The organism is Formosa sp. L2A11 (assembly GCF_009796865.1).
Lineage (GTDB): Bacteria > Bacteroidota > Bacteroidia > Flavobacteriales > Flavobacteriaceae > Formosa.
In genome coordinates, this window is sequence record NZ_CP047028.1 from 1,095,758 (window position 1) to 1,153,428 (window position 57,671).

Sequence of the window (57,671 nt, forward strand, 5' to 3'; positions counted from 1 at the left end):
AATTTACATCTATCTCTTTCTCTTTCTGTCCATAAACTTGTGAACACATCATTAAACCAAGAATACATAACAAAAATTGATAAGTAGTCGATGATAGGAATAAGGGCTGTCTCATTTTTTATTTTTGCTTTTAAAATTTGATTGTCAGATTTTTTTTTCAAAAATAAATTCATTTTTCTTACTTAAAGAATATTCTTACATCTTTTTTCAGCGGACAATATTGTCCTTTATTCAGAACAACCCTTTTATACCATGATTTTCATCAACTTATTAATATTTATTACTTTAAAAGTGCAATAATTTCAGAATTACCTTGCATTTCTGCATGATTTAATGCTGTATTCCCTCTGTTATCTGTAATTTTTTCATTTGCATTATTTTTTAATAAAAAAGCAGCAATTTCCGTGTGCCCAAACGTACTTGCATAAATTAAAGCCGTGGCATCATTATAATTTTGTTGGTTTACCCCTGCTCCGTTATCAATAAGTAATTTTACAATATCTAAATAGCCTTTAAAACAAACCCCCATTAAAGCCGTATTTCCTGACAAATCTTTAGCATTAACATCGCATTTTTTTTCTAAAAGAAACTTTACAATTTCAGTTTGTTCATTATAAGCTGCCAATATTAAAGGCGTAAATCCTTTACTATCTGCCGCATTTATGATATCACTATTAGAGGTATAAAGCGTTTTTAAATGTTCTAAATTTCCAGATCTAGAATCCTCGAAAATAGACTGACTGTAAATGCTAGTAGTAAAAATTAATGCTAGTATAAAAATAATTTGTTTCATAAATTTTAAGAATTTAAAAAAAAAGAGGAAGCATAAACTCCCTCTTTTAACCGATTTAATAATGAATTAATGCATGAAGTCTTTCTGAGAAAAGCCTAACGCTTTTGCTACACGCATACCATAATCTCTATCTGCTTGATAGAAATAACCAATCATGGTTTTTTGAATATTTTTATCGGTAACCTGACCTAAATCTCCACTTAAATTTTTAATTAAATGATCTTGTTCTACTTTAGTAAGCGATCTGTAAAAATCTCCTGCTTGTTCAAAATCATTTGTTTTGGTAATTTTTTTCTGAGTAATGGTAACGTTAGTAAGCGTCGTTTCAGATTGTTTGTATTGCGCATCTTCTTTTAAAGCCGCTTTAGTACTAGGCTGGTAATTTACATCTGGATTTTCAAATCTTTTATTTCCAGCGCTGCTCCAACTATCAGAATTATAATTATTTGGTTCTTCTAATGGTTTATTAACTTCTAACTGTAAGAAATTCGGACCTAAACGGTGTCTTTGTGTATCGAAATAAGAGAATAAACGCCCTTGTAATAATTTATCTTCAGACGGCTCTACACCCGGAATTAAAGCTCCTGGAGAAAATGCAATACTTTCTACTTGCTCGAAATAGTTTATTGGATTTTGATTCAATGTCATGGTACCAATCTTAATTTTTTCAATCTTATCTGCTGGCCAATCTTTTGTTGCATCTAAAGGCCAAAAATCGAAAGAATGTAAATCTTCAGGCTTAATCATTTGCACATATAAATCCCATTGTGGGTAATTTTTATCGTCAATATCTTTACGTAAACTAACGGTTGCATGTTGCCAATCTTTACCTTGTTGTATAGACGCTTCTTCTGCTGTTAAGTTTTTCTCGCCTTGTTTAGACACCCAAGAATATTTTACATAAGTAACTTCTCCTGCTTTATTAACCCATTTAAAACCATGCACGCTACTCCCATTCATAAATTGGTATCCTTTTGGCGTACCTAAATCTGTCCACAACCTTGTAATCATATGTGTCGCTTCTGGAACATGTGAAAAGAAATCGAAAAAACGATTTGGATCTTGTTTGTTTGTTATAGGAGATGGCTTTAAAGAATGCACCATGTCTGGGAATTTAATAGCATCTCTAATAAAAAATATTGGTAAATTATTTCCTACAATATCGTAATTACCTTCTTCTGTATAAAACTTAACAGCAAACCCTCTTGGATCTCTTGCCGTTTCCGGAGAACCTTTACTATGAATTACAAGCGAAAAACGAACTGCTAAATCTGTTTTCTTTCCTGGCTCAGAAAAAAGGACAGCTCTAGTATATTCAGACATATCTTTTGTTGCTTCAAAATAACCAGAAGCTCCTGCGCCTCTTGGATGTACTACACGTTCCGGAATACGTTCTCTATCGAAAGCTGCTAATTTTTCTACTAAAAAAATATCTTCTAATAATACAGGGCCATATTCGCCCACCGTTTTCGAGTTTTGGTTGTCTCCAACGGGTACTCCACCATTTGTCGTTATCGTTTCGTTAGTTTGAGAAAACCCAATCCAAACGAAAGAAAACATAATAAGCGTTGCTAATTTTTTTTTCATTTTTGTATCAATTTTATTTATAAGGATGGTGTAAAATTCAATCACAACGACTTATAAATCAAATTAATACTTTATATACTTGTATTGTTAAAATTAATATTGAACAAAAAATGACCTTACAACAACTACAGTATGTTATTGCCTTAGATACTTACAGACACTTTGTTACAGCTGCAGAAAAGTGCTTTGTAACACAACCCACCATAACCATTCAGGTGAAGAAATTGGAAGAAGAAATTGGGTTTTTAATTTTCGATAAAAGTAAATTTCCAATAAAACCTACAGATTTAGGCGAAGTATTCATTTTAAAATCTAAAGTCATACTGCGAGAAGTAAGCGAACTTAAGAATATGGTGAGTTTGGAATTAGACAATTTAGAAGGCGAATATCGTATTGCCGTAATACCAACCATTTCGTCTTACTTAATTCCTTTAATTTCGGGTTCTATATCTAGTAAATACCCCAATACAATATTAAAAATAGAAGAAATGGAAAGCGATCAAATTATTATGGCGCTTCAGAAAAAAGAAATAGATATTGGTATTTTAGTTACACCGCTAAACGAACCTTTTATTAGAGAAATAAAACTGTATAATGAGCCCTTTATTTTTTACGGACAGCAGCACTATTTTGATGAAGAAAAGAAAACAATATCTATTGATGAAATAGAACATTTAGACAACATTTGGCTGCTAGAAAAAGGACATTGTTTTAGAAACCAAGTCTTGAATATTTGCGGACACAATGAAAACACAAAGAACATACAATTCCAGAGCGGATCTATAGAAGCATTGAAAAAAATGGTAGATAACTATGGCGGATTTACCTTAGTTCCAGAAATGGCTATTGATGACAAAGATACCGGTCACGTTATCCATTTTACAGAGCCAAAACCCATTAGAGAGGTTAGCTTAGTAACGCATCATAGTTTTTCTAGAGACGTGCTGTTAGATGCTTTACGTTTAGAGATTTTAGAACACACTCCAAAAGCATTCGATAAAAACGAACGCTTTATTAAAGTGAATTGGAGGTGATTTTAACTATTTTATTGATGAAACACCACCATCTACATGCAGGATTTGCCCTGTAATCCAAGACGAATTAGGTGTTAATAAGAATAAAGCTGTTTTAGCAATATCTAACGGATCTCCTACTTTTTTAAGCGGATTCATTTTAGACTGATTTTCTTTTTTCTCTGGCGTACTTAATAAGCGACCAGCCAACTTTGTATCTGTAAGCGAAGGCGCAATGGCATTTACCCTAATGGTTGGAGCAAGCTCGGCAGCTAAAGATCGTGTTAATCCTTCAATAGCACCTTTAGAGATAGAAACCTGCGAATGAAAACTAAATCCTTGCTGAACAGCTACTGTAGAAAACAAAACTATAGACGCGTCTCCGCTAGCCTTTAATCTCGGTAAAAGTTGTTGTATAACTTTAATTGCTCCAGTAACCTGAAGCTTAAAATCGTTAATATAATCCTCTTCTTTAAACCTATGAAATGGTTTTAAATTAATGCTACCTGGACAATACGCTAAACCGTGAATTTCACTAGGTAAATCGTCTAAATCTAAAGTATCTTCTGTAGCATCAAAACTAATATATTTTACTTGTTCACGATCTTCAGAAGTATTTGTAAGATACGTTGCTGTAATCTGAGACCCTTCTGCCTCAAGTACATTTACTAACTGTTCGCCCACACCTGACGATCCTCCTATAACTATATAATTTCTCATTTGTTTACTTTTTACTTGACCTAAGTTTATAAAACATAAGACAGCTTCTGCAACTAAAGTTATACATTAAGTTTGAAACAAAAAAGTAGATTACCTAAACTACTCTATTTATATAAAACACAACATGCAGATACATACCGTTATAGTATCTATCTGCATGATAGCATTCATTTTACTGTATTAAAGAATATCTCTAATTTAATTCGGTAACAGTATCATCGTTTCCGTCTCCTATTTTCTTTCCTTTTAAATATTCTGGTAATTCCATACCCGCCATATTAAACATTTCTTGAAGTGGTGGCACAGAACCATACATTCCAGAAATAAAGTTTGAAGTCGCTGTTTTACCATCTTTAGACGATCCGTTTTCCCAAACAGTAACTTTATCAATTTTAATATTTTTAATTGCTTCAGCTTGTAGCTTAACTAATTCTGGAAGTTTATCTGCAATTAATAAAAGCACTGCATCTTGAGAGCTGTTTCCTGCCGCTTTTACAATTCTATCAAACCCTTCTGCTTGTTTTGTCATAATTTCATAAAGACCTTGCGCTTCGGCTTGTGCTTTAAACAAAATAGCATCTGCATCTCCTCTTGCACGACGTCTTGTTCGTTCTGCTTCGGCTTCTGCATCTATCTCTACTTTCTTTTTATCTATTTCTGCAGGTACAATAATATCTGCTAACTGTGTGCTTCTTTCTCTTTCGGCACGTGTAACTTCTGCTGCTTGTTCTGCAATGTAAGATTCTTCTAATGCTTTTGCAGATTGTACTTTTTCTGAAGCAATTGCAACACGTTCTGCTTCGGCTTCTCTTTGACGACGTAACGAATCTGAATTTGCTACATTAATTTTCGCAAGGTTTTCTCCTTCTACAGCTTTTGCATTTGCAGCCGCTACTTGTGTACGCTGATCTTGTACCGCGTTAGCTTCTCCAATAGAACCATCTCTAACTTTTTCGGCTACAGATTTACGAGCTGCGTTAATGGCATGTGCTGCAGCTTCTTTTCCTAAAGCTTCAATATAACCAGATTCGTCTACAATATCTGTAATGTTTACGTTGATTAATTTTAAACCTACTTTCTTTAATTCCGATTCTACACTGTTAGAAATATTAGTCAGGAACTTATCTCTGTCGTTATTTATTTCTTCAATATCCATAGATGCAACAACCAAACGAAGTTGTCCGAAAATAATTTCTTTTGCAAGTTCTTGGATTTGCTCTAAACCTTGACCTAATAAACGCTCTGCAGCATTTTGCATAACGCCAGGTTCTGTAGAAATACCAATAGTAAAACGAGAAGGTACATTTACACGAATGTTCTGCTTACTTAACGCATTAACCAGATTTACTTCTATAGAAATTGGAGTTAAATCTAGATATTCGTAATCTTGAATTACTGGCCAGATAAAAGATGCTCCACCGTGAATACAACGGGCAGAATTTCCGGTACCAACCTTTCCATAAACGACCAAAATACGGTCTGAAGGGCATCGTTTATATCTTCTTACAAAAGTAAGGAGAATCATAAAAACAAATAAAATAGCAAATCCAATAGCCAGTAATGGCGCTAAGGACTCAATTTGAAGCTGTAAAAAAGTCATGATTAGTTGGTGTGTTTATTAACAATTAAAATTCCAGTGCCTGTTACTTCGGTCACTATTATTATATCTCCTTGATGAAGTTCTGAAGCATCGTCGGTTAATGCATCTAATTCGCGCATACCGCCTTGAATATTTATATGTACTTTACCAATTCTAGAACGATTGGCACCTATAGTAAGATATACTTCTCCTATTTGGTTTAAAGCATTTTTAATTTTTAAAGAGCCGCTGCTATTTAATTTTCCTAAATAATAAAATAACGATGCCATAATAAGCATCATAATTAAACCACAAATACTAGAAATTAAAATAGTTACCCCATTAGACAGTCCATTGCCTATACAAGAAATCCCAGTCCACCCGAAAATGGTAAAAAATCCAATTAAATTTTTGAACGATAAAAACTGAAAACCAATACCTGTGTCGGCTTCTATGTCTGCATCTACATCTCCCGTTTCATCAAATTCACCACCAATAAAGGTTAAAAGAGTGAGTATAATAAAAATTACAGAAGCCGTTAAAGCGATAATCCAGTACACCTTTTCGAAGGGTTCTAGTGCAGAAAACCAATTATTCATTAGTAGGTACGTTTTAATTAAGTTGTTAATATATAACCTTTTTGAAAAGGGTGCAATATATTATTAACCCTATTACCTATAATTAATTATGTTTTCTAGGAATTCCATGCTCCATATTATCTAAAGCATAAATAGTCCAAGCTAGAATTACGGCATTTTTCTTTAGGTCGTTTTCATTAACATATTCTAAAAAATCAAGATATGAATGATGCGTAACCGTACCGTAAGCTAATTCGTCTTGAATAAACTGAAATGAAGGTATATTGTAATAATCAAACGTTTCATGATCTGTAGATAGTGTATTTTCTATAGTTATAGCACCAGAACTTATACATGAAATAGGCTCGAATATTTTCTTAAAAACAGGTCGTGCCAATTCATTATTCTGTAAATAAACACCTCTTACTGCACCAGCACCATTATCTAAATTAAAATAAGCAGTAATTTTCTTAGATTCTGAATTTGGTTTTTTATCTAAATCTCCAAAGTGTTTTTTAGCATAAGCGGTAGAGCCTAAAAAAGCTTGCTCTTCGCCACCCCAAAGTCCAATTTTAATGGTTCTTTTTGGTTTATAATCTATAGCTTTAAGTATACGCAAAGCTTCTACCAACGTAACGCAGTTTACGCCATTATCTGTAGCGCCTGCTCCAGAATGCCAAGAATCGAAATGAGCTCCTAACAAAATAGATTCTGATTTTAGTTTCGCATCTGTTCCAGAAATTTCTCCAATAATATTTACATTATTTTCAGGCTCGCTATAAAATTCGGTTTGTAAATTAAGACGTATTGTTGGTGGCGTATTTAATTTTGTCATTCTGTATAACCTACCAAAATGTTCAGGCATGATGGTAAAATAAGGTAATGGTTTTAGATCTGTATCTCGGTAATAATAGGTTCCTTGCGGATGCAAAACACCTAAATACATAGGCTGCGTAGTTAGTACCGCTAAAGCACCTTCTGCTTCTACGAATTTAAGAAAATCTTCATCTGCTTTATCTTCGGTTTTCCATTCCTCAAATAATTCTGGTAGCGGTGTTGTTTTAACCTCTGCAGTTAGTTTAGATTCCATTTGTTTTAACTGCTGCTCTGAATATCTAAATTCAAGAGTATCTAAAAGCGATTTCTTTTGTGGCTCCACACCTAAAAGAACTACTTTACCTTTTAGTTTACCTGAAAAGTCCTGTCTTACCTGACTCATATCTGCAAAACTTTCAATACTTATAACTTCGCCAGAAACAACCCCATTTGTACTTTTAGACATTGCTAAAGGATATGCAGAAATACTCATATAATTTGGAGTAACCATTTCAACTTTAAACGTTTTAACGTCCCAACCTCGACAATTATCGCAATAATTTTCAAAATGCACGTTTTGAAGACCGCTATTTTTCATCTCGTCAGACATCCATTTTGCTGCTTTAAAATACGCTCTGCTCCCGGTAAGTCTTTGACCATAAATATCAGTTAACTGACTTAGCATATCCATAGCTTCAGATTTTTTAAAGCCTTCATTCCTAATTTCGGATAATACCGTTTCATTAGTTGTTAATTGCGCATAACTGTGTAGCGAAAGTGCTATAAAAAAGGATATAGCAATAATTGTTTTTAGATTCATAATTATGATGAGGTGTGTTTTATTGTAGAATTTAGACGGTTATTTAAATAATATTATGCGCTTTTTAAACTTCTAATCATGAGTTTTTATTGATAGAACTCGTATCTATACGTGTCTTTAAAAATTCTAAATATTTAGGATCATCTTCAGAAAAAATTTCATCGCCTTCTATAGCGAAAGCTCTGGTTAATTCGTCTGCTGCGCGGTCTAGATTACCAACTTCAAATTGACATTGACCAAGTCGCATGTGTATAAATGGATTATCTATTCCTCCAGGACAATGCATTGCTGTAGAAAGATTATCTACTCCTGCTTGAAAATCATTTCCAATAAAATTAGCATCGCCAATCGCGGTTAAAATCCAAGTTACAGCATCCCAATCTGTTTTAGGTTCGGGTACCAAATCAAATGCTTTCCAATAATTTTCTATCGCCAAACTAAAATTTTCTTGATCGACTAAACTATCTCCTTTTTCACATAAATCCTGAATATCTAAATATGTTTTATCGTCTAACTCTGCCATTTTATTATTTTTTAATTACCTAAAACGTTGCGTGTTTGTGAACAGGAAATTTCCGAAGAAAATAAGAAGTAACAAAACATGAAACTAATATTTATTAAACTAAAAACTGCTCTTTTTATTATACTATAATATTTAACGCACGTGTTTTAGAAATTTATTACACTAAACCCCTTTCCTTTATATTTTTAAAGAATTATAATGACATTTTCTTTTCAAAAACAGCACTTAACTAAAACTACTTATATAGCTATTTTTTATATTATAGCACAAATAAAATATACTATAAAAACATCATTATCAGTCAAATATAATATTTATACAATTAGTTTTACCTATATATTTTAAAATTTAATTACTACCATAAAAATACACACGCTTATTATTAAATACTGCTTTAAGGATATTGAGCCATAGAAAATGAAATAGCAAAAAAGGATTATATAATTCGTATTAAAGAGAAAAAACAAAAAAGCCTCTCGATTTCTCGAAAGGCTTAACAATATTGAAGTGGTCCCACATGGACTCGAACCATGGACCACCTGATTATGAGTCAGGTGCTCTAACCAACTGAGCTATAGGACCTCAAAATTGGAGTGCAATATTACTATTATTTTTAAAATTCTACAAACCTTTTTGCAATTACTTTTTACTTAATTTTATTCTTACAACACTTTAATTCTCTACATAGCACGTAGAACACTGTTTATTAAATATTTTATACTTTTATATTTCAATGTAAATTTTACTTCTAAAAGTAAGATAATCTTTAAATATCGACTATTTTTGCACCATGGAAAGTAATAGACAAAAAAAAATAGGCTCAGTTTTACAACGCGATTTAGTAGACGTACTTCAAAATGCCGCAACTCAAGGTGGAATGAAAGGGATACTAATTTCGGTATCTAAAGTAAACGTAACTGTAGATCTTTCTATTGCGAAAGTATATCTTAGTATTTTTCCTAACGATAAGGCCAAAGAATTACTAGTTGGTATTCGTTCTAACACACCTTTAATTAGACACGAGCTAGCACAACGTACAAAACACCAATTACGTAGAATGCCTAATTTAGAATTTTTTGTAGATGACTCTTTAGAGTATATCGACCAAATAGAACAATCTTTAAAAGGAAAAGACAATCCTATTAACAATCCAGACCTTTTAGGAGATCACAAAAAGTCGTAAATTGAATTTCCCGCTGTACATTGCCCAACGTTATTTACGCTCGAAAAGCAGCAACAATGCCATTAATTTTATAACTATAATTGCTGCCGTAGGTGTTATTCTTGGGGCCGCTTCACTGTTTATTGTGCTTTCTGGTTTTTCTGGATTAAAGGATTTTACACTGAAGTTTTCTACCATTATAGACCCAGATTTAAAGGCTGTTCCTGCTACAGGAAAATCGTTTATGCTTTCAGACAAACAGTTTAAAGCATTACATGATTTAGATGCTATTGCTTCGTATTCTAAAATTATTGAAGAACGCGTTATTCTGGCTTACGATGGCAAAAACTTTCCTGCCTTTATAAAAGGTGTAGACGAAAATTATAATCAAGTAAATGCCATAGATTCCGTTATTATTCAAGGGAGTTGGTTAAATCAAAACACCAACCAAATGGTTGCAGGTTGGGGTGTTTCTAATCATTTATCGCTAGGTGTTTTAGACTACGGAAAATCAGTTACCATTTACGTTCCAAAACCGGGAACAGGACAAATTACCTCAACAAAAAGTGCTTTCAATGCCATACATTGTGTAAATATTGGCTTGTTTGATGTAAACGAAACATTGAATGAAACCTATGTATACACACCATTCGAAATGTCTCGCGAACTTTTAAGTTATAAACCTAATCAGGTTTCGGCTATAGAATTTAAAATGAATCCGAATATAGACGAAGATATTATAAAATCGCAGCTTAAAGCTATTTTAGGAGATACTGTAATTATTAAAAATCGTGTACAATTAAATGATGCACTTTATAAAATGTTGAATACCGAGAATTTAGCGGTGTATTTAATATTTACTTTAGTTTTAATTATTGCTCTTTTTAATGTGATTGGCTCTATAGTTATGATGATTTTAGACAAGAAAAAAACACTGAGTACACTTTATAAACTAGGAGCTTCTGTAAGAGATATTAGACGTATATTTTTCTATCAAGGCAGTTTAATGGCTGTTTTTGGTGGTATTGCCGGCTTAATAATTGGCCTTGTAATTGTAGGGCTGCAACAAGCCTTTTCTTTGGTTATGATTACGCCTAGCTTACCTTATCCGGTTGCAATTAATTTTTCTAATGTAATAATTGTACTGCTTACCATTTCGATATTAGGAATTATAGCATCAAAAATTGCTTCTGTTAGAATTTCTAAGTCTTTAATTGAAACCATTTAATATCGGATAATTTAAAAGAATTCTCCTAAATGATAATTTGACGTCACCCTGAATTTATTTCAGGGTCTCAATTGTTAATACATAATTGTCAACTATTCAAAATAATGTGATACTGAAATCAAAGATTCAACGAAATCAAACAAGTTCAGCATGACGGTTGAATAAACAAAACGATAAAGCTTCAAAAAAAATTGTCCGATTCAGAATTCTAAATCTTTAATTGAAACCATTTAATATCGGATAATTTAAAAGAATTCTCCTAAATGATAATTTGACGTCACCCTGAATTTATTTCAGGGTCTCAATTATTGAATCTGTAATTAAATACTAAATTTCCAACCGCATTAGCGTTCAAACTTATAATCAGAAAAATCGTTTAAAACCATATCTAAAGCATCAAAAACATCTTTAGAAGCATCGCTAGTTACTATACGCTGGCGGTATTCTTTAAAATGCGGAATACCTTTAAAGTAGTTTGTATAATGACGACGGGTTTCAAAAACACCAAGAATTTCGCCTTTCCAATCAATGGCCATTTGTAAATGACGTTTGGCCGCTTCTACACGCGCTTCAATAGTAATTGGATCGAGATGTTCTCCGGTTTCAAAAAAGTGTTTTACTTGCTTAAAAAACCACGGGTTTCCAATACTTGCACGACCAATCATACAACCATCTAAACCATATTCGTCACGCATTTTCATGGCTTTCTCTGGCGTATCTACATCGCCATTTCCAAATACAGGAATATGCATTCTTGGGTTGTTTTTTACATCGGCAATCGGTCCCCAATCGGCATCTCCTTTATACATTTGTGCACGTGTACGTCCATGAATAGAAATTGCTTTACAACCTACATCTTGTAAACGTTCGGCAACTTCCATAATACGTATAGAATCGTGATCCCACCCCAAACGGGTTTTTACAGTTATTGGTAAGTGGGTACGTTTTACCATGGCTTCAGTTAAACTCACCATTAAATCAATATCTTTTAAAATCCCTGCTCCAGCACCTTTAGAGACTACTTTTTTAACAGGACATCCAAAATTAATATCAATAATATCGGGTTTAGACCGAGTTACTATATCTACAGTTTGTAACATACTATCCAGATTAGCTCCAAAAATTTGAATACCAACCGGACGCTCTTTTTCGTAAATATCTAATTTCATGGTACTTTTTGCAGCATCACGAATTAAGCCTTCGCTAGAAATAAATTCTGTATACACCACATCTGCGCCCTGCTCTTTACAAAGTGCACGAAAAGGTGGATCGCTAACATCTTCCATAGGTGCTAAAAGTAACGGAAAATCGGGAAGTTCTATAGTATCTATTTTAACCAAAGTCTATTTTTTAAGTGGGCAAAAATACTTAAAATGATATAATAAATACTATTTCATTAATATTTTGTGATTGAAGTGTTTAATACATAAAACAGTAATGAAGATCTGTTTTAAAGAATAATAGGATGCCTAACTTCATTCTTAATGTATTGTAAAAATGATTTTTAACAGATAAGTAGTGGTTAATAAGAACCTAAAAAATGAGATCTTGAGTATTACTTTCAAGATATAAACAATTGTCTTTATTTAATTTTTTTAACTTAATTAACAAAAACATCTACAGCATTTAATTCTTTTTCAGATAATTCTTTTAAAACAACAGATTCTAAATAAATCACTTTATCTATAAATATCTCTTTACTGTAAGAAGAGTATCCTACAAAACTAATTTCTAAATCATAAGTTCCTGTTTCAATTCTATCTATAACAAAGTGTCCACTATCGTTAGTTATTGTTCCTTTAAGTTCAGAATCGTCGGACTTATTTGTTATAATAACATTGGCATAAGAAATGGGAGAATTGTTTTGATCTGTGACCTGTGCAGAAATTTTATTTTCTTGAGAAATACACACATAAGAACAAAGAACAAAGAAGATAGTTAGTTTTAAAGACATAAGTTAAAAAAATGGTTATTCAAAAATAACATAAAAAATCGTATTAACTTAAGAGATAATCATATTACAAATCAATTACATAGAAGTTTACTAATTATCTGCACTTTCTGGACTCAAACGATTTCTTTCATTTAATTCTTTTTCTTCTTTTTCGTTAGTAGAAAGTCTTGTGTTTCCGAAGCTATAACGCAGGCCAACACGGAAATATTGATTATCGTATTTATTATTATAGGTGTTATCTTGATTCAAGTATTTGTTTTTAACAGTGAAGTTTGTCGTCTTAAAAATATCGTTCAATTTTAGTGACGCTACCCATTTTCCGTTATTAAAACTCTTTTTTAAACCTAAATCTATTTGTGCTCGAGATGAAATATCTGAAGATCCATTAATCATTGGAGACATATATAAAATTGAAATTTCTCCGCTTAAACTATGATCTTCTGTAAAGGAAAAGAAATTCATCACATTGGTATACATAGACCAAGTTTGGTTAGTTTCTAATGAATTTCCACTTTCTAAAGCTTCAAAATAGGTTTTATCATGAAATATAGAGTTAACCACATACACAGACCAAATATCTGTAAATGACTGATACATTATAAAGTCGAAACCATAATCTAACGATTTATCTAAATTGGTAGGTAGGTAAAAGACCTGATTGGTGGCATTATCCTGAAAAACTAATTCTGAAGTGGGATTATCTTCATAACGGTAATACACCTCAAAAGTATATGTACCTTTAAAAGTGTAAGACAAGGTTGTTAGATGCGAAATTGTTGGATTTAAATTAGGGTTCCCTTGTAAAAAAGTATAATCGTTAAAATAGTATTTAAAAGGATTTAATGAAGAGTATGTTGGACGCTCTATACGCTTACCATAAGATAGTCCTAAACTGTGGTTTTCATTAAAATCGTGAGACACATTTAAGGTTGGAAATAATTTAAAATAATCGAATTCATTTAGTTCATAATTAGACGATACATCGCCTTCTGCATCTGTATATTCACCACGTAAACCGGCAGAAAAACTCCATGTTTCCCAAGATTTAGAAATGTTTACATACCCTGCATAATTCATTTCTTCGTAATTAAAAACACCACTATTTAAATCATCTAAAATAAATCTATTCTCTAAAAAATAATACTGATCTACAGAACTTTTAGAGTCTATTAACGACACTTTTGTACCAAAAGTTAAATCTATATCCTCTAATAATGTTGTATTATAATCTGCCTGCCCTGAATAGATATACGTATTTTGTATAGACATAGAATTAAACATATTCTCTCGGGTAAGCAGTTGGTCTATATCATAATATTTAGAACTCATATCTTGCTGCCTCTCATAATCGTAATTGGTGTGATGCAGATTAATGGAAAGTGTATTTCCGGACTCGGCCGTATTAACATAATCCAAATTTAAAGCCACATTATCTTTGGTGTCGTTTATAATATTTTCTGAAACAAACGAAGAATCTATAGCTTCAGTAGCCATCTCAGCTTTCCGATTCCAATATGGTGTAATGTTTAAATTTCCAGAAAACGAAATAACGTTAGCATCATTTATACTATAATCTACATTCGCATTAGCAAAATGAGATTTCATTTTTGTATTTCTATCAATTTTATCATTCCACTGTCCAACAACAACATTGTCTTCTATAAAATTAATTTCGCTAGTATTGACTCTATTCTTCTTTCTTTCTCCATAAGAATAGTTTGCAAAAACACTTAATTTATCGGTCTTATAAAAATGATTCATTCCTCCTCTTACTCGCGGATACATTCCTTGTGTATAATCTGTATAAACACTTCCGTTGTAACCTATTATTAGATTTTTACTCATAGTAATATTAATTACTGCAGAACCTTCTGCATCGTATTTTGCAGGCGGATTTGTAATAACCTCAACAGATTGCACATTAGTGGCCGTGGTTCCGATAAGTAATTGTTGTAAATCTTCTCCAGTTAGATAAACCCGTTTATTGTTAATTAAATAAATAATATTAGAACTGTTTCTAACACTAATTTCATCATTCATAATTAAAATACCAGGCGTACTTCTTAAAACATCCATTACATTTGCTTCTGTTAAAGAGGTGTCTTCAATATTAAAAATGATACGATCGGATTGTTTCGTGTAAGTTGGTCGCTTTGCAAAAAGAGTAATAGCATCTAACGCTTCATTAAATTCTTCTAAAATAATTGATTTTAAATCTGTAGATGCTTGTAAGTGTATTTCGGTTTTATAATGTGCATAGCCTATAAAACTAATATCTAAAAGATACGTTCCAGCAGTTAAAGATGCTACGTTAAAATAACCATCATCATTTGTAATAGTTCCTCTAACACTAGACTCGTCTTTCGTGTTTACTAAAATAACATTTGCGTAAGAAACAGGAGCGTTTGCTTGATCTAGAACCTGTCCCGATATTTTAATGTCTTGGGCTAGGCTAAAATAAGAGCATAGAAAAAGTAAAGAAGTTAATTTTAAAGACATAAATAGCGAAAATGGTTACTCAAAAATAGACTAAAAAACTTTAATTAAAATATAAGTTAACCACTTTAAAAACTAAAGTTTTAACATATGGAGACTAGTGTTCAAAAAATATCAAATTGCTAATCTAATTCTACTATATTTGCAGATTAAAGCAAGGTATAGTTTTCTTTATGAAGAACATCAGAAATTTTTGCATCATTGCACACATAGATCACGGTAAAAGTACATTGGCCGATCGGTTATTAGATTATACAGGTTCGGTTACCGAACGTGAAAAACAAAACCAGTTATTAGACACCATGGATTTGGAGCGAGAGCGTGGTATTACCATTAAATCGCATGCCATACAAATGGATTATGTTTATAAAGGTGAACAATATGTTTTAAACCTTATTGACACTCCTGGACACGTAGATTTCTCTTACGAAGTCTCAAGATCTATTGCTGCTTGCGAAGGTGCACTTTTAATTGTAGATGCTGCACAAAGTATACAAGCGCAAACTATTTCTAATCTATATTTAGCTTTAGAAAATGATTTAGAAATTATTCCAGTTCTTAATAAAGTAGATTTACCAAGTGCAAACCCAGAAGAAGTTACAGACGATATTGTAGATTTAATAGGTTGTAAACCTGAAGATGTTATTCACGCTAGTGGAAAAACAGGTTTTGGTGTAGATAAAATTTTAGAAGCTGTTATAGAACGTATTCCTGCTCCAAAAGGAAATGTAGACGAGCCGCTTCAAGCTTTAATATTCGACTCTGTTTACAATACCTTTAGAGGTATTGAAACGTATTTTAGAGTCTTTAATGGTGAAATTAAAAAAGGACAAAAAATTAAATTTGTCGCTACAGATAAAGAATATTATGCAGATGAAGTAGGTACCTTAAAACTTACCCAAGTCGCAAAAAAAAGTGTAAAAGCTGGAGATGTAGGGTATTTAATTACCGGTATTAAAACAGCTAAAGAAGTAAAAGTTGGAGATACTATTACAGATTTTGATAACCCTACAACAAATATAGTTGAAGGTTTTGAAGATGTAAAACCAATGGTTTTTGCAGGTATTTATCCTGTAGATACAGAAGATTACGAAGAATTACGTAACTCTATGGAAAAACTACAACTTAACGATGCATCGTTAGTGTTCTTTCCAGAAAGTTCTGCCGCCTTAGGTTTTGGTTTCCGTTGCGGATTCTTAGGAATGCTTCACATGGAAATTATACAAGAACGTTTAGAGCGTGAGTTCGACATGACGGTTATTACAACTGTTCCCAATGTATCTTACAACGCCTATACAAACAAAAATCCAGATACTTCTTTTGTTGTAAATAACCCATCAGACTTACCAGATCCTTCAACAATTAACAGAGTTGAAGAACCTTATATAAAAGCTACCATTATTACAAAGTCAGACTTTGTTGGTAATGTTATGTCGCTTTGTATTGAAAAAAGAGGGATGATTTTAAATCAGACCTATTTAACACCAGAACGTGTTGAGTTAACTTTCGATATGCCTTTAGCAGAAATTGTATTCGATTTTTACGATCGTTTAAAAACAGTATCTAAAGGATATGCTTCTTTCGATTACCATCCAATTGGTATGAAGATTTCTAAATTAGTAAGACTAGATATTTTATTAAATGCACAAACGGTAGATGCGCTTTCTGCTTTAATTCATGCAGATAATGCTCAAAATATTGGTAAGAAAATGTGTGAAAAACTGAAAGAATTAATTCCGCGTCAGCAATTCGATATTCCAATTCAAGCAGCAATTGGAGCCAAAATTATTTCTAGAGAAACTATTAAAGCCTTACGTAAGGATGTAACAGCAAAATGTTACGGTGGAGATATTTCTAGAAAACGTAAACTTTTAGAAAAACAGAAAAAAGGAAAAAAACGTATGCGTCTTGTTGGAAATGTAGAAATACCTCAACAAGCATTTATGGCCGTTTTAAAACTAAACGATTAAACAAAAACATAACATATTTTTATAAAAAAAACCATCTTTCCAGATGGTCTTTTTTTATGTAATAATTTAATTTTCAAATAAATAATGCATAAATACTTTAAAATCTGTTTATACATTTAACTTATTAAATGTGGATAATTATTCCAAATAACATTTTTTTTCATAATTGTTATAAAAACATAATAAGGAATTCAAATAATCTTGTTAAGTTTATAGGGAAATGCCATTTAATAAGCTATGATAATCACTCATCTAAGTGCCGAATGTTACCCAATCGCCAAAGTTGGCGGTCTTGCCGATGTATTAGGAGCACTACCAAAATACCAAAACGAACTAGGAGCTACTAGTCAGGTTGTAATGCCTTTTTACAAAAACGAATACACACAATCTCATTGTTTTGAAGCCGTGTATAATGACACCATTTTACTAGGCGAAACAGATTATGATTTTAGAATTTTAACGTTAAAGGATCATGAAAATGATTTAGGTTTTAAAATCTTCTTTGTAGATGTGCCAGAACTTCTATACACAGATTTTGTTTACACTTCGGACGATACAGAACGCTTTTTAGCCTTCCAAATCGCAGCCTTAGATTGGATTGCACAAAGCGAAACTATTCCAGATGTTATACACTGTCACGATCATCATACCGGATTAATTCCTTTCATGATGCAAGAATCGTTTAGATATTCTATGCTAAGAAAAGTTGCTGTTGCCTTTACCATTCATAATGCACAGTATCAAGGTTGGTTTTCTCACGATTTGGTTGGTCTTATCCCTGAGTTTAAATTTAGCCACGTTGGACTATTAGATTGGAATCATTGTATAAACCCAATGGCATCTGCTATAAAATGTGCTTGGGTAGTGACTACAGTATCTCCAAATTATATGGACGAATTAGAATTAAATGCAAATGGCTTAGAATCACTTTTAAGTGATGAGCATGCTAAATGTATTGGAATTTTAAACGGGATAGATACAAAAGTTTGGAATACAGAAACAGATCCATTAATTATAGAAAACTATACACAGGACACCATATATGAAGGCAAATTTAAAAACAAACAATGGCTGTGTAATAAATTTAATTTAGATGTAGAGCGACCACTTATTGCTTTTATTGGACGTTTAGTAGAACAAAAAGGAGCCGATTTGTTTCCTAAGATTTTTTCAGAATCATTGTTTGGTAACGACATCTCCATATTACTATTAGGTTCTGGTGAAAAACACACCGAAAATGACCTTATAAACCTTAAAGAAAAGTTTCCAGATAAGTACAATGCCTATATTGGTTACGACGAAAAACTCTCGCATATTATATATGCCGGAGCAGATTTTCTGTTAATGCCATCTCGTGTAGAACCTTGTGGGTTAAACCAAATGTATGCCTTAAGATACGGTACAATTCCAATAGTTAATAGTGTTGGTGGACTAAAAGATACAGTAGAAGATCTTTACGATGGCGGATTTGGTATTTGCCATAACGGTGTCACTGTTTCAGAAGTTTGTGAAGCCATAGAACGTGCTACAGAATTTTACGATTCAGAAATATTTAAACAAACTAGAGTAGAAGTTATGTCTATAGACCATTCTTGGCATGCTTCTGCAGAATCATATTTAAACGTGTATAACTCATTAAATCCATTTTTATGATTAACAACAAAGTACTATCTATAATTTTAGGTGGAGGGCAAGGCTCCAGACTTTACCCTTTAACCGAGGACAGATCTAAACCAGCTGTTCCAATTGCAGGAAAATATCGATTGGTAGATATTCCTATCTCAAACTGTATCAATTCAGACATCAAACGTATGTTTGTTTTAACACAGTTTAATTCTGCTTCATTAAACCGCCATATTAAAGATACGTATCACTTTAGTTTCTTTAGTTCAGCATTTGTAAATGTATTAGCAGCAGAACAAACTATCTCTAACAGTAACTGGTTCCAAGGTACTGCAGATGCCGTTAGACAGAGTATGCATCACTTTTTAAGAAACGATTTCGAGTACGCGCTTATCCTTTCTGGTGATCAATTATATCAAATGGATTTAAATGAATTAATTGAAAAGCATATTGAAAGTGGTGCAGAAATAAGTGTTGCAACTTATCCTGTAAATGCTAAAGATGGTACGGCTTTCGGAATTTTAAAAACCGATGAAAATAGCATGATTTCTTCATTTATTGAGAAACCTAATAGTGAGTTAATTAAAGGATGGGAATCTGAGGTTAGTGATGAAATGAAACAAGAAGGACGTCATTATTTGGCTTCCATGGGAATATACGTATTTAATAAACAATTGTTAGTCGATTTAATGAACGACCCAAGCACTAACGATTTTGGTAAAGAAATTATACCACAAGCTATTGGTAAACGTCCCGTATATAGTTACCAATACGAAGGGTATTGGACAGATATAGGCACCATAGAATCGTTCTTTGAAGCCAACTTAGGCTTAACAGACGATATCCCTAAATTCAATTTATACGACACAAATCAGCGTATTTACACACACGCTAGAATGCTTCCTACAACAAAATTAGCAGGAACAACATTAGATAAAGTTGTTATTGCAGAAGGATGTATAATACATGCTTCTAAAATTAAACATTCCGTAGTTGGAATTCGTGCGCGTATTGGAAAAGATACCGTAATTACAAACTCATATATTATGGGGTCTGACTATTACGAAACGCTAGAAGAAATAGATAAAAATCATATTAAAATTCTTGTTGGTATTGGCGAACGTTGTGTTATTAACAATGCAATTATTGATAAAAACAGTAAAATTGGAGATGACGTTACTATTAATGGTGGCAAACATTTAGAAGATACCGAAACCGATCTTTATGTAATTAGAGATGGTATTGTAGTCATTAAAAAAGGCGCTGTTGTACCATCAGGGTTTGTACTATAACACCTAAAGTATTTTATTTTTTCACTTCAAAATAATTTGAAGCGATATACAACAAACAACTATGTCACAAGTTATACCGTTTAGCTTATTCACAGATTTTGATATCAATTTATTTAAGTCTGGGAAACATTATAATTTATTCGAAAAATTTGGATCTCATATAATAACCTGCGAAGGTGAAAAAGGAACCTATTTTGCTGTTTGGGCACCAAGCGCAAAATCGGTTTCTGTTATTGGAGATTTTAATTTTTGGAATTCAGAAGAACACCCTCTAAATGTACGTTGGGATTCTAGCGGAATTTGGGAAGGGTTTATTCCTAAAATTGGTAAAGGGAGTTTGTATAAATATGCTATTACTAGCAATAATAACAACATAAAAACCGAAAAAGCAGATCCCTATGGTATCCGTTGCGAACAGCCTCCAAAAACCGCTTCTGTAGTTTGGGACAATTCAGACTATAAGTGGAAAGACAAAAGTTGGATGTCTTACCGAAATGAAAAAAATGGTTTAGACAGACCATATGCCGTTTACGAGGTACATTTAGGATCTTGGATGCGTAATGTTGAAGAAGATCGTTTTTTAACGTATAACGAACTTGCTAAGACATTAGTAGATTATGTGAAAGAGATGAATTTTACACATGTAGAATTTATGCCTATTATGGAATATCCTTACGATCCGTCTTGGGGATATCAAATAACAGGATATTTTGCACCAACGTCTCGATTTGGAACACCACAAGAATTTATGGGCTTGGTAGATGCGTTTCATAAAGCAGATATTGGTGTTATTTTAGATTGGGTTCCTTCACATTTCCCATCGGATGCGCATGGTTTAGGGAATTTTGATGGCTCTTGTCTTTACGAACATCCAGACATTAAAAAAGGCTATCACCCAGATTGGAAAAGTTTAATTTTTAATTATGAACGCCCAGAAGTACGTTCGTTTTTAATAAGTAATGCCATTTACTGGCTTAAAAATTATCATATAGATGCCTTACGTGTAGATGCTGTTGCCTCTATGATTTATCTAGATTATTCTAGAGAAGATGGCGAATGGGAACCAAATATTTACGGAGGAAACGAAAACCTAGCAGCAGTTTCATTTTTAAAAGAATGTAACGAAGCTGTATATTCTATGTTTGATGGCGTACAAACCATAGCAGAAGAATCTACAGCCTATACCGGTGTAACTAATAAAGTAGAACATGGCGGATTAGGTTTTGGTATGAAATGGATGATGGGTTGGATGCACGATACCTTAGATTATTTTAAGAAAGATCCAATTTACAGAAGCTACCACCAAAACGAAATTACGTTTAGTTTAGCCTATGCGTTTTCAGAACATTTTATGTTACCTATTTCTCACGACGAAGTGGTGTATGGTAAAAATTCTGTTTTAGGCAGAATGCCAGGAGACGAATGGCAACGTTTTGCCAATTTAAGATTAATGTACGGTTATATGTACACACATCCAGGTACCAAATTACTTTTTATGGGTTCTGAGTTTGGACAATACAACGAATGGGATTCTCTAAGTAGTTTAGATTGGAATTTACTAGAATTTGAACCGCATATAAACACTAAAAATTATTTAAAAACGTTAAATACACTCTATCAAAATACGCCAGCTTTATATGAAAAAGGATTTAGCCAAGACGGATTTGAATGGATTAGTTACGACGATCATCAGAATGCGGTAATTTCTTATATAAGAAAAGGACACGATCCAGAAAACGATCTTATTGTGGTGTGTAATTTTACACCAAATAGTCATAAAAAATACGATATTGGAGTACCTAGAAAAGGAAGCTTAATAGAAGTATTTAACAGTGATAATGCAACTTATGGTGGTAGTGGTATAATAAACGCTAAACCTATAAAGGCTAAAAAAGAAACATGGAATAATAAGCCATTTACAGCTTCTATAACTGTGCCGCCATTAGCTATAAGTATTTTCAAGTATAAGTAAATACAGTATTTTGTAATATGTTAAATTTTAGCACATAAAGATCATTCTTTAAATTAAAAGCACGCTTAATTTTAATAAAAAGAAAGGATGTAACAATCTAAATATCTTAGGTTTATGTTCTATTCTAATTAATATATTATGATTACAAATACAGAATTAGAACAAAAAGGAGATCAATTTCCTAACCATATTGTTTTCTACGAAAAAAACATAGACACACTTCATTTTAAAACAGAAAATGGAGTGGGTTTACAACTTACCATAGTGCGAGATAGTGTCTTGCGTTTTAGATATTCTACTTATCCTAGTTTCGAAAACGACTTTTCCTATGCGATTACAAAATACGCAAGTACAGGTTATAATCATTTAGAGGTTGAAGAAGTCGATAATTTTTATATTGTAACGACTTCAAAATTAATTTGTAAGATTAATAAAAGCAATTTAAAAATAGCACTATTTGATGCTTTAGATCATACTTTAATCTCTCAAGATGAACTTGGTTATCACTGGGCAGAATGTTACGAGTTTGGTGGCAATATTGTAAAAATGAGTAAAGTCTCTAACGACGGCGAAAGTTATTATGGATTAGGAGACAAACCAGATCATTTAAATTTAAAAGGAAAACGTTTCGAAAATTGGGTATCAGACTCTTTTGCCTTTGGTAAACATACAGACCCATTATACAAAGCCATTCCGTTTTACACCGGATTACATCATGGTAAATCTTATGGTATATTTTTCGATAACTCGTTTAAATCTTGTTTCGATTTTGCACACGAACGTAAAAATATAACCAGCTTTTGGGCGTATGGAGGCGAAATGAATTACTACTTCATGTACGGTCCTAAAATGACAGATGTTGTAGCTAATTATACAGATTTAACAGGAAAACCTCATCAGCTTCCTGCGCTTTGGTCTTTAGGTTATCATCAATGTAAATGGAGTTATTATCCGGAATCTAAAGTCAAAGAAATTACATCTAAATTTCGAGAATTAAACATTCCGTGTGATGCTATTTATTTAGACATCGATTATATGGATGGTTTCCGTTGCTTCACTTGGAACAAGGATTATTTTCCAGATCCAAAACGAATGGTAAAAGAACTGTCTGACGATGGTTTTAAAACCATTGTTATTATAGATCCAGGAATTAAAATAGATCCGGAATATCCTGTTTTTAAAGAAGCGTTAGAAAAAGATTATTTCTGCAAGCGTGGAGATGGCCCATATATGAAAGGAAAAGTGTGGCCAGGACAATGCTATTTTCCAGATTTTACTAAAGCAGAAGTTAGAGCATGGTGGTCGGATTTATTTAAAGAACTTGTAGAAGATATAGGCGTAAGAGGCGTTTGGAACGATATGAACGAGCCTGCCGTTATGGAAGTACCTAACAAAACGTTCCCAGACGATGTACGCCACGATTACGAAGGAAACCCATGTAGCCACAGAAAAGCTCATAATGTTTATGGCATGCAAATGGCCAGAGCAACGTATCATGGCTTAAAGAAATTTGCATATCCAAAACGTCCGTTTGTAATTACAAGAGCCGCATACTCAGGAACACAACGCTATACGTCTGCTTGGACAGGAGATAACATTGCTTCTTGGGAACATTTATGGATTGCCAATGTACAAGCACAACGCATGTCGCTTTCTGGATTTTCGTTTATAGGAAGTGATATTGGTGGTTTTGCAGAACAACCTAATGGCGAATTATACACACGTTGGATTCAATTGGGCGTATTTCATCCGTTTTGTAGAACACACTCTTCTGGAGATCATGGCGAACAAGAACCTTGGATGTTTGGAGACGAAGTAACAGATATTGTCCGTGCGTTTATAGAATTACGTTATCAGCTTCTACCCTATTTATACACTGCTTTTTGGCAATATTTAGATGAAGGTATTCCGATTTTAAAATCGCTTGTACTTTACGATCAAGAAGACATTCAAACCCATTACCGAACAGACGAATTTGTATATGGAAACAACATTTTAGTCTGCCCAATTTTAGAACCAAATTCTAAAGGACGACGTATGTATGTTCCGCGTGGAAATTGGTATAACTACTGGACACAAGAACTTGTACAAGGAGGAAAAGAAATTTGGGTAGATACAGAATTAGATACGATGCCTCTGTTTATAAAAGCAGGAAGTATTATTCCAAAATACCCCGTGCAACAATATGTTGGCGAAAAGGAATTTGATGAGGTTACTCTAGATGTACATTATAAATTAGGAAAAGAACAATCTTTATTATTCGACGATATACATGATGGTTACGATTACACAAAAGGACGTTATAATTTAAGTAAGTTTAAGCTTAATGGTAAGGCTAAGCAATTAATTATACAACAACATACCTCTGGTAAGTATACAACGCCTTATACGCGCTTTAAATTAAAACTTATAGGACTTCCTTTCCCTATTACAAAAATTGAAGTTGATAATGTAGCCATTGATCTAGACACTTTAAATGAAGTAAAAACAAGTTATCATTTAATTGTAGATAAGAATTTCACAGAAACACATATTATGTAAATCATATTATTTCATTTCTTTAGTTGAAACAATCAAAAATATAACACATAAAAAACGCTCGTGAATTTATACACGAGCGTTTCATTTTTTATTCAATTTGAGAATTTGCGAAAACATGAATATACTCCATTTTGCCTTTTTCTTTTTTAACTAAGTAAATAGTATAATTACTTAAATGTTCAACAAATAGAAAATCATTTAGTTTATATTTTGTGTATTCATTATAGTATTCAGAATTGTGTACATATTTTTTTAAGCTAAGAATTTCTTTAGGCTTCTTTATACTTTCTATTCCAATTTTTTCAAAGAAAAAAGTACCTCTACCTATATCATTGCTATCTTCTAATAGATATGTATTAGAGACATATTTAGACTCAAAAACATATATGCCATCAAGTTTAAAAAATAGTGTATCCTTTTGTATTTCTTGAGCCATTAAAAATGATATTGGGCATAAATTTATCAATAGTAATAAAACTATTTTTTGGTTTAATATCTTTATAAGACTTAATAAAATTAAAATAAACAAAACCATTATTTCCTGTATTTTTTATTAAAAATAAAACTTCATTTCCATCTATTGTTTTAGTCTTATTTAAAACATTTGCATCATATTTAATAACAGAGTGTCTTTTTCTTTAGATTGAGCTAACGAAAGAATAGGTATCATTAAGATTAATTTAAAAAACATTTTCATAATTAATTATTTGGACAGTTTTTGGTTGTACTATGGTAATGTGAGTTTATACTGTTTTCCATATCTAATATCTTCACTTCAGATAAATCTTTATATGCCTGAACATCATGAGTCTTATTACTCAATACGGTACTAATTAAAAACTAGCACTAGCCGTTACAGAATATACTAGGATAAACAGGGGAACAGAGTATTATTTATTCCTTAATTGGTCTATTAAATAGAACTTCTCTTAGTACAATTTCTTTAGTATTCATTTCTGCAACGTCAATAATAAATATAATAACATCTACCTCCCTACTATCTTCTTTTTCAAAAACTTTACAAACCTTTTTATAGTTAGTATTTTTAAAAAAATTATTTTCTAAAACATCAATCTTATTTAAAAAACTAATATCTTTTTTTAGTATTAAAGGTGCTCTATAGTTTTCAGGAAATAAAGTTTTTGCACTGCTCCAATTAAAATGAGAAAATATATATGCATACTCATAAAGAAATCCATCTTTTTTTTCATCAATTTCATAAGTAAATGAATTATCTACAGGAGAAACTCCTTTTACGGTTAACATTTGCTTTGGAATAATGTCTTTTATCATTCCTTCTTCTTTAGCATTAAAAAGAATGTAAATTGTATCTTTTTCTTTTTTTTGTGATAAACAACTTTGAAATATTAATAATAGGAAAATAAAAATTATTTGATTTTTCATAATTAATCACATTTAGGTTCTGATGTTGAATTAATTCTTGTATGCCCATAACTAATACTATAGTTATCTTTATTAGTAGTGTTAGCCATATAATTATTGAACCCCATAGTACCTTCTAAACCTAGATAAGCAATATTAGTATAAAAATCATCTAAAGACATTTGATCCCAATTAATTTGAATGTTGTTTTTAACAAATTTATTATCAAAATTATCTAAAGAAAACTCTTGTTTAAAATTTTGAATTTCTGCCTGTTCAATTTCAGTTATACCATCATTAGAGCAACTGGCAAGTAGCAAGTAGCAAGTAAATGTTTATTCATAATTTATGTTTTAACTAAAAATATGTATAAAAAACATTATTATTTTGCGGTTTTACCGTAAAAAAATAATGTTTTTAATATTTTGTGCAGTTAAACATATTATATATTTTTTAACTTAATTTACTCATGCTGTAACAAACGAATCAAGCAATAATTTTTAGATTTAAACATATAAAAAACGCTCGTGAATAAACTTCACGAGCGTTTATATTCTTTTTAAAAGTAAAAAAAATTACATTTTCTCGACATCGAAAGGTTTTCCTAAATACACTAAAATATAACCAGATTCTATAGTAGGTTTATCTTTATTTGAAGATGAAATAATATCTAAAATACCTTTGTGATTTTTTATAAAAATTGGAATAATATCTGGGTCAGAATCACTAATATTTAATAAGTTTATAAAGTGTGCTTTGTCTTTAATTTCTATTTCGTTTATCGCAGGATATTTACGAGTCACATCGCTTAAAGAATTAAAATCGTCTGTTTGAGAAAACAAGCCTTCCGGCGGAATTAAATCTGTATTATTCAATTCGTCTGCACTAAGTAATCTAAACGAACCGTTTTCACCAAACTGTTTGCTAAACTTATTTATAGCATATTTATTAACGTCTGAACTTGCTGTTAATGCCATAAGAAATCCAACATCGTTCAATTCAATATTATCCATTAACGTATCAGAATAAATGTTAGTATTTATAGCTTCTAAGCCTAATTCTTCACTCATTTTAATGTTTAATGGATTGCTATCTAACATTACAACGTGACGCCCATTTTGTTCTAAATAATGACCAATTAAACGTGATAATTTAGAGGCACCAACAATTAAAATACCTTCAGATTTTTTCAAGAATACACCTACCAATTTAGCAAACAAACGTGCTGTTGTAGCATTTAAGAGTACAGTTCCAAGCACAATCATAAACACTAATGGTGTAATATACTCGGCATCTGGAATACCGCTTTTAGCTAATTTTAATCCAAATAAAGACGCAATACCTGCGGCCACAATACCACGAGGTCCTACCCAACTAACAAACAGCTTTTCTTTAAGTTTTAAAGACGATTTATATGTACTTAAAAATACTGCTATTGGTCTAATTATAAATACTACGATAATAAATAAAACGGCTGTATTCCAATTATATATAAGTAATAAATCACTCATATTAATATTTGCTGCTAATAAAATAAACAGTATTGAAATTAATAATATACTAAGCGATTCTTTAAAGTAAAGTAATTCTTTTAGGTAAGCAGATTTAGAATTTCCTAAAACCATTCCCATTATTACAACTGCTAAAAGTCCAGATTCGTGAGCAAAAGAATCGGACAATACAAATACACCTAAAACAGATGCTAAAGCAAAGACATTTAATAAGTAATGCGGAATCCATTTTTTGTTAATAATGGTATTTAAAGCATGCGCAAACGTAAACCCGAAAGTAAACCCAAACAATACAATTTTACCAAACTCTATAAACGCACGTTTAGTAAATTCGCCACCAGCATCTACACTAATAAACTCGAAAACCAATACAGCAATTAAAGCCCCAATAGGATCTATTAAAATACCTTCCCATTTTAACACTGCAGAGACATCTTTAGGTAATGGAATATTTCTTAAAATTGGCGTGATTACGGTTGGTCCTGTAACTATAATTAATCCTGAAAATAGAAACGATATTTCCCAACTTAAATAAAACGTATAATGTGCGGCAATAGCAGCACCAAAAAAGGTAACTGCAGACCCTAAAGTAATTAGTTTTGTTATGGCTGGCGCCACGTTTTTAATTTCGTTTAACTTTAACGTTAAACCACCTTCAAATAAAATAATACTTATGGCTAGAGAGACAAAATAGAATAAACTTTCGCCTGGAAAAAGACCTTCACGCCCATTCCAAATAGGTTCTATCCATTTGGAGCCATCTTCAGAAAAAAATTCGGCAGCAATAGGCCCAACTAACAATCCTATAAGTATTAAAGGTAAAATAGCTGGTATTTTAAATTTCCAAGCGACCCATTGCGCTAATATTCCTAATATAATTATCCCTGCAAGTTCTAACATCAATCATTTTTTCTTATGTGAAGATATAAAAGTTTTGGATTATTTAAGTCGCTCCATTCTTTTTTATGTTAAAAAAGACCTAATAAAAAATAACATTTACTTAAAACTAGCTGACTATTTTTAACTTTACAGTACAAAATTAAAAAACATGAATTTATATCCGATTGAAACTGGAAATTTTAAGCTAGATGGTGGTGCTATGTTTGGCGTTGTACCCAAATCTATTTGGCAAAAAACGAATCCAGCAGATGCTAATAACTTAATTGATATTGCTGCTAGATCTTTATTAATAGAAGATGGAGATAGGCTTATTTTGGTAGATACCGGAATGGGAGATAAACAATCTGATAAGTTTTTTGGATATTATTCACTTTGGGGAAATCATTCTATAGATGCTTCGCTTAAACAATACGGATTTCATAGAGACGATATAACAGATGTATTTTTAACACATTTACATTTCGATCATGTTGGTGGAAGTATAAAATGGAATAAAGATAGAACAGGATACGAACCTGCTTTTAAAAATGCTCATTTTTGGAGTAATAAAGACCATTGGTTGTGGGCTACCCAGCCTAATGTTAGAGAAAAAGCATCATTTTTCAAAGAAAACATTATTCCAATACAAGAAAGTGGTCAGTTAAAATTTACATCACTTCCTGAAAACGATTTTCTAGAAAATAGCGAACTTGGTTTCGATATTTTATTTGTAGACGGACATACAGATAAACAAATGATACCTCAGCTTAAATACAAAGATAAAACCATTGTATTTGTGGCAGATTTATTACCAACTGCAGGACACATTCCGCTTCCTTATGTTGTAGGTTACGATACAAGACCACTTCTTACCTTTAGTGAAAAAGAAAAGTTTTTAAATTTAGCAGCCGATAATAATTATTACCTATTTTTGGAGCATGATGCTCACAACGAAATAATTACTCTAAAACATACAGAAAAAGGCGTACGATTAAAAGACACGTACACTTGTAACGATATTTTTAAATAACATATTAAATAACACATGAATTTTATAAAACCAATTTTATTCTCTGCTATAGCAGCAACTGTTTTAACAAGCTGTGGTGGTGGTGCAAAAGTACTTTCTACACCTATCGAAAACATAGATAGTATACCTTTAAAAGTAGCACCTTTAACAGAAACTCAAAAACATACTTGGGGACATTTAGATCTTATACAAGATACCATTCCAGGAATGAGTGTAGACAAAGCCTACACAGATATTATTAAAAACAACAAAGGTAAAACTGTAATTGTTGCTGTAATAGACTCTGGTATAGACATTGAACACGAAGATTTAGATGATGTTATTTGGACTAATGAAAAAGAAATTCCTAATAATGGAATTGATGATGATAAAAATGGATATGTTGATGATATTCATGGATGGAATTTCTTAGGAGATACTTACGATGAACAATTAGAATATGTAAGACTTTTAGCTACAGGAGACGAAACAAATCCTGATTATGCAAATGCTAAAAAAGAATATGACGGAGAGTATGCTAAATATTTAAATTATAAAACGCAATACGATCAATTATTACAACAATTAAAGGGTGCAGATGAATTAATTTCTGCCAATTTAAAAAAATCAGATTATAACTTAGCAGATGTAGAAAGTATTAACGCTGGAGACAATGAAGATTTAACGACTGCAGTTGCAATTGCTAAATATATTTTAGGTCTTGGTTTTGAAGATGTAAATGCTGCTAAAAAAGATTTAAATAATGGTCTTGAAAGTATTTCAGATCATTTAAACTACAATCTTAATATTAAATTTAAAGGTAGAAAAACAGGAGATAATCCAGACGATTTAACAGATGTTGGTTACGGTAACGGAAACGTTATGCCTGTAAAAGATTCTGAAAGTCACGGAACTCACGTTGCAGGAATTATTGCTGCAGAACGTAATAATGGTTTAGGTGTAAATGGTGTTGCTAATAATGTAAAAATTATGAGTGTAAGAGCTGTACCTAATGGAGATGAATACGATAAAGATGTTGCTTTAGCAATTCGTTATGCTGTAGATAATGGTGCACAAGTTATTAACGGTAGTTTTGGTAAATATTACTCACCACACAGTGACTGGGTAAGAGATGCTATTGCTTATGCAAGTAAACACGATGTATTATTTATAAATGCTGCTGGTAACGAAGGACAAGATTTAGATGTTAAAAATTGTTTCCCTAACGACCAATTAGATAATGGTCCAGAAGTAGGAGATACGTTTGTTACTGTTGGTGCATTAGAGCCTAAATACGGACCAGAAATGGTTGCAGGTTTCTCTAACTACGGAAAAATTAATGTAGATGTATTTGCTCCAGGTGCAGCAATATATTCTACAGTACCAGGAAGCGATAAATACGATACTAAAGGAGGAACATCTATGGCATCGCCTGCTGTAGCTGGTGTAGCTGCTTTAATTCGTTCTCAATATCCAAAATTATCTGCTGCTCAAGTTAAGCAAGTATTAATGAATTCTGGTTTACCTGTAAGCATAGATGTTGTTGTTGGCGGAGATCCAAGCAACGAAAAACCTTTTGCAGATTTATCTAAATCTACTAAAATGGTTAACGCATACAACGCATTAATTTTAGCTTCAACATTAAAATAAATAAACTTTAATGTATTAAACCTCATCAATCACAACTTGATGAGGTTTTTTATTTAAAACCCCTTCTTATATGAAACATATTTTTTACTCAATTTTTGGACTTCTGTTAGTTCTTACTTCTTGTAAATCTACAGTTACTACAACACATAGTGGTTCAACTACAAGTACAGATCCTACGTATTGGCAACAACATGTAGATTACACTATGGATATTGATATGGATGTTAAAAACTATCAATACAAAGGTGTTCAAAAATTAGTATACACTAACAATTCTCCAGATGTGTTAACAAGTGTATATTATCACTTATTCTTAAATGCATTCCAACCCGGAAGCGAAATGGACGTGCGTTTACAAAATATTGAAGATCCTGATAGTAGAATGATGGAAAATGGAAAAAGTAGAATTGCTACTTTAACACCAGACGAAATAGGATATATTAAAGTAAAATCGCTTAAACAAGATGGTAAAGCTATTGCTTACGAAACTGTAGGAACTATTCTTGAAGTGAAATTACAAAACCCTATTCAGCCAGGAGAACAGGTAACATTCGATATGGATTTCGATGCACAATTACCAATTCAAATTCGTCGTTCAGGTAGAAATAATGCAGAAGGTGTTGCTTTATCTATGACGCAATGGTACCCAAAATTAGCAGAATATGATTTTGAAGGTTGGCATGCAGATCCTTATATTGGAAGAGAATTTCATGGTGTTTGGGGCGATTTTGATGTGACTATTAACATCGATAAAAACTACACAGTAGGAGGAACAGGATATCTTCAAAACTCTAACGAAATTGGTCATGGTTACGAAACAGCAACTGTAAAAGAACCTAAAGGAGATAAATTATCTTGGCATTTTGTAGCACCTAACGTACACGATTTTACTTGGGCAGCAGATCCAGAATATGTGCATGATACGATGCAAGTTCCTAACGGACCAGTATTACATTTCTTCTATAAAAACAATCCTGAAATTGCAAAAAACTGGAAAAAATTTCAGCCTAAAGCTGTAGAATTAATGCAATATTATAGCAAACAAATAGGGAAGTACCCATACAAACAATACTCTATTATCCAAGGTGGAGATGGTGGTATGGAATATGCAATGTGTACTCTAATTACTGGAGAACGTAAATTTGGTAGTTTAGTAGGTGTTACAGCTCACGAAATGGCACATACATGGTTTCAGTTCTTGTTAGCTTCTAACGAGTCTAAACACGAATGGATGGACGAAGGTTTTACAAGTTACATTAGCGACCAAGCCATGAATGTTATCATGGACGAGAATAAAGCAAATCCTTCAGATAATGCTTACAAAGGCTATTACTATTTAGTTAACTCGGGTAAAGAACAACCACAATCTACACATTCAGACCGTTATGCTTGTAACATGGCTTACAGTATAGCTGCGTATAATAAAGGAGAAATATTTTTATCTCAATTAGGTTATGTAATCGGACAAGACAACTTAAAGAAAACACTTAAAAAATACTTTACAGATTTTTCTTTTAAACACCCAAGACCTATAGATATTATGCGTTCTGCAGAAAAAACATCTGGTTTAGAATTAGATTGGTATTTAACAGATTGGACACAAACTACAAATACAATTGATTACGGAATTAAATCTGTAAACGATTCTGGAAGTTCAACTACAGTAACGTTAGAACGTATTGGATTAATGCCAATGCCTTTAGATGTAGAGGTTACTTACACTAACGGTACTAAAGAAGAATTCTACATTCCGTTAACTATGATGCGTGGCGAAAAACCAGTAACAACACCAAGAACACAATTAGCAGATTGGGCTTGGGCATATCCAACATACACATTTACCATAAATTCGGCTAAAGGAAATATTAAGAACATTCAAATAGATCCAAAAGGGTTAATGGCAGACATAAATAAAGAAAACAACACACTTTAGTCTTAATAAAACCGAGACTTTAAGTTAATTAATAACGCATGTTTATACATTTGTAAAAAACATGCGTTATTTTTATATAAAATTTTTTTAAAATGAATTTAAATTCAGCACTATATACAGATTTATATCAACTTGCCATGGGGCAATCTTACTTCCTAAAAGGAAAACATGAGGTAACTTCTACGTTCGATTACTTTTTTAGGAAAATACCCTTCGAAGGTGGTTATGTTTTATTTTGTGGTTTAGAAGAAGTCTTAGATTGGTTAGAAACTGTAGCTTTTTCTGAAGAAGATATTACGTATTTAGAAGGTCAAGGATTTGATCCAGACTATATAAATTATCTTAAAAATTTCAAATTTACTGGACACATTCAAAGTATGGAAGAAGGAGAAATTATATTTCCTTTTAGTCCAATATTAACCGTTACAGGTTCTATAATTGAATGCCAGATTGTCGAAACATTTATACTAAACTCACTTAACTTTCAATCGTTAATAGCTACTAAAGCAAGTAGAATAAGATATGTTTCTGGGAAAGAAAAAAGTTTAGCAGAATTTGGTTTAAGGCGTGCACAAGGTTATGCTGGACTTCAGGCATCTCGTTCGTCTTTTATTGGTGGATTTGATTATACCTCTAACGTGCTTGCAGGGAAATTATACGATATTCCTGTATCCGGAACTATGGCACATGCCTATATACAAAGCTACGACGACGAACTTACAGCCTTCAGAGATTTTGCTGAAACAAGACCTGTTAACTGCGTTCTTCTAGTAGATACTTACGATACTCTAAAAAGCGGAATTCCTAATGCTATAATTGTAGCTAAAGAAATGGAAGCGCGCGGAGAAAAATTACTAGGTATTCGTTTAGATAGCGGAGATTTAGCATACTTATCTAAAGCCGTTAGAAAACTATTAGACCAAGCAGATTTACAATATGTAAAAATTGCAGCTTCAAATCAATTAGACGAGCACGTAATTAGAAGTTTAAACGAGCAACATGCCCAAATAGACGTTTATGGTGTAGGTACAAACTTAGTGGTTGGAAAAGAAAATGGTGCTTTAGACGGTGTTTATAAATTGTGTAGTTTTAATAATACACCACGAATTAAGATTTCTGAAAATTTAAAAAAGATGAATTTTCCAGGAAAAAAACAAGTGTACCGTTATATGAATGAAAACGGACTTTACATTGCAGATGCGATTACTTTGCATCATTTAGAAGCTCCTAAAAAAATGGCACATCCGTTTGAAACACATAAACGTATGTCTATAGAATACGCTACCGTAAGACCACTTTTACACGATGTTATGGTTGAAGGAAAACGTGTAAATGCTAAAAAATCGACTTCAGAATTAGTACAAATTGCTAAAGATAATCTTTCAAAATTACCAATAGAACACAAACGTTTTGATAATCCGCATGTGTACAAAGTTGGATTAGGTCCAGAACTAGAAGCATTAAGAGATCAATTAAAAAAAGAAAAACTAAAATCGTAATGAGAGCACTTATTCTTGTCGATATTCAGAACGATTTTTTACCAGGCGGCTCACTTGCTGTTGCTAAAGGCGATGAAATTATTCCGTTGGTAAATAACATACAATCTAAGTTTGATAGTGTTGTGGCATCTCAAGATTGGCATCCAGAAAATCATGCTAGTTTTGCAAGTAATCACAACACTAAAAAGGTATTTGATGTTATTAAATTAGATGGTCAAGATCAAGTATTATGGCCAAACCATTGTGTACAAGGTACAACTGGAGCAGCATTTTCTTCAGACTTAAACACAGATGCTGTGGCTGCAATTTTTAGAAAAGGGATGAATAAAGAAGTAGATAGTTATAGTGCCTTTTTCGATAATAATAAAACGCAACATACCGGTTTAGAAGCCTATTTAAAAAGTATGCAAGTTACCGAAGTTTATGTTTGCGGATTAGCAGCAGATTATTGTGTGTACTTTACAGCAAAAGATGCACAAAGTTTAGGCTTTAAAACCTATTATATTACAGATGCAACACGTTATATTTCTGAAGAGATTTACAACAATGCCATTTTAGATTTACAACAACACGGTGTTACTATTTTAACTAGTGCCGATATTTAATTTATGAAAAACACTTACGGTAAAACCGAAAAACTTAAGAGTAAAATAATTATTGAAAAACTCTTTACAGAAGGGAAATCAGTGTCTGCATATCCGTTACGATTAGTCTATTTAAAAACCACTTTCGAAGATTCTATAACCATACAAACTGGCGTATCTGTAAGTAAGCGAAATTTTAAATTGGCTGTAGATAGAAATCGTGTAAAAAGACTATTAAGAGAAGCTTACAGATTAAATAAAAATAATCATCTTAATAACATTACATCGCAATATGCGTTTATGATTTTATACCTCGGAAAAGAACTACCAAGCTACGAATTTGTAGAAAAGAAAGTAAACACCTTATTCGAAAAATTTACCAAAGCTGAAACTAAAAACTCATAACCCTTTTCAATTTAATATCTTAAATTAAAAACCGTTTACACATGAAAACATTACTTAAAAAAAAGATTCTAATTACTGTTTTTGCGGTTGCTATATTTTTTTCTACCACAGCATTTCAGAACAATTTCTTTGAGATTGCAAAGCAAATAGAAATATTTACAACGCTTTACAAAGAACTAAACATGAATTATGTAGATGAAACCAATCCGGCAGAGTTAATGGATACTGCTATAAAAAGCATGTTAAAAGATTTAGATCCCTACACTACATTTATGAACGAACAAGATGTAGAAGCGGCTAGAATTAATAACACTGGAGATTATACAGGTATTGGAGCACGTGTAAAGACTTTAAAAGATAAGTTGGTTATCATTGAGCCTTATAAAGATTATCCTGCCGATAAAGCAGGTTTAAAAGCCGGAGACGAAATTATAAAAATTGGAACTATAGATTTAGAAACTTTTAAAGAAGATAAAGGCGATTTATTAAAAGGCTCTTCTGGAACTAAAATAGAAGTCACTTATAAACGCCAAGGAAAAACACATACAGCAACTATAAATAGGGCAGAAGTAGAAATAAATGCGGTACCTTATTTTTCTATGATTAATAAAGATACTGGATATATTGTTTTAAGTCAGTTTAACAGTAAAGCGTCTTCACAAACAGCTTATGCTGTAAAAGATTTAAAAGCCCAAGGTGCAAAAAATATCATTTTAGATTTACGCGACAATCCTGGTGGCTTATTAAATGAAGCTGTAAATGTGGTAAATATTTTTGTACCAAAAGCACAATTGGTAGTTACAACTAAATCTAAAGTTAAAAAGTTTAATAAAACCTATTACACCCAAAAAGAAGCTTTAGATGTAGAAATTCCTTTAGTTGTGTTAATAAATGGACGTAGTGCTTCTGCTAGTGAAATTGTATCAGGAACACTTCAAGATTTAGACCGTGCCGTAGTTATTGGTTCTCGTAGTTTTGGAAAAGGATTAGTACAACGCCCTAAACAACTTATTTACGGTACACAATTAAAACTAACCATATCTAGATATTACACACCTTCTGGACGTTGTATACAAGCTTTAGATTATTGGCATCGCGACGATAAGGGAGATGCTGTAAGAATAGCTCAAGAAAATTATCATGAATTTAAAACTAAAAATGGTCGTCCTGTTTTTGATGGTGGTGGTGTCTTACCAGATGAATCTTTAGAGATTACAAAAAATTCTGCCATTACAAATGCCATTTTAAACAAAGATCTTATTTTCGATTACGCGACTAAATATTATTATACACACAAAAACATTAAGGATGTAAATACTTTTAAACTTACAGATTCTGATTTTTCTGATTTTAAGAAGTATTTAAAAACTAACGATTTTAATTTTGAAACAGAAACAGAACAAGCGTTAGCAAAAGCATTCGAAAGTGCTAAAAAAGAAGGTTTAGAAGATAATATAGAGAAGGATTACAACACACTTATTAACAATCTAAATACCTCAAAAATAAAGGGTATAGACGAAAATAAGGCACAATTATCTAGTTTATTAACAGACGAAATTGTAAAACGCTACGCCTACAGAGAAGGTGTTTACGATTACTATAAAACACACAATCCAGAAATAAAACGCGCTACCCAAATTTTGAGTAACGCGACTACTTATAGTAAATTTTTAACCCAGTAAATTTTAAGGTTTTAAAAGCATACCAATATGCGGAATACCATCTTCTAAATACGGTTCGGAAACAACTTCGAAACCAAAAGAATTATAAAAAGATTCTAGATATTTTTGAGCAGATATTTTTATAATATGTTCGTTAAACTCGTCGTTTATAGCATGTATAGAAGCATTCATAATATCGTAACCATATTTATGTTTACGTTCTGTTTCTTTTACAATAACGCGGCCAATACTGGCATTTTCAAAATAATCTCCAGATCTAAAAATACGAGTATAAGCAACTAACTCATTCTTTTTAAAACCTAAAACATGTAGTGCTTTATTATCTTTTCCGTCTATATCTTGATATACACAGTTTTGTTCTACCACAAAAACTTCACTTCTTAACTGCAATAAAGCATATAATTCGTGAATATTAAGTTCGTTAAAATATTTTATTGTTACGCTTATCATGTTTAATCTTGGACTATAATTTCTTTAGGATCTTTTTTATTAAATTCAGGCTGAATGTTAACATGATTTATATTGAATTTATCATGTAAAACGGTTTCAATCTGAAATAAAATATCGTTAAATTGAGTTAATGTAATATTTTCTTTAAAATCTAAATGGGCTTCTAAATGTAATTCGTCATCATTTAAGTTCCAGATATGTACGTGATGTAATTTATTAACTATCGGAAATTTATTTACAGAACGTACCACATCTTTTACATTAATATGAGACGGTGTAAACAACATTAGCATTTTTGTAGCAGTTATTAACAATGCATAACCTACCCAAATTAAATATACGCCAATTAAAAAAGTTAACACACTATCTATCCAATACATTTGGAAAAATTTCATGAGTAAACCACCAATTAAAACAGCTACACTTGCTATCATATCTGTAAATAAATGCATATAAGCGCTACGCATATTTAAATTAGATTTAGAATCTTGTTTTAATAACACTACACTAAATCCATTTGCAATAATACCTAAAAGCGATAACCATATCACAAGATCTGATGCAATAACATGCGGATCTGAAAAACGTTTAACAGCTTCAATAATTAATAAAATAGCGATAACTATTAAGGTACACGAATTTATAAAAGCAGCTAAAATTTCTGCACGTTTAAATCCAAATGTTCTATTAATAGAAGCCTTTTGTTTAGACAGCCTATTAGCTATATAACTAATAATTAAAGAAATAACATCTGTAAAATTATGCAGAGCATCACTTAATAAGGATAAACTTCCAGAAACCAATCCACCTATTGCCTGACTTAGAGTAATAAGAATGTTTAATAAAATAGAAAAAATTAAATTTCTACCTTGTAAAGTATGGTGTTCGTGGTTATGGTCATACGAGGTAGACATTTAGCAACTTATTGGAATTTTATTTACTCTATTTTGGTGTCTTCCACCTTGAAAAGCAGTTTCTAAAAATGCATCTACCATTTCTATAGCTTGCTCTACTGCTGTATAACGTGCTGGAATACTTAAAATGTTAGCATCGTTATGTTCTCTTGCTAAAATAGCAATCTCTTTGGTCCAACATAAAGCAGAACGTACTGCTTGGTGTTTATTAGCTGTCATATTTGCACCATTTCCACTTCCGCAAATAATAATTCCAAAATCAACAGTCTTATTAGTAACGTCTTTAGCTACTGGATGTACAAAATCTGGATAATCTACGCTATCTGCAGCATCTGTTCCATAGTTGTTAACAACGTATCCCTTTGCTTCTAAATGCTTTAGGATTGCAAATTTATAATGTGTTCCTGCGTGATCGTTACCGATTGAAATTTTCATAATGTGTTTGGCTATTTTTTGTTAAATTGTAATGTAAATAAGGTTTAAATTTTAAGGTAGTAAATGTACGAAATGATGGTTAATAACCTACCTAAATGCCTAATAATTACATACCTTACAGTTCTTAAAATTTTAACAAAAACACGTTAAGTATACTATAGTTAAACGTTTAGATAACAATTGTTCATAAAAAGTGCTTAACTATTAATTAATTGTTAATATCTGTTCATTACTTTTTTAAACTTTTTCTTTTAAATCTCATATTTTTTTTCAACCAAAGATTATATAATACACTCCTAAAATTTAAGCCCTTTTCTTTAGAAAAGTTTTGAAACTAAAATCGACTCATATAAACAGGAAAATAAAATATTTTTATCAAACATTTTATGTAAATTACAGTTATAAACAATTGTTGATAACCTGACAAAAACAGTTATATATTAAGTGTTTAAATATATAATAACATGTTCACTTTGTATCAACAATGTGTAAACAAGATAAAATCAAAGTAAAACTCAAAAAAGTTATGCTACATATTAACAGACTATAATAAGCACTATTTATTTTTTTAAATTTTAAAAGAAAACTGATTATATATATATATATGTTTATAACTGTTTTTAAAGTCTATTTTTTTTAAATTTAAAAATGAATAGTTAAACTTCTTAATAAAGAAACATTGATTTAGTATTTAAAATGTAGCTTTGTTACAATACAAAAGTAGATTATGACAAGAAAGCGGAAAAAGAAAGCTTCAAAAGGGATTTCTAATCTCTCTCAAACGATTTTAAACATCCTAAGAAAGGAACGTAATAAAACCTTCAATTATAAACAAATAGCTGCAATTTTAAATGTTAACGATGCCAGCAGCAGAAATCAAATAATAAAAAAACTTCAATTATTACTCTCTCAAAAAGAGATAGAAGAAGTAGAACGCGGTAAATTTAAAGCCGTTGTTAATACCGAATACAGTACAGGAATTATAGATTTAACTTCTAAAGGTTCTGGTTATGTGATTTGTGACGAATTTGAAGACGATGTTTATATTGCTTCAAATAATATAAACAAAGCTTTAAATGGCGATGAGGTAGAACTTTATGTTTATAAACGCAAAAAAAATGGCAAGCTAGAAGGTGAAATTACTAACATAATAAAACGTGCTAAGACAGAGTATGTTGGTGTTATTCAGCTAAGTAAAAACTATGCATTTGTTGTGGTTGATGGTTACAAAATGTATAAAGACATTTTTGTGCCCATTAATAAAACAGGTGGTGCAGAAGACGGAGATAAAGTATTGGTTAGTTTAGAAGATTGGCCAGATAAAGCAGATTCTCCAAACGGTAAAGTCTTAAAAGTTTTAGGTAAACCAGGCGAGCATAATACAGAAATTCATGCCATTTTAGCCGATTACGGATTACCTTACGAATTTCCTACTGAGGTTGAGGAATTTGCAAATAATATAGATACAACTATAAACGAAGACGAAATTAAAAAACGTCGAGATATGCGTAAAGTATTAACCTTTACCATAGATCCAAAAGATGCAAAAGATTTTGATGATGCGTTATCTTTTGAAGTTTTAGAAAATGGAAATTACGAAATCGGAATTCACATTGCAGATGTGTCTCACTACGTACAAGAAGGTACTATTTTAGATGATGAAGCTTACGAGCGTGCAACATCTGTGTATTTAGTAGACCGCGTAGTACCAATGCTTCCAGAAATTTTATCTAACAATGCGTGTTCTTTACGTCCGCATGAAGAAAAATTTACATTTTCTGCAGTTTTCGAATTAAATAATAAAGCACAAGTTGTTAACCAATGGTTTGGTAGAACGGTAACTTACAGTGATGCACGTTTTGCATACGAAGAAGCCCAACACATTATTGAAACGAAATTAAATGCAATTCCTGAAGAAATTTCTATAACAGGAGGAGCCTATAATGTAGATCAGCCCATTGCAGATGCCGTTTTAAAATTAGACGAACTAGCAAAAATTATGCGTAACAAACGTATGGGAGCTGGTGCAATTTCTTTCGATAAGGTTGAAGTAAAATTCAATTTAGATGCAGAAAGTAATCCTATAGGTGTTTTCTTTAAAACTTCTGCAGATGCCAATAAATTAATTGAAGAATTTATGTTATTGGCTAACAAGAAAGTAGCCGAATTTATAGGAAAGAAAAAACCACAAAAAACATTTATTTATCGTGTTCATGACGAACCAGATTTAAGTAAATTACAAGCACTTCAAAATGTAGTATCTAAATTTGGATATAAATTAGATTTTAAAGATCGTAAATCTATTTCTACTTCATTAAACGGATTATTAACAGATGTTGTAGGTAAAAAAGAACAAAATTTAGTCGATACATTGGCCATTAGAACCATGAGTAAAGCGGAATATACCACGCATAATATTGGTCACTACGGTTTAGCTTTCGATTATTACAGTCATTTTACCTCACCAATTCGTCGTTATCCAGATGTTATGGCACATCGTTTGCTACAACTATATCTAGACGATGGAAAATCTGCCAGTGAAGTTATTTACGAAGAGAAATGTAAACATTCCAGCAGTATGGAATATTTAGCAACCAGAGCAGAACGAGATTCTATTAAATACATGCAAATTAGATTCATGCAAGATCATGAGCAAGAGGAGTTTGTAGGTGTAATTTCAGGAGTAACCGAATGGGGAATTTACGTAGAAATTATAGATAATAAATGCGAAGGTATGGTAAGAACACGCGATATTAAAGGCGATTATTACGAGTTTGATGAAAGCCAGTTTGCTATAATTGGTCGAGATACGAAAACAATGTACCAATTAGGAGACGAAGTTATTGTAAAGGTTAAAGAAACAGATTTAGTTAAAAAACACCTTGATTTTAATTTAGTAGGAAAATCAAATGCATAATAATTAAACGCTTTTATATTAATTATTTAAACCCTTTTAACGATTGTTAATAAGTGTTGTAAACGTAAAAATTACGAGTGTATCACACTGAAATTTTTTTCAGTAGCTCGTATATTTTTTAGTAGAAGTTATAAGATTAAAATTCAATTTTATAATTAGTTAATTTATTAAATAAAAATAATAATCCAATTAAAATGAAACAGTTAGTAGTAGTATTTATAGCATGTTTATCAATGGGATTACATGCGCAAAATAGCATAGAGAAAACAGTAGGAGACTTTAAAGAGGTTAAAGTTTACGATTTAATTCATCTAAATTTAATAAAATCTGATGTTAATAAAATCGAGATTACTGGTAATAATGCAGATAAAGTTGAAACCATAAATAAAAATGGAACTTTAAAAGTTAGAATGAGTTTTGACAATATTTTTAATGGCGAAAACACAAAAGTTAATTTGTATTACACTTCTATAGACGTTATAGATGTTAACGAAGGTGCTTTAGTAAAATCTGACGATGTTATTGAACAATTTGAAATTGAACTAAAAGCGCAAGAAGGTGGACAAATACATGTGCCTTTAAATGTATCTTTTGTAGTTGTAAAATCTATTACAGGTGGTGAAATTACAACTACTGGTACAGCTAAAAACGAGCAAATTAGTATATTAACTGGTGGTATTTATAACGGGCAATTATTAGATTCTGAAACATCTAAAGTTACAATCCACGCCGCTGGAGAAGCTCATGTAAAAACTTCTAAAACGTTAGACATTGTAATCCGTGCAGGAGGAGATGTTTATGTGTATGGAAAACCAGAAACTGTTAATGAAAATAAAGTATTAGGTGGAAGAATTCTAAGAGTAGACTAATTCCCTTAAGTTTTTACTAAATTTGCGACAGAGATCGCGAGCTATGTTAGAAGATGTTTTAAGAGCCATTCCCTTCGGGATATTGTTATCCTTTACAATAGGACCAGTTTTTTTTGTTTTGCTAGAAACTAGTGCTACAAAAGGTTTTAAATGCGCTCTTATATTTGATTTAGGAGTTATTATTGCAGACATGTTTTTTATTGTTGTTGCGTTTTACAGTACCAGTCGTATTTTAGATCACATAAAAGACGATCCTAATTTCTTTGTTTTCGGAGGTGTATTACTTGTTGTTTACGGGTTAATATCTTTTGTAAAGGCTCAAAAATCTTTCAGAACAATCTTAAGAGAGTATCATAGTGTAGTAGTTCAAAAAAATTATGGGAAGCTTTTTATGAAAGGTTTTCTATTAAATTTTATAAACGTAGGTGTGCTTTTAGGATGGTTAAGTTTTATAGTTATAGGAAACTCTATGACAGATAATGAATTTGGAGTTCATATTTTTTTAGCGACTATACTTACCGTTTATTTTATAGTAGATCTATTTAAAATGCTAGCGGCTAAATCGTTAAGAAATAAATTAACACCACGTATTATTTTTAAAACTAAAAAAATAGTATCTCTTGTTATTTTAGGTTTTGGAGTTTTACTTCTAGTTCAAGGTTTTTTTCCTAAAGAAAAAGAAATCTTAAAAGATAAATTCGAGCAAATAAATCCGTTACATTAAACATATAAAATCCAGAGTATTTTTATAAAATAGCTCTGGATTTATTTTTTTATACAGGCTTTAATTTAAAATTAGTTTCTTAATTTTTTAGGCATATTTACTACGTATTACTTTAGTTTCTACTGAATAACTGGCTTATAATCTAGTACTATAAGTAATTCTAATTGCATTTTATATGTGATTAAAATTTGGGCATAAAAAAACCTCCAAGAAAACTTGAAGGTTTGAAGAGGCGTCGAGCGGATTCGAACCGCTGTACAAGGTTTTGCAGACCTCTGCCTAGCCACTCGGCCACGACGCCGTAATTAACGGATTGCAAATGTATAAAAAATTACGATTGTAATCTATATACTTTTACTTTTTTCTTTTCTCCGTCATTTTTATAGTCACCATTTCTACATCTCCACCAATAGGTGGGTTTAGTTTACTAACACTAATTGTAGCTTTATCAACAGAAGTATTTTCGTTTAATATTCTAACTAATATGCGTTTAGCAACTGTTTCTAAAAGGTAAGAAGGTATTTTCATTTCCTCTCTTACTATTCTGTTTAAAAATACGTAATCTACGGTGTCTGCTAGGTTGTCTGATACTGCCGAGGCTTGTAAATTGGCTTTTATAACCAAATCTACGCGGTAATCACTACCTATTTTAGTTTCTTCGGTTAAACAACCGTGATTTGCGAAAATTCTTATATTTTCTACTTTTATAATGCCCATAAGCTTATAAATAAATGGTGTTTTGTGGATTAAAAATTTTTATAAAATTAATCATTATCTCATAGAATAATAGTAAGCAAGCGGATATTTCATTAATTTTACACTTTATTTTTAATAGGTATTCATATCATTTATGTCTGAAGAAACAAAATCACTCAATTTTATTGAACATATTATAGAAAACGATTTAAAAACTGAAATATCTCAAGATAAATTACGTTTTCGTTTTCCACCAGAACCTAATGGGTATTTACACATTGGGCACACTAAAGCTATAGGTATTAGTTTTGGTTTAGGTGAACGTTATAATGCGCCTGTAAACCTTCGTTTCGACGATACAAATCCAGCTAAAGAAGAGCAGGAATATGTAGACGCGATTAAAGAAGATGTTTCTTGGTTAGGTTACACATGGGATAAAGAAGTGTATTCTTCAGATTATTTTCAGCAGTTATTCGATTGGGCAGTTCAACTTATAAAAGATGGTAAAGCGTATGTAGATTCGCAATCGTCTGAGGCTATGGCCGAACAAAAAGGAACGCCTACACAACCCGGTGTAGATGGTCCGTTTAGAGATCGTACTGTAGAAGAAAACCTAGATTTATTCAACCGTATGAAAGCGGGAGAATTTAATGAAGGGGAACATATTTTACGTGCAAAAATAGATATGCAACATGTTAATATGTTAATGCGTGATCCTATTATTTACAGAATTTTAAAGAAATCGCATCACCGAACTGGAGATATTTGGTGTATTTATCCAATGTACGACTGGACGCATGGTGAGAGTGATTATTTAGAACACGTTTCGCATTCTTTATGTTCTTTAGAGTTTAAACCTCACAGAGAGCTTTACGATTGGTTTTTAGATCAATTGGTTACACCAGATCAAGTACGTCCAAAACAACGCGAATTTGCACGTTTAAACTTAAGCTATACTATTATGAGTAAGCGTAAGTTATTGCAATTGGTAGAAGATGGTGTTGTAAACGGTTGGGACGATCCGCGTATGCCAACTATTTCTGGTTTACGTCGTCGTGGTTATACACCAACTGCCATTAGAAAATTTGTAGAAACCGTTGGTGTTGCCAAACGTGAAAATATTATAGATGTTTCGCTTTTAGAATTCTGTATTCGTGAAGATTTAAACAAAACAGCAGCACGTGTTATGGCTGTTCTAGATCCTGTTAAATTAGTAATTACTAATTATCCAGAAGATAAAGAAGAATGGTTAGAAGCAGAAAATAACCAAGAAGATGAAAGTGCTGGATTTAGAAAAGTGCCTTTTTCTCGTGAATTATATATTGAAAGAGATGATTTTAAAGAAAGTGCAAATAGTAAATATTTCCGTTTAACTTTAGGAAAAGAAGTGCGTTTAAAAAACGGTTATATTATTAAAGGTGAAAGCGTTGTTAAAGATGAAAATGGTAATATTACCGAAATTCATGTAAGTTACGATCCTGATACATTAAGCGGAAGTGGTACAGAAGCGAGTTTACGTAAAGTAAAAGGAACCTTGCATTGGGTATCTATAAAACACGCTGTTAAAGCTGTGGTTAGAGAATACGACAGGTTATTTATGGACGAATCTCCAGATAGTCATGGCGATAAAAGTTTTATGGACTTTATAAATCCGGAGTCTTTAAGATTAATCACGGCTTATGTAGAACCAAGTTTAACAGAAGCTAATGTAGGCGACCGTTTTCAGTTTCAACGTTTAGGATATTTTAATGTCGATTACGATTCTACTTCAGATAAATTAATCTTTAATAAAACGGTTGGTTTACGTGATTCTTGGACAAAAGAAAAGCCAAAAACGGAGTCGAATCCTAATCAGAATCAGCCTAAATCTAATCAGCCACAACGTAAGGCAATCGATGTGATTCAGCAATTTGGTAAAAAATATACCAATTTACCAGATGCTAAACGTGAGAAAATTAAAGGTGATATTTTAGAATTAGCCGAAAAAGTCTCTTACGACGAATTAGAGCCTTTATTTGGTACAGCTGCTAAAAAAGTAGGTACACGTATCGCTGCGATGTTAACGTTACAAGTATTGCTTAAAAATGGCTTAGAACGTAACGATGCGGTTAACGAATTTATAGAAAAAGGATTAGCAGATGGTAACGCACTTTTAGTTGCAGAAGCATCAGAGATCTAATCAAAAACGAATATCCGTTTTAGTTCTTATTTATACGTCTTGCTGAACTCGTTTCAGCATCTCATTATTTAAGAGTTTGTCAATAAATTGAAAGTGTGACGAACATTTTATTAGTTATTACAATCAATTCATAAAATACATTATCATTTTAAAGCCTTGAAATTATTTTTATTTCAAGGCTTTTTTGTTTCAAAAAATTAAAAAATCAAAAGTAAGAATTGTAATCTATTACAGGGATTCTAAGTATTTTTGTAGTACAACTTTTTTAATTTTTACAGTATGGTTTTTATAGATAATGAAGGCGTCACAGATCCACGTTACAACTTAGCATTAGAAGAATATGCTTTGCGACATTTTAATGCAGATACAGATTATTTGTTGTTTTACATTAATGAACCTTCTATAATTATTGGTCGAAATCAAAATACATTAGAAGAAATTAATCAAGAATACATTACTAAAAAAGGTATTCATGTTGTACGTCGTATTAGTGGAGGAGGAGCTGTCTATCACGATTTAGGAAACTTAAATTTTAGTTTTATTACTAACCATGATAATAGCAGTATGCATAACTTTAAAAAGTTTACTGCACCCGTTATTGAAGTGTTGAAAAATTTTGGAGTAGAAGCAGAACTTATTGGTAGAAACGATATTCTTATTGATGGAAAAAAAGTTTCTGGAACAGCGCAATTTACAACTGGAAAACGCATGTTTAGTCATGGAACATTATTGTTAAGTACCGACTTAAATGAAGTTGCAAATGCGCTACAAGTAAAGATGAGTAAAATTCAATCTAAAGGGCATAAATCGGTTAGAAGTCGTGTTGCAAACATTAGTGATTTTTTAGAAGAATCGTTAACTATAGAAGCTTTTAGAAGTTTAATTTTAGAAGGCTTATATGCGAACGATAAAAATTTTAAAACCTATAAATTTACAGATGAAGATCGAGAAGGTATTGCTAAATTAAAAGCAGACAAGTATGACGATTGGAATTGGAATTACGGCCGTTCTCCTAAATTTAATATTCAGCGTACAAAACGTTTTCCTATAGGAGAAATTGATTTACGTATTTTTGTAGAAAAAGGACACATTACTGAGTTTACCGTATTTGGAGATTTCTTTGGAAAAAATTCGGTTGAGGAACTCTCAGCGATTTTAATTGGATTGCCTTACGAGGAAGTCGCTATAAAAAAAGCATTACAAAATATTGATTTAACTGAATATTTTGGAGCGATTGATAAAAATGAGTTCATTAATATGATTTATGGTAATGACAATATAGATTCTGTGGTTTCTTAATAGTTAAAAACATGCACTTATAGTTATGTAAGTATTCGCTTTTTTTGTATCTTTTGTAATCTATTTCAATGTATTATGAAAACACAAGAAGAATTACTTAAAGACATTTCTGAAATCGTTTGGAGCATAGAAGAAGATTATCCTGAAGTGTATAAATATCTGGATGAAAACCCTATTAAAATTCAAAACTTTGAACATCCTGATATTTCAACAGAAGAACTTGAAGAGTATTTACAAAGCTTACGCGATATTATAGAAAATTATAAAAAAGAAGAAAACTTAAAATAACAAGCCTTAGAATAATTTAACCTTTTCTACTAGACTTTAAAGATGTAGCAGAAAGTATTTTATATAAAAAGAGCCTTAACACACGTTAAGGCTCTTTTTATTATTTTTAATTATAATTAAATTATTTTTTTAAAAATTGATCTAGAGGTAATAAAATGTTTTTTGAATTACTCATTTCGGTAGAAAGTGTTTGAGCTTCAGTTATCATTTCAGGAGTTAAACCAGGCATTGCCGAAATATTATTCTTTGCTTGATTTTCGGGAGAATTATCCATTTTAATAGACATAATAAGCAGTGCAATACTTGCAACTTTATTTACTTTTACACCGTCTCCGCGCATATATAACATTCCTAGATTACCTATAGCTAATCCATCTCCTTGTACAGCAGCTTTTCTATACCATTGGTTAGCTTTTTTAAAATCTACAGTTGTTCCAAGTCCATTTTCATAACTCACACCAAGATTAAATTGAGCAGCAGAATTTCCTTGTTCTGCAGATTGGCTATACCAGTAAAATGATTGCTTTAAATCTTTATCTATCCCAAGTCCTTGTTCGTACATAAGTGCAACATTATATTGCGCAAAGTCATGTCCGTTTTTTGCAGATGCTAAAAAGTCTTTAAACGCTAATGGCATATTGTTTGCCTCTATAGCTTTAAGTCCAGATTCGAAATAAAAGGTAGCATCTCCTTCATTTTGTTCAGGTGCATTGTCTTCTGTTTTAGATATTTCTGGAGTACTATCTTCTGTCTTAATACTTTCAGAAGTATTCGCTTTTATTTGAGAAGAGTTAGCCGCATTATCTTTACATGATATTGCTGTAAAAAAAACTGCAATAGTAAGGGTTAGAATTGTAAATTTTATGTTCTTCAATGTTTTAATTTTTAAAATTTTACAGCGGTTCCAGATGCAGTAACCATAAGCATTCCTCCATTAGAATCAACCGTTTCATAATCTAAATATACGGCAACAATACCATGCGCTGGACGTTCTTCTGAACGTTCTTTCATTTCTTTTAAAGCACTATCTTTTGCTTCTCTTAAAACAGATTCGTAAGAACTTGCACGGCCACCAACTATATCGCGAATTCTTGCAAAAAAATATTTTATAAAATTGGCACCAATAATGGTTTCTCCAGTAACGATACCTAAATATTCAGTAATTTTTTAGTTTCTAGAGTAGGCGTGGTTGTAACTATCATGTATTTTTAAATTATTCTATTTCTTTAGGTTTGTTTTTTGCTTCTTTCATAGCTTCTCCAATTTGGTTACTTGCTACAAAACTTGCAACCATATCGTTTAACATATTACTTCCTGCTTGTGGCGAGTTTGGTAATAATATTAAGTTACTATTTGTTTCTTCACCTAAAGATTGTAATGTATCGTAATGTTGGGTTACAACTATTAATGCCGATGCTTCTTGAGAATTAATTCCAACACGATTTAAAACCTCTACAGATTCTTCTAAACCGCGTGCAATTTCACGACGTTGATCTGCAATACCTTGACCTTGTAAACGTTTACTTTCTGCTTCAGCTTTTGCTTTTTCAACAATTAAAATACGTTGTGCATCTCCTTCAAACTGCGCTGCAATTTTTTCACGTTCAGAAGCATTAATACGGTTCATCGCTGCTTTAACTTGCGCATCTGGATCTATATCTGTTACTAAAGTTTTTATTATATCGTAACCATAATCAGACATGGCATCGTTAAGTTCCATTTTTACTGCAATTGCAATATCATCTTTTTTAACAAAAACGTCATCTAATTTCATTTTTGGTACTTCTGCACGAACTACATCAAATACATAAGATGTAATTTGATCGTGTGCATAATCTAATTTGTAAAATGCATCGTACACTTTTTCTTGGATCACTTTAAATTGTACAGATATTTTTAAACGTACAAATACATCATCCAATGTTTTTGTTTCTACAATAACATCTAATTGCTGAATTTTTAAACTCATTCGACCCGAAATACGGTCTATAAATGGAATCTTCATTTGTAAGCCTGAATGGCGAATACTATTAAATTTTCCAAAACGTTCTATAATTGCTGCAGTTTGTTGTTTCACTGTAAAAAAGGACAGGAACAGAACCACTAGAATTACGAATATAAAAGGGATAAATAACATGTGTATAGTTTTATTTTAAAGGTTAGTAAATATTTATACTAAAATTAGTCTATTATTTTCGATTGGTTAAACAAATACGATTCAAAACTTAATTTAGCTTTCTTATATGTCTGTGAATTATATTAAAATGTTACACTATTAATTAGAAATTATCTTTTTATATAATATAAAATGCATATTTCTTAGATGAAATGCTTTTATAGTGTTCATTCATCCTGTAAATTTTCAATTCATCGTTTTCAATCGTACTATCAGAAGGTTTAGGTACTAAAAGAATATATTTGGTTCGCTATTAGTCAAATCTACACCTATGATTCACAGATTATTACCTATTTTGGGTATCGTAATTTGTTTTGTTCAAATTACCTACTCACAAAGCCCAAAAGAAATAGTTGCTTCTAATTGGTTGAATTCTCAATTCTCTACGTCAAGAACTTTAAATACTCTTAAATATAAAAAACAGTTTAATCAAGCTGGAGATTCTGGCGAGACTTTTAGATATGGTCAATTTGTAAACGATGTTCCTGTTTTAAATGCTACTGTTGCAGTTCATGTCTCTCCTAATAGTGAAGTGACTTATAATTCTGGAGATTTTGATATTTCTATTTCCTCTATAAATACGACTCCAAAAATTACTGCAGACCAAGCGGTCTATTTAGCTGCTAAATCTTTAGGTATTGAAGGGACTATTACTCAAAAAGAATCTAAACTTTATGTTTATAACAATAACGGAGAAACAGAATTAGTATATCGCGTAACTACAAATTCTAAAACGTTAGATGGGTTTTGGGAAACCTTAATTAATGCTAATACTTCTGAAATAATAAGTAATACAGATATTGCAAATTATTATCATGATCATGGACATGAAAAATTATCTGAACGTACAGCAGTAACTACAGAAGCTACAGGAAAGATTTTTAATCCAGATCCTTTATCTACTTCTGGTCAAGTTTATGGCGGTTATTATAAAGACAATAGCGATAGTACAAATACATATTTAAATAGTGCCAGAACAAATGTATCTTTTAAAATTGCTAACAGTACAGATGGTGTTTATAAGTTAAAAGGAGATTATTTAGAAATTAAAGATATTCAGGATCCAGAAACTGGATTATTCGAACAAGATTCTCCAGATTTCGATTTTACAAGAGATCAGCCTGGTTTTGAAGCTGTAAATGCTTATTATCATATAGATAAAAACATGCGCTACATTAATGAAACCTTGGGCATTGAATTAAAATCTATGTATAACGACGGTATTATTTATTACGATCCGCATGCGTTTAATGGCGCAGATAATTCTTCTTATGGTGGTGGTATTTTAAAGTTTGGAACAGGTGGCGTAGATGATGCTGAAGATGCCGATGTTATTGTACATGAATTAGGACATGGTATTCACGAATGGTTAATACAATCTAGTATTTCTCAAGAGGAAGGTTTAAGCGAAGGATTTGGCGATTATTGGGCACAATCTTATAGCCGAGGATTAAAAAGTTCTAACAGTGCTAGATCTAGTACAACATATAATAATTTATTTAAATGGGACGGACATAATGAATTTTGGAGTGGTCGTGTTACAGATTATGATGTACATTATCCAGAAGGATTAGTTAATCAAATTCATACCGACGGACAAATTTTTGCTTCGACATTAATGGAAGTTTGGGAGTATTTAGGCAAACAAACTACAGATAAAATTGTGTTAGAAGGTATAGCCATGACAAGTTCTAAAACTAACCAAGCAGAAGCCATTGCAGCTATTCGTCAGGCAGCTGTAGATATGAATCTTGATTGTGATGATATTGAATATATTACCACAATTTTTAACGATAGAGGTTATGGTGTAGAAACTTACCAATGTTCTAGATTAAGTGTTGCAGATACAGTAATTTCTGAAATTAAAATTTATCCTAATCCTGCTACAAATGGTATTAATTTTAAGAATATTACTAGTGACCATCAGATTGTTATTTTTAATATGATGGGGCAAAAAGTATTAACGCATACTATTAGTCAAGCTAATAATTCTGTAAATGTTTCAAACCTTTCTAAAGGTATGTATATGGTTTACTTTAAAGATTATGCTACTAATTTTAAGTTTATTAAGCAGTAAGACATAAAACTATAAGACATAAAAAAAGCGCGTTATTAACGCGCTTTTTTTATGTCTTATAAATACTTTAAAAGAGGTATTTTGAAGTATTCTTATTTTTAAATTCCTGTTGCTAGATTTTCTATACGATCTATAGATTCTTGTTTTCCAATCATAAACATAATTTCAAAAACATCTGGACCTTGTAAAGCTCCAACTAAAGCTAATCTTAAAGGCATCATTACTTTTCCAAATCCTATTTCTTTAGATGTAATCCATGCTTTTATTGTGTTTTGAAGCGCTTCTGTAGTGAAATCTTCTACAGTATTAATAACGGTTACTAATTCGCTTAAAAGCGCTCTAGTGTCGTCTTTAACTGCTTTTTTATAGGCTTTAGGATCGTATTCTTTAGGCGAATGAAAAAAGAAATGACTTAAATCCCATAAATCTGAAATAAACGTAGCACGTTCTTTAATTAAATTTACACACATTGCAACGTAATTTACATCGATGTCTTTTAATTCTTCACGTTCTGCTTTAAAAGCTTCTGCAAGTTCGTCGTTATTTTGTTCTTGCATATAATGGTGATTAAACCATTTAATTTTATCTGGATCGAAACGTGCACCAGCTTTATTTACACGTTTCATATCGAAAGCGTCTACTAATTCTTCTAAATTAAATAGCTCTTGTTCTGTTCCTGGGTTCCATCCTAAAAAGGCTAAGAAATTAATAACCGCTTCAGAAAAATAACCATCTTCTTTATATCCACGTGAAACATCGTTTGTTTTTGGGTCTATCCATTCTAAAGGAAACACAGGGAATCCTAATTTATCTCCATCACGTTTACTTAATTTTCCTTTACCTGTAGGTTTTAAAATTAAAGGTAAATGGGCAAATTCTGGAGCGTCCCATCCAAAAGCTTTGTATAATTGATAGTGTAGGGCAAGAGATGGTAACCATTCTTCACCACGAATTACATGTGTAATTTCCATTAAATGGTCGTCTACAATATTCGCCAAGTGGTAGGTTGGCATCCCATCGCTTTTAAATAAAACCTTATCATCTAAAATATTCGTTTCAATTTTAATATTACCACGAACCATATCTTTTAAATGTAATGTTTCATCTTGTGGCGATTTAAAACGAATTACATAATCTTCTCCAGCTTCTAATTTTTCTTTTACTTCTTCAGGAGTAAGCGATAATGAGTTATTTAAATTTAAACGGTTGTGCCAGTTATAAATAAAAGTCTTTCCGTCTTGTTCGTGCTCTTTTCTTTGTGCATCTAAACCCTCTGCCGTATCGAAAGCATAATATGCATTGTTAGTAGCTATTAAGTCTTCAGCGTAAGTTTTGTATAATGCTTTACGTTCACTTTGTCTGTAAGGACCAAATTTTTCATTTTTTCCTGGACCTTCATCGTAAGGAATATTACACCAGTTTAAGGCATCTATTATATATTTCTCGGCACCTTCTACATATCTGTTTTGATCTGTATCTTCAATACGTACAACAAAAGTTCCGTTATGTTTTTTAGCAAATAAATAGTTGAATAAAGCAGTACGAACACCACCTATGTGAAGCGGTCCTGTTGGGCTTGGTGCAAAACGCACACGAACATTTTTAGTCATGTTTTTTTATTTAAGAGTGCAAAGATACTGTGATATGTGTAAAGATGAAAGCTTTAACAAAAGAGATAATTATTTTTAAAATTTCATTTTAACAGAATGTTACATTTTAAGGCTATTACAGCTAAAATTATTATTGTAATTTAGTGGGTTAAATACTTGTTGATTGGATAATTTTAAAATTATAGTAGAAAAATTAGAAGCCTTTATAAGACGTTATTATACTAACGAACTTATTAAGGGTACTATTTTATTTTTTTCTATAGGTCTGTTGTATTTTTTACTCACCCTTTTGGTAGAACATTTTTTGTGGTTAAGCCAAAGTGCTAGAGCTGTTTTATTTTGGCTTTTTATTTTGGTTGAAGTTTTACTTTTTGTGAAGTTTATTATACTTCCGATTACAAAATTATTTAAACTTCAAAAAGGAATTAATTACGAAGAAGCTTCCAAGCTTATCGGAAATCATTTTCCAGAAGTAAATGATAAATTATTAAACGTTTTACAACTTCATGAAGATACTTCTAAATCAGAATTATTATTAGCAAGTATCAATCAAAAAGCATCAGAGTTAAGCCCTGTGCCTTTTAAACTTGCAGTTAATTTTAATCAGAATATTAAATATCTTAAATATGCCATTATTCCTGTATTACTTATATTAATATTTGTAATTATTGGTAAAATTAACTGGTTTACAGATAGTTATAAACGTGTTGTAGATTATAAAACGGCTTACGAGCCGCCTGCACCGTTTCAATTTTTTGTTGTTAATGAAAATCTTAATGGTATAGAAAATAAGGATTTTACTTTACTTATTAATACTGCCGGACGTGTTATTCCTGAGCAAGCCGAGATTGTTTTTAATAATGAAACTTATATTTTAAAAGATAAAGGTTCTGGTGCTTTCGAATATGTTTTCAATACTTTAAAAAAGAACATTACGTTTCAGCTTCAAGCAAATGGTGTACGTTCTAAACCGTACAAAATATTTATTGTTGCTGTCCCAACTTTATTAGGCTTCGATATGTTTTTAGAGTATCCAGCCTATACAAAGAAGAAAAACGAAATCTTAAAAAGTTCTGGTAATGCAATTGTTCCACAGGGGACAAAAGTGACTTGGAAACTTAAAACCAAGTCTACAAATCAGGTTCAGTTATTTTCTTTAGATACTATTAATTTTGAAAAACTAAACGATAATTTTGTAGCATCTAAACAAGTTGTTTCTAATTTTAATTATAGTTTAAGTACGAGTAATAATAATCTTCAGAATTATGAAAATTTAAGTTTTGCTATAGATGTTATAAAAGATCAATTTCCAGAATTAAAAGTACAGATGGTTCGTGATACTGTAGATTTAAAAACCATGTATTTTAATGGACAGTTAAGTGACGATTATGGTCTTAAAAAATTAAATCTAGTCTATTTTGAAACGGATAAAGCAAGTGAGTTAAATACCATTTCTATACCTATTTCAAAATCTAATGTGGATCAATTTATTACTGCTTTTCCAAATCAACTAAAATTAAAAGAAGGCGTTTCTTATAGTTTATATTTTGAGGTTTTTGATAACGATCAATTTCATAATTATAAACGTACAAAAAGTGAAGTGTTTTCTTATCGCGAAAAAACGTTAATTGAAACAAAAAATAGTCAGCTTGAACAACAAAAAAGTTCTATTCAGGATTTAAATAATACATTAAAAAAGTTTGACGAGAATCAAAAAAATATAGATAATATTTCAAAAACTCAGAAGACAAAAAAGAGCTTAAATTTTAATGATAAAAAACAAATTCAACAGGTTCTTAAACGTCAAGAACAACAAGAAAAGATGATGAAAAACTTCAATAAATCTTTTCAAGAAAACTTAGATGAATTTGATAAAGAGAATAAAGAAGATCCTTTAAAAGATGAACTCAAAAAACGTTTAAAAGAAAACGAAGAACAATTAAAACAGGACGAACGTTTATTAGACGAATTAGAAAAGTTACAAGATAAAATTAGTGAAGAAGAACTCTCTACTAAGTTTAAATATTTAAGTAATCAAAACAAAAAACAGAAACGTAGTTTAGAACAATTAGTAGAACTTACTAAACGTTTTTATGTTGCAAAAAAAATGGAAAAGGTGCAACAAGATTTAGAAACTTTAGGGGATGAACAAATAAAACAATCTGAAAAATCTAAGGATGAAAACACTTCTAAGAATCAAGATGAGTTAAACTCTAAATTCGAAGATTTAAAAAAACAATTAGATGCTTTAGCTAAGGAAAATACAGACCTTAAAAAGCCTATGGATTTTCTAAGAGATGATAAAACGGAATCTGAAATTGACGAACTTCAAAAAGAAGCATCAGAAGATTTAAAAGAAAGTGAGTCTGACGAGAATAATTCTCCTGAAAATTCTGAGCAAAATGCTAAGAAAAAACAAAAGCAATCTGGTCAGAAAATGAAACAAATGAGCGCTTCCATGCAAAAATCTATGCAAATGGATAGTGGCGAACAGATGGAGGAAGATGCGCAAATGCTTCGTCAGATTTTAGATAATCTTTTAATTTTTTCTTTCGATGAAGAAGCCTTAATGAAGGAGTTTAAAAGTATAGATGCTAATCATAATAACTACGCTAAGAAATTAAGAAGACAACATGTTTTACGTGAGTATTTTGAACATGTAGACGATAGTTTATTTTCACTTTCTCTTCGTCAGCCTATGTTGTCTGAGCAAGTAAATAATGAAATATCAGAATTGTATTATTATCTAGATACTTCACTAGAGGAGTTTTCTGAAAACTTAATTTTTCAAGGCGTATCTTCTCAGCAACATGTGTTTTCTTCTGCTAATGTTTTGGCAGATTTATTAAGTAATATACTTGATAATATGGAAGACCAAATGAATTCTTCTTCATCTTCTGGACAAGGAAGTAAGAGTAAACAATCCGGTAAAAGTGAAGATCAACTTCAAGATATTATTATGAGTCAGGATCAACTCAATAAACAAATGCAACAACAAATGCAGAGTGAAGGTTCTAAAAAAGGTGATGGAAAAGAGCAGGAAGGTGAGCCTGGTGAACGTGGCGAATCTGGATCTAATGGAGAGGAACAAAATGGTGAACAAGGAGGAACAGATAAACAGGGTGATGGTAATGGTGCTAAGCAAGAGGAAATGAGTGGAGAATTGTTTGGTATTTATCAGCGTCAGCAAGAACTCAGAAATCAATTAGAAGAACGTTTGGCTAAAGAAGGATTAACTCCTGATGGTAGACGCTTATTACGACAGATGGAAGATGTAGAAATGGATTTATTAAATGATGGTTTTACAGAAAAGACCCTTGAAAAAATGCTGAATTTTGAACATCAATTATTAAAATTACAAGAGGCTACTTTTCAACAAGAACAAGAAAATAAGCGTGAATCTAAAACTAATTTTGATTCGTTTACTAACACCACTTTAGATAAATTACCACAGGCAAAACAATATTTTAATACTACTGAGATATTAAACAGACAAGTCCTACCTTTGCAGCAGAGTTTTAAAAATAAAGTGCAACTGTATTTTAATAAATAACCATGATATATTTTAATTATGAAACCGATTTCGAATTGGTTAATGAAGATTTGTTAGCAACTTGGATTAACAAGACTATAGAAGAAGAAGGGTGTAAAGAAGGAGAAATTAACTATATCTTTTGTGACGATGAATACCTTCATAAACTTAATGTAGAGTTTTTGGATCACGACACTTTAACAGATGTTATTAGTTTTGATTACTGCGTTGGTAAGGAAATTCATGGAGATATTTATATATCTGTAGAGCGTGTTAAGGATAATGCTTTAGATTTTAAAACAC

General features: G+C 31.6%; 47 protein-coding genes and 2 tRNA genes (2 of these 49 running past the window's edge). 24 read left to right on the top strand and 25 right to left on the bottom strand.

All coding sequences use genetic code 11. The annotated features are described in order from the left end of the window. The 3 genes from GQR95_RS04820 to GQR95_RS04830 all read right to left on the bottom strand — a co-directional run. Nucleotides 1–115: the beginning of a DUF5916 domain-containing protein gene (locus GQR95_RS04820; RefSeq protein ID WP_159022083.1), read on the bottom strand. 2,138 nt of this gene lie to the left of the window's left edge; only the first 115 of its 2,253 coding nucleotides appear in the window; the start codon lies at nt 113–115; its stop codon lies off the left edge, out of view. A gap of 165 nt (nt 116–280) precedes the next feature. Continuing rightward, entirely contained in the window at nt 281–793 is a 513-nt protein-coding gene (locus GQR95_RS04825; RefSeq protein WP_159022084.1) for an ankyrin repeat domain-containing protein, read from the bottom strand. 66 nt (nt 794–859) lie between these two features. After that, entirely contained in the window at nt 860–2,380 is a 1,521-nt protein-coding gene (locus GQR95_RS04830; protein WP_159022085.1) for a catalase, read from the bottom strand. 110 nt (nt 2,381–2,490) lie between these two features. Between GQR95_RS04830 and GQR95_RS04835 the strand changes: the two genes are divergently transcribed. After that, complete coding sequence (locus tag GQR95_RS04835; protein WP_159022086.1) at nt 2,491–3,414, top strand: hydrogen peroxide-inducible genes activator; 924 nt, start codon at nt 2,491–2,493, stop codon at nt 3,412–3,414. A 6-nt stretch (nt 3,415–3,420) separates the two neighbouring features. Here GQR95_RS04835 and GQR95_RS04840 read toward each other — a convergent pair whose 3' ends face one another. From GQR95_RS04840 to GQR95_RS04865, 6 genes are all read right to left on the bottom strand, one after another. After that, nucleotides 3,421–4,113, bottom strand: coding sequence for an SDR family NAD(P)-dependent oxidoreductase (locus GQR95_RS04840; protein WP_159022087.1), 693 nt, complete (start codon nt 4,111–4,113; stop codon nt 3,421–3,423). A gap of 193 nt (nt 4,114–4,306) precedes the next feature. Then, nucleotides 4,307–5,713 (bottom strand): flotillin family protein, encoded by a 1,407-nt coding sequence (locus GQR95_RS04845; protein WP_159022088.1) that lies wholly within the window; start codon nt 5,711–5,713, stop codon nt 4,307–4,309. A 2-nt stretch (nt 5,714–5,715) separates the two neighbouring features. Continuing rightward, nucleotides 5,716–6,291: a hypothetical protein gene (locus GQR95_RS04850; protein WP_159022089.1), complete on the bottom strand. Its 576-nt coding sequence runs from the start codon at nt 6,289–6,291 to the stop codon at nt 5,716–5,718. An 82-nt stretch (nt 6,292–6,373) separates the two neighbouring features. Further along, entirely contained in the window at nt 6,374–7,906 is a 1,533-nt protein-coding gene (locus tag GQR95_RS04855; protein WP_159022090.1) for a M28 family peptidase, read from the bottom strand. A gap of 76 nt (nt 7,907–7,982) precedes the next feature. Beyond that, the gene (locus GQR95_RS04860; RefSeq protein WP_159022091.1) at nt 7,983–8,429 is read right to left on the bottom strand and encodes a hypothetical protein; all 447 of its coding nucleotides are present in this window, start codon (nt 8,427–8,429) and stop codon (nt 7,983–7,985) included. A gap of 508 nt (nt 8,430–8,937) precedes the next feature. Then, nucleotides 8,938–9,011 (bottom strand) — tRNA-Ile (locus GQR95_RS04865). 208 nt (nt 9,012–9,219) lie between these two features. Here GQR95_RS04865 and rbfA point away from each other — a divergent pair. Continuing rightward, nucleotides 9,220–9,612, top strand: a complete 393-nt coding sequence (gene rbfA, locus GQR95_RS04870) for a 30S ribosome-binding factor RbfA (RefSeq protein WP_159022092.1) — start codon at nt 9,220–9,222, stop codon at nt 9,610–9,612. A gap of 1 nt (nt 9,613) precedes the next feature. Next, nucleotides 9,614–10,819 (top strand): ABC transporter permease, encoded by a 1,206-nt coding sequence (locus tag GQR95_RS04875; protein WP_159022093.1) that lies wholly within the window; start codon nt 9,614–9,616, stop codon nt 10,817–10,819. Between the two features lie 344 nt (nt 10,820–11,163). Here the strand turns inward: GQR95_RS04875 and dusB are convergent, their stop codons facing one another. The 3 genes from dusB to GQR95_RS04890 form a co-directional block, all read right to left on the bottom strand. Then, the gene (gene dusB / locus GQR95_RS04880; protein ID WP_159022094.1) at nt 11,164–12,159 is read right to left on the bottom strand and encodes a tRNA dihydrouridine synthase DusB; all 996 of its coding nucleotides are present in this window, start codon (nt 12,157–12,159) and stop codon (nt 11,164–11,166) included. A gap of 260 nt (nt 12,160–12,419) precedes the next feature. After that, entirely contained in the window at nt 12,420–12,773 is a 354-nt protein-coding gene (locus tag GQR95_RS04885; protein WP_159022095.1) for a carboxypeptidase-like regulatory domain-containing protein, read from the bottom strand. Nucleotides 12,774–12,863: 90 nt separating this feature from the next. Continuing rightward, complete coding sequence (locus GQR95_RS04890) at nt 12,864–15,272, bottom strand: TonB-dependent receptor (RefSeq protein WP_159022096.1); 2,409 nt, start codon at nt 15,270–15,272, stop codon at nt 12,864–12,866. 170 nt (nt 15,273–15,442) lie between these two features. Here GQR95_RS04890 and lepA point away from each other — a divergent pair, with 170 nt between their 5' ends. The 5 genes from lepA (at nt 15,443) to GQR95_RS04915 (ending at nt 24,667) form a co-directional block, all read left to right on the top strand. Then, nucleotides 15,443–17,239, top strand: a complete 1,797-nt coding sequence (gene lepA, locus GQR95_RS04895) for a translation elongation factor 4 (protein ID WP_159022097.1) — start codon at nt 15,443–15,445, stop codon at nt 17,237–17,239. 237 nt (nt 17,240–17,476) lie between these two features. After that, on the top strand, nt 17,477–18,892 hold the full coding sequence (locus GQR95_RS04900; protein WP_159022098.1) for a glycogen synthase: 1,416 nt from the start codon (nt 17,477–17,479) through the stop codon (nt 18,890–18,892). Continuing rightward, nucleotides 18,889–20,154: a glucose-1-phosphate adenylyltransferase gene (locus tag GQR95_RS04905; protein WP_159022099.1), complete on the top strand. Its 1,266-nt coding sequence runs from the start codon at nt 18,889–18,891 to the stop codon at nt 20,152–20,154. The genes GQR95_RS04900 and GQR95_RS04905 overlap by 4 nt, the downstream gene beginning before the upstream one ends. Nucleotides 20,155–20,215: 61 nt before the next feature. Then, nucleotides 20,216–22,126, top strand: coding sequence for a 1,4-alpha-glucan branching protein GlgB (glgB, locus tag GQR95_RS04910; RefSeq protein WP_159022100.1), 1,911 nt, complete (start codon nt 20,216–20,218; stop codon nt 22,124–22,126). Between the two features lie 138 nt (nt 22,127–22,264). Beyond that, nucleotides 22,265–24,667 carry a glycoside hydrolase family 31 protein gene (locus GQR95_RS04915; RefSeq protein WP_159022101.1) on the top strand — a complete coding sequence of 801 codons (2,403 nt, stop codon included), beginning with the start codon at nt 22,265–22,267 and terminating at the stop codon, nt 24,665–24,667. Nucleotides 24,668–24,755: 88 nt separating this feature from the next. On the opposite strand, the gene GQR95_RS04920 is transcribed toward GQR95_RS04915, so the two are convergent. From GQR95_RS04920 to GQR95_RS04935, 4 genes are all read right to left on the bottom strand, one after another. After that, complete coding sequence (locus tag GQR95_RS04920) at nt 24,756–25,103, bottom strand: hypothetical protein (protein WP_159022102.1); 348 nt, start codon at nt 25,101–25,103, stop codon at nt 24,756–24,758. A 458-nt stretch (nt 25,104–25,561) separates the two neighbouring features. Then, complete coding sequence (locus GQR95_RS04925) at nt 25,562–26,071, bottom strand: hypothetical protein (protein ID WP_159022103.1); 510 nt, start codon at nt 26,069–26,071, stop codon at nt 25,562–25,564. 2 nt (nt 26,072–26,073) lie between these two features. After that, entirely contained in the window at nt 26,074–26,370 is a 297-nt protein-coding gene (locus GQR95_RS04930; protein ID WP_159022104.1) for a hypothetical protein, read from the bottom strand. A gap of 255 nt (nt 26,371–26,625) precedes the next feature. Beyond that, complete coding sequence (locus tag GQR95_RS04935; RefSeq protein ID WP_159022105.1) at nt 26,626–28,461, bottom strand: sodium:proton antiporter; 1,836 nt, start codon at nt 28,459–28,461, stop codon at nt 26,626–26,628. Between the two features lie 148 nt (nt 28,462–28,609). On the opposite strand from GQR95_RS04935, the gene GQR95_RS04940 reads away from it, so the two are divergent. The 7 genes from GQR95_RS04940 (at nt 28,610) to GQR95_RS04970 (ending at nt 37,202) form a co-directional block, all read left to right on the top strand. After that, complete coding sequence (locus GQR95_RS04940; protein WP_159022106.1) at nt 28,610–29,470, top strand: MBL fold metallo-hydrolase; 861 nt, start codon at nt 28,610–28,612, stop codon at nt 29,468–29,470. 15 nt (nt 29,471–29,485) lie between these two features. Then, entirely contained in the window at nt 29,486–31,099 is a 1,614-nt protein-coding gene (locus GQR95_RS04945; protein ID WP_159022107.1) for a S8 family peptidase, read from the top strand. 70 nt (nt 31,100–31,169) lie between these two features. After that, complete coding sequence (locus GQR95_RS04950; protein WP_159022108.1) at nt 31,170–33,032, top strand: M1 family metallopeptidase; 1,863 nt, start codon at nt 31,170–31,172, stop codon at nt 33,030–33,032. A 92-nt stretch (nt 33,033–33,124) separates the two neighbouring features. Beyond that, the gene (locus tag GQR95_RS04955) at nt 33,125–34,531 is read left to right on the top strand and encodes a nicotinate phosphoribosyltransferase (protein WP_159022109.1); all 1,407 of its coding nucleotides are present in this window, start codon (nt 33,125–33,127) and stop codon (nt 34,529–34,531) included. Beyond that, the gene (gene pncA / locus GQR95_RS04960) at nt 34,531–35,136 is read left to right on the top strand and encodes a bifunctional nicotinamidase/pyrazinamidase (RefSeq protein ID WP_159022110.1); all 606 of its coding nucleotides are present in this window, start codon (nt 34,531–34,533) and stop codon (nt 35,134–35,136) included. The genes GQR95_RS04955 and pncA overlap by 1 nt, the downstream gene beginning before the upstream one ends. Before the next feature lie 3 nt (nt 35,137–35,139). After that, nucleotides 35,140–35,520 (top strand): ribonuclease P protein component, encoded by a 381-nt coding sequence (gene rnpA, locus GQR95_RS04965; RefSeq protein WP_159022111.1) that lies wholly within the window; start codon nt 35,140–35,142, stop codon nt 35,518–35,520. Between the two features lie 41 nt (nt 35,521–35,561). Next, complete coding sequence (locus GQR95_RS04970; RefSeq protein ID WP_159022112.1) at nt 35,562–37,202, top strand: S41 family peptidase; 1,641 nt, start codon at nt 35,562–35,564, stop codon at nt 37,200–37,202. Nucleotides 37,203–37,205: 3 nt separating this feature from the next. On the opposite strand, the gene GQR95_RS04975 is transcribed toward GQR95_RS04970, so the two are convergent. The 3 genes from GQR95_RS04975 to rpiB are packed head-to-tail and all read right to left on the bottom strand — an operon-like array spanning nt 37,206 to nt 39,001. Beyond that, on the bottom strand, nt 37,206–37,652 hold the full coding sequence (locus GQR95_RS04975; protein WP_159022113.1) for a GNAT family N-acetyltransferase: 447 nt from the start codon (nt 37,650–37,652) through the stop codon (nt 37,206–37,208). A 2-nt stretch (nt 37,653–37,654) separates the two neighbouring features. Next, a complete protein-coding gene (locus GQR95_RS04980; RefSeq protein ID WP_159022114.1) occupies nt 37,655–38,566 on the bottom strand; it encodes a cation diffusion facilitator family transporter in 912 nt (303 codons plus the stop codon). Then, a complete protein-coding gene (gene rpiB, locus GQR95_RS04985; RefSeq protein WP_159022115.1) occupies nt 38,567–39,001 on the bottom strand; it encodes a ribose 5-phosphate isomerase B in 435 nt (144 codons plus the stop codon). A gap of 727 nt (nt 39,002–39,728) precedes the next feature. Here rpiB and rnr point away from each other — a divergent pair. The 3 genes from rnr to GQR95_RS05000 all read left to right on the top strand — a co-directional run bounded on the left by rnr (nt 39,729) and on the right by GQR95_RS05000 (nt 43,511). Continuing rightward, nucleotides 39,729–41,918 carry a ribonuclease R gene (gene rnr, locus GQR95_RS04990; RefSeq protein ID WP_159022116.1) on the top strand — a complete coding sequence of 730 codons (2,190 nt, stop codon included), beginning with the start codon at nt 39,729–39,731 and terminating at the stop codon, nt 41,916–41,918. 194 nt (nt 41,919–42,112) lie between these two features. Beyond that, a complete protein-coding gene (locus GQR95_RS04995) occupies nt 42,113–42,787 on the top strand; it encodes a head GIN domain-containing protein (protein WP_159022117.1) in 675 nt (224 codons plus the stop codon). A 43-nt stretch (nt 42,788–42,830) separates the two neighbouring features. Further along, entirely contained in the window at nt 42,831–43,511 is a 681-nt protein-coding gene (locus GQR95_RS05000) for a LysE family translocator (RefSeq protein ID WP_159022118.1), read from the top strand. Between the two features lie 230 nt (nt 43,512–43,741). Here the strand turns inward: GQR95_RS05000 and GQR95_RS05005 are convergent. Together GQR95_RS05005 and folB are read right to left on the bottom strand one after the other, a co-directional pair. Further along, nucleotides 43,742–43,812 (bottom strand) — tRNA-Cys (locus GQR95_RS05005). A gap of 53 nt (nt 43,813–43,865) precedes the next feature. Then, entirely contained in the window at nt 43,866–44,228 is a 363-nt protein-coding gene (gene folB / locus GQR95_RS05010; protein WP_159022119.1) for a dihydroneopterin aldolase, read from the bottom strand. Between the two features lie 133 nt (nt 44,229–44,361). Between folB and GQR95_RS05015 the strand changes: the two genes are divergently transcribed. The 3 genes from GQR95_RS05015 to GQR95_RS05025 all read left to right on the top strand — a co-directional run bounded on the left by GQR95_RS05015 (nt 44,362) and on the right by GQR95_RS05025 (nt 47,973). Continuing rightward, nucleotides 44,362–46,386 carry a glutamine--tRNA ligase/YqeY domain fusion protein gene (locus tag GQR95_RS05015; protein ID WP_159022120.1) on the top strand — a complete coding sequence of 675 codons (2,025 nt, stop codon included), beginning with the start codon at nt 44,362–44,364 and terminating at the stop codon, nt 46,384–46,386. 279 nt (nt 46,387–46,665) lie between these two features. Beyond that, nucleotides 46,666–47,685 (top strand): lipoate--protein ligase, encoded by a 1,020-nt coding sequence (locus GQR95_RS05020; protein WP_159022121.1) that lies wholly within the window; start codon nt 46,666–46,668, stop codon nt 47,683–47,685. 75 nt (nt 47,686–47,760) lie between these two features. Next, complete coding sequence (locus tag GQR95_RS05025; RefSeq protein ID WP_159022122.1) at nt 47,761–47,973, top strand: hypothetical protein; 213 nt, start codon at nt 47,761–47,763, stop codon at nt 47,971–47,973. A 121-nt stretch (nt 47,974–48,094) separates the two neighbouring features. Here the strand turns inward: GQR95_RS05025 and GQR95_RS05030 are convergent, their stop codons facing one another. The 3 genes from GQR95_RS05030 to GQR95_RS05040 are packed head-to-tail and all read right to left on the bottom strand — an operon-like array spanning nt 48,095 to nt 50,110. Beyond that, nucleotides 48,095–48,847 carry a tetratricopeptide repeat protein gene (locus tag GQR95_RS05030; protein WP_233266006.1) on the bottom strand — a complete coding sequence of 251 codons (753 nt, stop codon included), beginning with the start codon at nt 48,845–48,847 and terminating at the stop codon, nt 48,095–48,097. Between the two features lie 11 nt (nt 48,848–48,858). Continuing rightward, nucleotides 48,859–49,137 carry a heavy metal-binding domain-containing protein gene (locus tag GQR95_RS05035; protein ID WP_370514548.1) on the bottom strand — a complete coding sequence of 93 codons (279 nt, stop codon included), beginning with the start codon at nt 49,135–49,137 and terminating at the stop codon, nt 48,859–48,861. Nucleotides 49,138–49,186: 49 nt separating this feature from the next. Beyond that, nucleotides 49,187–50,110: an SPFH domain-containing protein gene (locus tag GQR95_RS05040; protein ID WP_159022123.1), complete on the bottom strand. Its 924-nt coding sequence runs from the start codon at nt 50,108–50,110 to the stop codon at nt 49,187–49,189. Nucleotides 50,111–50,420: 310 nt separating this feature from the next. Between GQR95_RS05040 and GQR95_RS05045 the strand changes: the two genes are divergently transcribed. Further along, complete coding sequence (locus GQR95_RS05045) at nt 50,421–52,226, top strand: T9SS type A sorting domain-containing protein (protein ID WP_159022124.1); 1,806 nt, start codon at nt 50,421–50,423, stop codon at nt 52,224–52,226. 98 nt (nt 52,227–52,324) lie between these two features. On the opposite strand, the gene gltX is transcribed toward GQR95_RS05045, so the two are convergent. After that, nucleotides 52,325–53,836, bottom strand: coding sequence for a glutamate--tRNA ligase (gltX, locus tag GQR95_RS05050; RefSeq protein ID WP_159022125.1), 1,512 nt, complete (start codon nt 53,834–53,836; stop codon nt 52,325–52,327). Nucleotides 53,837–53,999: 163 nt separating this feature from the next. Between gltX and GQR95_RS05055 the strand changes: the two genes are divergently transcribed. Further along, on the top strand, nt 54,000–57,389 hold the full coding sequence (locus GQR95_RS05055) for a DUF4175 family protein (RefSeq protein WP_159022126.1): 3,390 nt from the start codon (nt 54,000–54,002) through the stop codon (nt 57,387–57,389). 2 nt (nt 57,390–57,391) lie between these two features. After that, nucleotides 57,392–57,671 carry the 5' portion of an rRNA maturation RNase YbeY gene (ybeY, locus tag GQR95_RS05060; RefSeq protein WP_159022127.1) on the top strand. 131 nt of this gene lie beyond the right edge of the window, so the window shows 280 of its 411 coding nt (coding positions 1–280); it begins with the start codon at nt 57,392–57,394; its stop codon lies off the right edge, out of view.

Coding starts and splice junctions, on each gene's coding strand:
- GQR95_RS05000 (WP_159022118.1), top strand. CDS start 42,831: ATGTTAGAAGATGTTTTAAGAGCCATTCCCTTCGGGATATTGTTATCC.
- GQR95_RS04845 (WP_159022088.1), bottom strand. CDS start 5,713: ATGACTTTTTTACAGCTTCAAATTGAGTCCTTAGCGCCATTACTGGCT.
- GQR95_RS04825 (WP_159022084.1), bottom strand. CDS start 793: ATGAAACAAATTATTTTTATACTAGCATTAATTTTTACTACTAGCATT.
- GQR95_RS04975 (WP_159022113.1), bottom strand. CDS start 37,652: ATGATAAGCGTAACAATAAAATATTTTAACGAACTTAATATTCACGAA.
- GQR95_RS05020 (WP_159022121.1), top strand. CDS start 46,666: ATGGTTTTTATAGATAATGAAGGCGTCACAGATCCACGTTACAACTTA.
- GQR95_RS04935 (WP_159022105.1), bottom strand. CDS start 28,461: ATGTTAGAACTTGCAGGGATAATTATATTAGGAATATTAGCGCAATGG.
- GQR95_RS05040 (WP_159022123.1), bottom strand. CDS start 50,110: ATGTTATTTATCCCTTTTATATTCGTAATTCTAGTGGTTCTGTTCCTG.
- GQR95_RS04995 (WP_159022117.1), top strand. CDS start 42,113: ATGAAACAGTTAGTAGTAGTATTTATAGCATGTTTATCAATGGGATTA.
- folB (WP_159022119.1), bottom strand. CDS start 44,228: ATGGGCATTATAAAAGTAGAAAATATAAGAATTTTCGCAAATCACGGT.
- GQR95_RS05015 (WP_159022120.1), top strand. CDS start 44,362: ATGTCTGAAGAAACAAAATCACTCAATTTTATTGAACATATTATAGAA.
- lepA (WP_159022097.1), top strand. CDS start 15,443: ATGAAGAACATCAGAAATTTTTGCATCATTGCACACATAGATCACGGT.
- GQR95_RS04955 (WP_159022109.1), top strand. CDS start 33,125: ATGAATTTAAATTCAGCACTATATACAGATTTATATCAACTTGCCATG.
- GQR95_RS04900 (WP_159022098.1), top strand. CDS start 17,477: ATGATAATCACTCATCTAAGTGCCGAATGTTACCCAATCGCCAAAGTT.
- gltX (WP_159022125.1), bottom strand. CDS start 53,836: ATGACTAAAAATGTTCGTGTGCGTTTTGCACCAAGCCCAACAGGACCG.
- rpiB (WP_159022115.1), bottom strand. CDS start 39,001: ATGAAAATTTCAATCGGTAACGATCACGCAGGAACACATTATAAATTT.
- GQR95_RS04830 (WP_159022085.1), bottom strand. CDS start 2,380: ATGAAAAAAAAATTAGCAACGCTTATTATGTTTTCTTTCGTTTGGATT.
- pncA (WP_159022110.1), top strand. CDS start 34,531: ATGAGAGCACTTATTCTTGTCGATATTCAGAACGATTTTTTACCAGGC.
- GQR95_RS05025 (WP_159022122.1), top strand. CDS start 47,761: ATGAAAACACAAGAAGAATTACTTAAAGACATTTCTGAAATCGTTTGG.
- GQR95_RS04945 (WP_159022107.1), top strand. CDS start 29,486: ATGAATTTTATAAAACCAATTTTATTCTCTGCTATAGCAGCAACTGTT.
- GQR95_RS04890 (WP_159022096.1), bottom strand. CDS start 15,272: ATGTCTTTAAAATTAACTTCTTTACTTTTTCTATGCTCTTATTTTAGC.
- GQR95_RS05045 (WP_159022124.1), top strand. CDS start 50,421: ATGATTCACAGATTATTACCTATTTTGGGTATCGTAATTTGTTTTGTT.
- rnpA (WP_159022111.1), top strand. CDS start 35,140: ATGAAAAACACTTACGGTAAAACCGAAAAACTTAAGAGTAAAATAATT.
- glgB (WP_159022100.1), top strand. CDS start 20,216: ATGTCACAAGTTATACCGTTTAGCTTATTCACAGATTTTGATATCAAT.
- GQR95_RS04840 (WP_159022087.1), bottom strand. CDS start 4,113: ATGAGAAATTATATAGTTATAGGAGGATCGTCAGGTGTGGGCGAACAG.
- GQR95_RS04850 (WP_159022089.1), bottom strand. CDS start 6,291: ATGAATAATTGGTTTTCTGCACTAGAACCCTTCGAAAAGGTGTACTGG.
- GQR95_RS04920 (WP_159022102.1), bottom strand. CDS start 25,103: ATGGCTCAAGAAATACAAAAGGATACACTATTTTTTAAACTTGATGGC.
- rbfA (WP_159022092.1), top strand. CDS start 9,220: ATGGAAAGTAATAGACAAAAAAAAATAGGCTCAGTTTTACAACGCGAT.
- GQR95_RS04940 (WP_159022106.1), top strand. CDS start 28,610: ATGAATTTATATCCGATTGAAACTGGAAATTTTAAGCTAGATGGTGGT.
- GQR95_RS04915 (WP_159022101.1), top strand. CDS start 22,265: ATGATTACAAATACAGAATTAGAACAAAAAGGAGATCAATTTCCTAAC.
- GQR95_RS04885 (WP_159022095.1), bottom strand. CDS start 12,773: ATGTCTTTAAAACTAACTATCTTCTTTGTTCTTTGTTCTTATGTGTGT.
- GQR95_RS04860 (WP_159022091.1), bottom strand. CDS start 8,429: ATGGCAGAGTTAGACGATAAAACATATTTAGATATTCAGGATTTATGT.
- GQR95_RS04835 (WP_159022086.1), top strand. CDS start 2,491: ATGACCTTACAACAACTACAGTATGTTATTGCCTTAGATACTTACAGA.
- GQR95_RS04950 (WP_159022108.1), top strand. CDS start 31,170: ATGAAACATATTTTTTACTCAATTTTTGGACTTCTGTTAGTTCTTACT.
- GQR95_RS04970 (WP_159022112.1), top strand. CDS start 35,562: ATGAAAACATTACTTAAAAAAAAGATTCTAATTACTGTTTTTGCGGTT.
- GQR95_RS04925 (WP_159022103.1), bottom strand. CDS start 26,071: ATGAAAAATCAAATAATTTTTATTTTCCTATTATTAATATTTCAAAGT.
- GQR95_RS04855 (WP_159022090.1), bottom strand. CDS start 7,906: ATGAATCTAAAAACAATTATTGCTATATCCTTTTTTATAGCACTTTCG.
- GQR95_RS04905 (WP_159022099.1), top strand. CDS start 18,889: ATGATTAACAACAAAGTACTATCTATAATTTTAGGTGGAGGGCAAGGC.
- rnr (WP_159022116.1), top strand. CDS start 39,729: ATGACAAGAAAGCGGAAAAAGAAAGCTTCAAAAGGGATTTCTAATCTC.
- GQR95_RS04980 (WP_159022114.1), bottom strand. CDS start 38,566: ATGTCTACCTCGTATGACCATAACCACGAACACCATACTTTACAAGGT.